The sequence below is a fragment of the Kitasatospora sp. NPDC050463 genome (assembly GCF_040655255.1).
Lineage (GTDB): Bacteria > Actinomycetota > Actinomycetes > Streptomycetales > Streptomycetaceae > Kitasatospora.
The window spans coordinates 1-44,180 of sequence record NZ_JBFAJO010000069.1 but is presented as its reverse complement, the minus strand read 5'-3'; the positions used below and the strand labels follow the sequence as shown (position 1 = coordinate 44,180).

The window sequence follows — 44,180 nt, the reverse complement described above, 5'->3', positions numbered from 1 at the left end:
CCACTCCAGCCGCCGGCGCAGCCAGCCGAACCGGTCGGGGGAGTCCACCGCGGGCGCCGCCTCGGCCCTGCTACGGACGTCCGTAGCAGGGCTCAGTCGTACGGCCCCGACAGCGCGCGGAGCATCTGTGGGGCCCTCAGCGGGCCCCGGTGGTCTCAGAGGCGGCCGGCGGCCTTGAGTGCGAGGTAGGCGTCGGCGAGGGCCGGGGCCACCGCGGTCGGCGGGGCGTCGAGCACGGTCACGCCGTGGCGGGTGAGCCGGTCCGCGGTGAGTCGGCGGTCGGCGCGGGTCTGCTCGGCGGCGGCCGCGCCGTACACGGCTTCGACGGTGCCGCGGGCGGTGGCCAGCTCGTCCAGGTGCGGGTCGGAAACGGAGGCCAGGACGACTTCGTGGCGCTTGGTCAGGAGCGGGAGCAGCGGCAGCAGGCCGTCCTCGACGGGGGCCGCGTCGAGCCCCGTGAGCAGGACGATCAGGGAGCGGTGCGGCGCCATCTTGAGCGCGGTGGCGACCAGCGAGCGCATGTCGGTCTCGTAGAGGGCGGGCTCCAGGCCGGCCATTGCGTTGGTGAAGGCCGGCAGGATCTCGCTGGGTGAGCGGCCGGCCACCGAGACGCGCTTGCGCAGGTCGTGGGCGAGTAGGTCGACCCGGTCGCCCGCCCTGGTGGCGAGCGCGGTGAGCAGCAGCGCGGCGTCGAGCGAGGCGTCCAGACGGGGGGCGTCGCCGACCCGGCCGGCGGAGGTGCGGCCGGTGTCGAGGAGGATCAGGATGTGCCGGTCCCGCTCGGGCCGCCAGGTGCGGACGGCGACGGTGTTGCGGCGGGCGCTGGCGCGCCAGTCGATGGAGCGGATGTCGTCGCCGGGCAGGTACTCGCGCAGGGAGTCGAACTCGGTGCCCTGGCCCCGGGTCAGGACGGAGGTGCGGCCGTCGAGTTCGCGCAGCCGGGCGAGCCGGGACGGCAGGTGCTTGCGGCTGTTGAACGGGGGCAGGGCGCGGACCGTCCAGGGGACGAGGTGCGAGCCCTGGCGTCCGGCCAGGCCCAGCGGGCCCAGGGAACGGATCGTCACCTTGTGGGCGTGGTGGTCGCCGCGCCGGGTCGGGGTGAGCACGGTGGTGGTCCGGCGCCGCTCGCCGCCGGGGATGCGCAGGCTGTGCCGGGACGCGGCGATCTCGGTGCCGGGCCGCCAGGCGGACGGCGCCCAGGCGTCGCGGACGCGGCCTCTGAGCGGGCGGCCGGACGGGTTGGTGAGGGTCAGTTCGACGGACGCGGGCTCGCCGAGCCGGACGGTGGTGTCGCCGCCCCGGGTGATCCGCAGGCTGCGGACGGGGGCGGCGAGCACCAGGTCGACGACGACCGCGAGCAGGACCGTGCCCGTGACGGCGGCGATCCCGCTCCAGGACGGCAGGAGCAGGCCCACGACGAGCGCGCCGAGTGCGGCGAGCAGGGCGGTTCGCCCGGTGAGGGCCATGCGGTGCGCTCCTTCGTGAACAGGGCGGGGCGGGCGGTCAGCGGGGGGCGGGCGTCTGGGCCAGGACGGCCTGGATGACGGAGTCGGCGGTGACGCCCTCCATCTCGGCCTCGGCGCGCAGCGCGACGCGGTGCCGCAGGGTCGGCAGGGCGAGGGCCTTGACGTCGTCGGGGGTGACGTAGTCGCGGCCGGCCAGCCAGGCCCAGGCGCGGGAGGCGCCGAGCAGGGCGGTGGCACCACGTGGGGAGACGCCGATGGAGAGCGACGGGGACTGCCGGGTGGCCCGGCAGAGGTCGACGATGTAGGCGAGCACCTCGGGCGCGACGGTGAGCTCGGCGATCTGCGCGCGGGCGGCGGCGATGTGCTCGGGGCCGGCGACCGGGCGGACACCCGCCGCGGCGAGGTTGCGCGGGTCGAAGCCGGAGGCGTGCCGGGCGAGGACCTGGAACTCCTGGTCGCGGTCGGGCAGCGGCAGGATCAGCTTGAGCAGGAAGCGGTCGAGCTGGGCCTCGGGCAGCGGGTAGGTGCCCTCGTACTCGACCGGGTTCTGGGTGGCGGCGACCAGGAACGGGGCGGGCAGCGCGCGGGGCTCGCCGTCGACGGTGACCTGGTGCTCCTCCATGGCCTCCAGCAGGGCGGCCTGGGTCTTCGGCGGCGTGCGGTTGATCTCGTCGGCGAGCAGCAGGTTGGTGAAGACCGGGCCGGGCTGGAAGGAGAACTCGGCGGTGCGGGCGTCGTAGACGAGGGAGCCGGTGACATCGCCGGGCATCAGGTCGGGAGTGAACTGGATCCGCTTGGTGTCCAGGCTGAGCGCGGTGGAGAGGGTGCGGATCAGCAGGGTCTTGGCGACGCCGGGCACGCCCTCCAGCAGGACGTGGCCGCCGCAGAGCAGGGCGACGACCAGGCCGGTGACGGCGGCGTCCTGGCCGACCACGGCCTTGGCGATCTCGGCGCGCAGGGCGGTGAGCGCCTGGCGCGGGTCGTCGGTGGTCCCGGGGGTGGCGGTCGCCGTGCCGGGGATGGAGACGGGGGTGGCGGTGGCCTGCTCGGTCACGGCTTCCGTACCTGCCTTTCGAGGGTGTCGAGGTCGTCGGCGAGCCGCAGCAGCGCGGCGTCGTCGGCCGGGGGCGGGCCGTACAGGAGGGCCCGTACGTCCCCGGCGGGTCGGTCGGGGAGGCGGTCGGCGACGGCCGCGCAGAGCGCGGTGGGGTCGGGTGCGCCGGCGGCGGTGGGTGGGACGCCCAGGGTGGGCGCGAGGCGGTGGGCGGCGGCGCGGCGCAGGGCGTCGGCGGCGCGGCCGCGGGCCTTGGCGCGGCGGTAGAGGCGGGCGCGGCCCTCGGTGGTCTCGGCGGCGCGGACCACGACGGGCAGGTTCTCGCTGATGACCGGGCCGAGCCGACGGGCGCGCCAGAGCGCGGTGAGCAGCGTGGCGATGCCGAGCTGGTACGCGGCCCAGCGCCAGCCGTCGGGGATGAAGTCGGTGAACTGCTTGTCGCCGCCGCCGTCGCGGACCGGCGCGGTGTAGTCGGGAAGGTGCCAGGTGAGATGCGGCTGCGAGCCGAGCAGGCCGAGCGCCAGGGAGGCGTTGCCGTCCTTCTTCATCAGCTCGTTGCTGAGGAAGTCGCCGCTGCCGAGGACGACGACCTCGCTGCCCTTGCCGGTCGGCACGACGACCAGCGGGTAGCCGTGGCCGCGCGGGTAGCAGCCCTCGCCGCGGCTGCCGGTGGTGTAGAGCAGGCCGCCGAGGTGGGCGGTGCCGGCCCGGACGGCCTCGGTGAGCGCGCACTGGGCGGGGGTGCTGCGGACGGCGACGTAGGGGGCGCCGCCGCCCTCCTCGGAGGGGCGGACACCCGGGGCGAGGGCGCTGAGCGCCGCGGGACCGGGGGAGATCAGGACCAGTCGGCCGTGCCGGGCGGCGGCGAGGGCGCGCAACTGGTCGGCGCCGAGCAGGTCGGGCTCGGGGACGACGAGGGTGTCGTTGCCGCCGGCGCGGGTGGGGAGGTCGGCGGTGACGTCGACCTGGAGGCCCTCGCGCTGGAGCAGCGCGACGACGGCGTGGGAGCCGGAGGCGTCGTAGGAGCGCGGGTCGAGCGGGGGGTAGCGGCGCTCCTGGTTGAGGCCGGCCAGGACGGCGGAGGCGAGCAGCAGCAGTGCGGCGGTCAGCAGGTACCAGCGCGAGCGGTGCCAGAGGCCGCGGCCGGTGGGTGCGAGGCTGCTGGTGCCGACGGTGCGGCCGGCCGCGGGACCGGGAGCGGTCTGCGCCGGTGCGTCGGGTGTGAGCGGTACCGAGGGCGCGGGCCCGCCGGGTGCCGGCGGTGCGGCCGGGCCGGGGGTGGTGCTGGTCATGCCGTTCCTCCCGCGGCCGCGGCGAACGCCGGGCGGGCGCGTTCCAGGGCCTGGTCGAGGTCGCGCAGCAGCTGGTACGCGGCCCGGTCGGCGGCGCGGTCGCCGTAGGCGATGTCGTCGAAGATGCGGGCCGCCGCGGTGAGGGCGGCGGCGTGCGCGGGCAGGGCCCGGCCGGCTTCGGCGGCGGCCTCGTCGGCGGTGCGGCCGGGGCGGGTGTCGAGCAGGGTGCGTTCCTCCAGGGCCCGGACGACGGCGCGCATCTGCTCGCGGACGGCCTCGGACCACTGGCCGGCCGCGGCGTGCCGCTCGGCGTCGGCCCGGTACTGGTCGGCGCTGCGCGGTCCGGCGCCGCCGAAGACGTCGAGCACGGTGCGGGCGGCCCGCTTCGGTGCGCCGAAGCGCCACCAGAGGGCGGCGGCGATCAGGACGGCGACCACCAGGAAGAGGATCAGGCCGGTGGTGCCGCTGGTGCCGTCGCCGGCGATGGTGGCGAGCGCGTCGTCGATCCGGTCCATGACCCAGTCGTAGACCCGCTGCTGGAGGCTCGGGTCGTGCCGGTGGTAGTCCGCGTTGAGCAACTCGTCGCGGGCGGCGTCGCGGGCCGGGTCACGTGGCACGGTGACCGGAGCGCCGCTCGCCGCCAGCGCTTTCTCCCCCCAGTTCGGCATCCGGTTCAGAGCCTCGCCGGGTTCTGGCCGGTCTGGTCGCCCCAGCCGGTGCCGCCGTACTCGGGCAGACCCGCGGCGCGGGCGAGCTCGATGTCCAGGGCCTCGCGCCGGATCCGCTGGTCGACGTAGAGCAGCACGCCGATGGTGGCGGTGAACGGGATGGTGATGGTGGAGGCGATCACGCCGGCGACCGCCGTGCTGATCAGCACGGCGGTCGGCAGGGTGGCCGGGTCACCGGCGTCGACCTGGCCGACGATGTCGTCGAAGCCGAGGACCAGGCCGACGATCGTGAACGGCACGCTGATGATCCCGGCGACGATGCCGGCCAGCACCTGGCTGAGGAGGTTGATGCCGAACAGCCGCCACCAGGAGCCGCGGACCAGCCGGCGCGAGCGGGAGAGCGCCGTGATGACGCCCTGCTTCTCCAGCATCAAGGCGGGGGCGGCCAGGCTGAGCTGGATCCAGATCCAGATCGCGACCGGGATGCTGAGCAGGCCGACGACGAAGAGCAAGGCCGCGATGGCGGGTTCGTCCGCGCCGGCCAGCAGGTAGCCGATCATCGGGGCGAAGCCGAGCAGCACCACGCCGGCGCCGATCAGGCCGGTCAGCAGGGTGAGGCCGGTCAGCTGGAGCATCCGGGGGCGTGCGCCCCGCCAGGCGTCCCGGACGGTGGCGGACTGCCCGAGGATGGCGCGGCTGACCACCATGGTCAGCAGGGCGGCGGCGACGACGCTGAGCAGCATGGTCACCGGCAGGCTCACCAGGGCCGAGAGCACCGGGGTGAGGTCGCCGGTGTCGCCCTTCACGGCCAGCTGGGTGCCGGTGACGGCGGCCTGCTCGATGACGGCGACGCCGAGCGAAAGGCCGAGCGTGGTGCGCCAGTGCTTGCGGATGGTGGAGACGGCTCCGTCGAGGATCTCGCCGAGGCCGAGCGGGCGCAGCGGGATGACGCCGGGCTTGGGGCTGGTCGGCACGCCCCAGCCGTACTGGCCGTGCGGCCCCTGGCCGCCGTACGCGGGGCCGCCCTGTTGGGGGCCGCCGTAGCCGGGGCCCCAGGCGGGGGGCGCGGCGGGTGCTGCATGGGGTGGTACCGACTGCCCGGGCACGGCGGCGGACGTGTCGGCCGGGGGCCGGGTGTCGTCGCGGGGCGGCTCGGACGAGCTGGGCGAGGCCCAGCCCGGAGTGTCGGTCATCACTGCTCCTCGGAGGGGCGTCAGGGTTCGCGGGGCCGGGTGGATCTTCACCCGCGCGCAGCGCCCATCGTGCCATGGTGGCCGGACGGCCCCCAGGGGTATCCGGTTGCTGAACGGCAACAGGAGCCCGCGGGGCGGTCAGCGCGTCGCCCGGAGGTGGCCCGCAGGTGGCCCGAGCGGTGCCCGGGGCGGTTCGGTCCAGATCATTCGTCCGGTATGGCCTGAATTCGCCGGGTTGTCACTTGGCCGTTCTGGCGCATTGGGACTGCTGTGCGGCAGGTCACAATCCGGTAATGAGAAGATGGACGCATGAAGGGACGCGTCCTCGTCGTTGATGACGACTCCGCACTGGCCGAGATGCTCGGCATTGTGCTGCGTGGTGAGGGTTTTGAGCCGTTTTTCGTCGCGGATGGGGACAAGGCACTAGCCGCGTTCCGGGAGACCAAGCCCGATCTGGTCCTGCTGGACCTGATGCTGCCCGGACGGGACGGTATCGACGTCTGCCGGCAGATCCGGGCCGAGTCCGGCATCCCGATCGTCATGCTGACCGCGAAGACCGACACGGTCGACGTCGTGGTGGGCCTGGAGTCGGGGGCCGATGACTATGTCACCAAGCCGTTCAAGCCCAAGGAGCTGGTGGCCCGAGTACGAGCCCGACTGCGCCGCGCCGAGGAGCCGACTCCCGAGCAGCTGACCATCGGCGATCTGGTGATCGACGTGGCCGGCCACTCCGTGAAGCGGGACGGCCGGGGCATCCCGCTGACCCCGCTGGAGTTCGACCTGCTCGTCGCGCTGGCCCGCAAGCCCTGGCAGGTGTTCACCCGGGAGGTGTTGCTGGAGCAGGTCTGGGGCTACCGCCACGCGGCGGACACCCGACTGGTGAACGTCCACGTCCAGCGGCTCCGGTCCAAGATCGAGAAGGACCCGGAGCGCCCCGAGATCGTGGTGACCGTTCGTGGCGTCGGCTACAAGGCCGGGCCCAGCTGACGTGACGTACCAGGCTGACGACACCCCGTCGGAGTCCGCGACGGACGGGGGCTCCGCGGTGCGCGGGGACGTGCTGAGTTCCACCACGCGGAGCCGCCACCGACGCGGGCCCGCCGTGCTGCTCACGCCCGTGATCCGTCAGCTGCGCCGGCCCCTGCGCCGGGTGGCGGCGCTGTACCACCGCTCCATCCAGCTGCGGGTGGTCGCGGCCACCCTGATGCTCTCCGTCGTGGTGGTGCTGGTGCTGGGCGTGGTGGTGGTGGCCCAGGTGCGCAACGGGCTGCTGGAGACCAAGCAGGACTCGGCGCGCAGCCAGGCCCGGGCCGGCTTCCAGACCGAGCTGAAGAAGATCGACGAGGCGAAGGACCTGCGGCTCAAGGTCGGCGCGGCCGCCGACCAGACCGTCGAGGACACCGGCACCTGGCTGCTCGGGCAGGTCGGCGACCTCGCGGCCAGCGGGCAGAACGTCTACTCGGTGATCGCCATGGTGCGCGACGGCAAGGCCGTCCTGCCGGAGACCGCCGGCCTCGGGCCGCGCTACACCGGTGACATCTCGCCGATCAGCATCCCCGACACCCTGCGGGCCAAGGTCTCGGCGGAGCCCGGCCAGATCTTCGACCAGCCGACGCTGATCCACCGGTCCGTCGACAGCGGCGGACACACCGAGCCCGGCCTGGCCATCGGCATGCAGTTCACCGGCCCCAACGGCATCTCCTACGAGCTGTACTACGTCTTCTCGTTCGGCCAGGAGACCGACACCCTCGGCCTGGTCACCGGGACGCTCGCCACCGCCGGCGTCTTCGTGGTGATCCTGATGGGCGGGATCGCCTGGTTGGTCGTGCGCCAGGTGGTCACCCCGGTCCGGATGGCCGCCGGGATCTCGGAGCGGCTGGCCGCAGGGCACCTGGAAGAGCGGATGAAGGTCACCGGGACGGACGACATCGCCCGCCTCGGCGAGTCCTTCAACCGGATGGCCAACGCGCTGCAGGCACAGATCCGCCAGCTGGAGGAGCTGTCCCGGGTGCAGCGGCGGTTCGTCTCGGACGTCTCGCACGAGCTGCGCACTCCGCTGACCACCGTCCGGATGGCCGCGGACCTGATCTACGACAGCCGCGAGGACCTGGACCCGATGGCGGCCCGCTCGGCCGAGCTGCTCCAGGGTCAGCTGGACCGCTTCGAGTCGCTGCTCGCCGACCTCCTGGAGATCAGCCGGTTCGACGCCGGCGCCGCGATCCTGGACGCCGAGCCGGTCGACCTGCGCGAGATCGTGACCCGGGTGGTGGAGGCCGCCGACCCGCTGGCCCAGGCCAAGGGCAGCGCCGTGGTGATCCGCGGCGACGGCGAGCCGGTGCTGGCGGAGGTCGACTCCCGCCGGATCGAGCGCATCCTGCGCAACCTCGTGGTCAACGCGCTGGAGCACGGCGAGGGCCGGGACGTCGTGGTCCGGCTGGGCTCGGCGGACGGCGCCGTCGCGGTCGGCGTGCGCGACTACGGCATCGGACTCAAGCCCGGTGAGGCGTCCCGGGTCTTCCACCGCTTCTGGCGGGCCGACCCGTCCCGCGTGCGGACCACCGGCGGTACCGGCCTGGGCCTGTCCATCGCGGTCGAGGACGCGCACCTGCACGGCGGCTGGCTGCAGGCCTGGGGCGAACCCGGCGGCGGCTCGCACTTCCGGCTCACCCTGCCGCGCACCCGCGGCGGCGAGATCAGCCGGGCACCGTTCCGGCTGGAGCCGGAGGACTCGCGCAACAACCGGGGCCTCGGCTCCAACGGGGTGCCCTACCGGCGGGCGATCCGTCCGGGCGGCGCCACCGCGCTGACCGCCGCCGAGGAGGCGGCCGTCCCGGAGACCCCGGAGGGCTCCGGCGACAGCGGGTTCGGCAGCGGCCTCGGTGGTGTGCTGAGCATCGGCCCGGGGCTGGGCGCCCGCCGGCTGCCCGAGGGGCCGCGGACCGACCCCTCGGACGTACGGGCCGTGGGCGCCGGGTACGGTGCCACCGGAGCCCAGGTCATGGTGGACCCGACGCCCGGCTGGCCCTCGGTGGCCCAGCGGACGGCGGAACCGGGTGCGGCGGGGACGGCGGAGGCCGTGCACGGCACGGCCGGGACGGACACGGAGGGGTCGCAGCGTGCGAAGGACCAGCAGGACTGAGCCGCGGCTGGCCGCGGTGGCCGGCGTGGTGCTGGGCACCCTGCTGGCCGGCGGCTGCGCGGCGATGCCGGACTCCGGCGGCGTCGGCAAGGTCGAGCTGGCACAGGACGCGGTGGACAAGAACCTGCAGGTGAGGGTCTTTCCGATGGCGCCCCCGAAGGGCGCCAAGCCGCGCGATCTGCTGGCCGGCTTCCTGGACGCCGTCACCGCGGACGAGAGCTACGACACCGCCCGGATGTACCTCACGGACGAGGCGGCGGCGAAGTGGAAGCCCGACGCGCGCATCCAGGTGCTCTCCGCCACCCCCTCGCTGGCCACCCAGACCGTGGCCGAGGCCGACACCTCGTTCGCGGCCCCGGTGTCCGGCAAGGTCGTCGCCGAGGTGGACGCCAAGCACTCGTACACCTTCCTGGACGGGCAGAAGGACGTGGACTTCCAGTTCTCGTTCGTCCGGGACAAGAAGAGCGGCGAGTGGCGGATCGACGCGCTGCCCGACGGCGTGCTCATGAACGAGACCAACTTCCGTCTCAGCTACCGCCAGGTCGACCGCTTCTTCTACGCGGCCGACGACCCGTCCGCGCCCGGGGGCTCGGCCGTCGGCAGCCCGGAGGTCCTGATCGCCGACCCGATCTACCTGCGGCGCCGAATAGACCCGGTGACCTCGGCCGCCAAGGCCGTGGTCGCCGGTCCGTCCGACTGGCTGGCGCCGGTGGCCCGGACCGCCTTCCCGCCCGGCACCGCCGTCGAGCGGGTGAGCCTCGACGAGGCCCGCACCGCCCACGTGGTGCTCGCCGGCGTGGACCTCGGCGGCGCGATCCTCTGCAAGCGGATGGCCGCCCAGCTCTTCTACACCCTCGCCGACCAGGGCAAGGGGCAGGTGGAGAAGCTGGACCTGAAGGGCCCCCGCAACACCGGCTGCCAGGCGACCCGCGGCGACCTGTCCAGGACCGGCCCCGGCGCGCTGGCCGGAGCGGCCTCCCAGAAGCAGTTCTTCCAGCGGGCCGACAACGGCGTCCTGGTGGAGGCCCAGGAGACGGGTGACGGCACCGCGGTGCGCGGCCCGCTCGGCAAGCCGCAGCCGACCGGCAAGGAGCCGCTCGGCACGATCGCGGTCGCGCGCGACGGCGAGCGGGCCGCGGCGATCGGCGGAAAGGGCCACCTGCTCTACACGGTGTCGCTGTCGGACGGCGCGCAGACCATGCCCGAGCCGGTACTCACCACCCCGGTCCGGTCGGGCCAGAAGGACGAGGACGGCCTGACCTCGCCCAGCTGGGACGGCCACGGCGACCTCTGGCTGGTGGACCGCGATCCGCAGAACCGCCGGGTGGTGATGGTGCGCGGCAACCTGCCCCCGGTCACGGTGCCGGTCGACGGTCCCGACGGGCAGGCCCTGCAGGACCTCAAGATCTCCTCGGACGGCGTCCGGATCGCCCTGGTGTTCAGGGACCAGCGCGGGGCGCAGTCGCTCTGGCTCGGTCTGGTGGAGCACGGCGGCACCAAGGACGTGCCCACCGCGCGGATCACCGGGCTGCGCCGCGTCGCCCCGGCGGTCACCGAGGTCTCCTCGGTGTCCTGGGCGGAGGCCGACCAGCTGCTGGTGCTGGGCAAGGAGAAGGGCCGCCTGCAGCAGCTGCACTACATCAGCACGGACGGCTCGCAGAGCAGTGAGGCCCCGTCCCAGGGCGGTGAGGGGATGGCCTCGGCGGAGGCGGCGGAGTCGCGTGCCGACACCATGGACCAGGCCCCGCCGGTGCTCGCCCGGCAGGCCGCCGACGGGAAGATCTACCGGCTGGTCAACAGCCAGTGGCGGGAGCTCGTCCTGAACTTCCGGGCGTCCTCCTTCCTCTATCCGGGCTGAGCCGGCCGGTATCCGGGCTGAGCCGGCCGGCCCGCGGGCCGTGGCCCGAGCGGGGCCGACCATCGGGGCGGGCCTACCAGGGGCGCGTCCCTCCGGAGCGGTGGCCGGCCGGACCGGCGGGCCGGTGCGGGACGGCGGCCGCCACCGTCGCGGCCGCCTTCGGCGGGAGCCCGGCGCGGGCCAGCGCCCGGGCGGCCTCCGCGAGACTGGCGCCGGTGGTCACCAGATCGTCCACCAGGACCGGCTGACGGCCGGTCAGCCTGCAGTGCGCGCGCGGCAGGACGGTGAGCGCGCCGTGCAGGTTGCGCCGCCGCTCGACGGCGCTGAGCCCGGCCTGATCCGCGACCGGCCGGGTGTGCCGCAGCAGGGCGGCGGCCCGGGCGTCCACCCCGGCCCGGCGCAGCGACCGGGCGGCCGCGCCGGCCAGCCGGAGCGTCGGATCGTGCCCGCGGGCCCGGACGGCGGAGCGGGCGGAGGGCATCGGCACCAGCAGCAGCGGTGCCAGCCCGGCCCGCGGCCCGAGCGAGGAGCGCACGGCCCGGGCGAGTGCTTCGCCGAGCGGCCCGGCCAGTCGCAGCGCGCCGCGCTCCTTGTGGGCGAGCAGCAGCTGCCGGACCGGGTCGGCGTACGGAGCGGCGGCGTGCACCCAGGGCAGCGCGGTGGGGCCGGCCCGGGCGGTGGCCAGGGCGTGCCGGCAGGCCGGGCAGAGCTGGGTGCGGTCGGCGCCGCAGCCGGCGCAGCGGGCCGGCAGCAGTACCTCCAGCACCTCCAGCAGCCCGGCCAGTGCGTGGCCGAACGGCCCCTGGGCGGTCTGCGGGCGGGCGGGGAACGGTGTGGGCGGCACGGCTACTCCTGGCGGCGACAGGCACGGAGAGTGAGCAAAGGATGCGCCGTACGGGGGGTGTTGTCCAGGTATTTACCCATGCTTCACTCCTAAGAGGGTAGACAGGGTGCAACAGCTTGGCTGCCAGCCCACGGCATCGGGTCACCCCGTATTCCCGTTTGGGGAGGCGAAAACCCCGTGTGAGGTGTTCGATGAGGCTCCAGGGGGTTTCAACCGTCCCTGGTGGGGAGGAAGTGAGGTGAGGGCCAGTCGTTCCCGTCGCTCGCGGCGGAGGCGGAGGGCTAGCAGTGGATTGGCTGGTCCGGCTGGGTCTCAGCCCGATCCGGTAGCACCCGGATCGGCGTCAGCACGAGGGATCGGAGTTCTGCGTGGACATCGTCGTCAAGGGCCGCAAGACCGAGGTGCCCAAGAGGTTCCGCGAGCACGTGGCCGAGAAGCTGGAGAAGGTCCAGAAGTTCGACGGCAAGGTGATCAGCCTCGACGTCGAGGTGTCCAAGGAGCACAACCCGCGTCAGGCCGACCGGTCCGAGCGGGTGGAGATCACTCTCCGTACCCGCGGTCCGGTGATCCGGGCCGAGGCCGCCGCCGGTGACCCGTACGCGGCGCTCGACCTGGCTTCGGCGAAGCTCGACGCGCAACTGCGCAAGTCCGCAGACCGGCGCCGGGTGCACAAGGGCGGCAACGGCCGCACTCCGATCAGCGTCGCCGAGGCGACCGCGGCCCTGGCCGCGCTGCCCGAGACGACGCAGCCGGAGGGCGAGACCAACGGGGCCGTCCGCAAGACCATGATGGGATCCCTGGAAGTGGAGGGCGAAGGCCCGCTGGTGGTCCGGGAGAAGACCCACCCGGCCGCCCCGATGGCGCTGGACCAGGCGCTCTACGAGATGGAACTGGTCGGCCACGACTTCTACCTGTTCGTGGAGAAGGACAGCGGCCTGCCGAGCGTCGTCTACCGCCGGCACGGTTACAACTACGGCGTCATCCACCTGAAGGCCGACGGATCGGCCGGGCCGGGTGGCGGTGCCGGCGGCGCGATCGGTGGAGCCGACGACGAGGACTGATCGCCCGAGCAGTGTGGGAGTGGTGACCCCGGCGGCCGTTGCCGCCGGGGTCACCGGCGTTCCGGGCCGGTCGCGGGGCCTCGGCGGGCCGGTCCGGCCTGGTCCGGGCAGGTCCGGGCCCCGGGGGGGTCACCCGATGCGGGGGAATCGGCGGCGGAGGGTGACCGGAGGACGTCCGGGGCGTGGAATGATTGGCGGACGACGACCGGCGACGGGGGAGGAGCGGATGGGGGATCACTTCGGGCTGGGGCCCGGTGCGGGGCCGGTCGGGGGGGTGGCGAGGGGGTCGGGGGAGGACCTTGACTACGCCCCGCACCGGAGGGAGCCGATCCGCGTCCTGGTGGTGGACGACCACGCGCTGTTCCGCCGCGGCCTGGAGATCGTGCTCGCCGAGGAGGAGGACATCACGGTCGTCGGCGAGGCGGGGGACGGCGCGGAGGCCGTGCTGAAGGCTGCCGACCTGCTGCCCGACATCATCCTGATGGATGTTCGGATGCCTCGCCGCAGCGGGATCGAGGCCTGCACGGCGATCAAGGACGTGGCGCCCAGCACCAAGATCATCATGCTGACGATAAGCGACGAGGAAGCCGACCTCTACGAGGCGATCAAGGCGGGCGCCACCGGCTACCTGCTCAAGGAGATCTCCACCGACGAGGTCGCCACCGCGATCCGGGCGGTCGCCGACGGTCAGTCGCAGATCAGCCCGTCGATGGCGTCCAAGCTGCTCACCGAGTTCAAGTCGATGATCCAGCGTCGCTCCGACGACCGGGACCTGGTGCCCGCGCCCCGGTTGACCGACCGGGAGTTGGAGGTGCTGAAACTGGTGGCCACCGGGATGAACAACCGGGAGATCGCCAAGGAGCTGTTCATCAGCGAGAACACCGTGAAGAACCACGTGCGCAACATCCTGGAGAAGCTCCAACTGCACTCCCGGATGGAGGCCGTGGTCTACGCGATGCGGGAGAAGATCCTCGAAATAGGGTGACGGGCCCGCGGCCCGCCCGGAGGCTCAGTCGGCCAGCAGCTTCTCCAGCGCCGGGCGCAGGGCCTCGTCGCCGAGGGCCTCCACGCGGACGCCGTCGCAGCCCACCCAGGCGGCCGCCTCGCGCAGGGCGGTGGCCAGCGCCTCGACGTGCCGCGCGGAGTCCAGCGAGACCTGACGTGCCACCAGCGTCCTGTCCTCCCGGGCCGGATCGACCCGGCCCACCAGTCGCCCGCCGGCCAGCAGCGGCATCGCGAAGTAGCCGTGCACCCGCTTGTGCTTGGGGGTGTACGCCTCCAGCCGGTGCGTCATGCCGAAGATCCGCTCGGTGCGCGGGCGGTCCCAGATCAGCGAGTCGAACGGGGAGAGCAGCGTGGTGCGGTGCCGGCCGCGCGGCGCGGTGGCGAGTGCGGCCGGATCGGCCCAGGCCGCGGCGGGGGCGCCGGCCGGGCCCCAGCCCGCGACCTCCACCGGGACCAGGCCGGAGTCGGCGAGCACCGAGTCCAACTGCTCGGCCTTCAGCCGGTGGTAGTCCAGTAGGTCGGCCCGGGTGGCCACGCCGAGCGCGGCCCCGGCCTGCGCGACCAGGGTGCGCAGACAGTCCTCGTCGGACGGCTCCGGCTCGAACAGCTCGGCGGGGACGGCCTGTTCGGCCAGCGCGTAGACCCGCTTCCAGCTCCGGCGCTCGGTGCAGACCACGTCGCCGAAGGCCAGCGCGCGCTCCACCGCGATCTTGGTGTCGGACCAGTCCCACCAGTCGGCCGTCTTCTTGGCGCCGCCCAGCCCGGTCGAGGTGAGCGGCCCCTCGTCGCGCAGCTTGGCCAGCACCGACCGGTAGGTGGCGGCGTCCACCTGCATGCCCCAGACGTGGGCGCGCTCGCGGTAGCGGCGGCGGCGGAACGCGAAGAGCGGCCACTCCTCGATCGGCAGGATGCAGGCCGCGTGCGACCAGTACTCGAAGCTCGCCCCGGCGCCCCAGTAGGCCGCTTCGACAGCGGGCCGGCCGACGGCGCCGAGCCGCGCGTAGGGGACCAGCTCGTGCGAGCGGGCCAGCACCGAGATGGTGTCGAGCTGGACGGCGCCGAGGTGGCGCAGCACCCCGCGCACGCCGCCCCGGCGGTCCGGTGCGCCGAGCAGGCCCTGCGCCCGCAGGGCGATGCGGCGGGCCTCGTCTGCGCCGAGGGTCGTGGCGGGAGTCATGACGGTCATGTCGGCGAGCGTAGAGGGCGGCACCGACAACGCCCCCGTCCCCGGCCGCCGCTGCGGGCGGGGACGGTCGCGGGGGCGGGGCGGCGGGGCCCCTCGTTGCCCACGTAGGCCACCCACTCCAGCCGGCGCAGGCCCAGCTCGGTGAGCCCGTGGCGGGCGACCGCGCGGGCGGCCTCGACGGTGAAGCCGCGGCCGCGGTACTCCCTGGTGGCCCACCAGCCGATCTCGGCGCAACCCGGCCGGCCGGGGGTGCGGACGAGCCCCTGGGTGCCGACCAGGGCCCCGCCGGAGCGCTCGACCACGCACCAGACGAGGGCGTCACCGGTGCGCCGGCCGTTGGTGGCCAGGTCGTTGACGAAGTACTCCGCGTCCTTGCGCAGGTACGGGCTGGGGACGACCGTCCAGCGCTGGATCTCCTCGTCCTGGCAGGCTTCGAAGATCGCGTCCAGGTCGGACTCCTGCGGCGGCCGCAGGAGCAGGCGCTCGGTGACGAGGGTGCCGGGGGGCTCGGGTTGCTCTGCCATGAGCGGATTATTCCGTGCAGAAAGGAAACCGGGCATCCTGATAATCCCCTCGGCCTCCCAACTACCCGGACGGCTGACCGTTTTGCCCCGGTGAACGGTGCTATCGGGCATGTGCCCACAGGGGTGACACGGGAATAGCGTGCTGACGCACCTCCCGGGGCGTTGGACTCCTCGCATACGATGGCCCGTGCGGTGGGGTAAACCCGTCGTGCAGTCGTCCAGTGCCAATACAGGCAAGGAGCCCGCCCAAGTGTCCGTCTTCGACAAGATCCTGCGCGCCGGCGAAGGCAAGATCCTTCGCAAGCTGCAGCGGATTGCTGCCCAGGTCAACTCCATCGAAGAGGACTTCGTCAACCTCACCGACGCCGAGCTGCGCGCGCTGACCGACGAGTACAAGCAGCGGATCGCCGACGGTGAGTCCCTGGACGACATCCTCCCGGAGGCGTTCGCGACCGTTCGCGAGGCCGCCCGGCGAGTGCTCGGCCAGCGGCACTACGACGTCCAGATCATGGGTGGCGCCGCGCTGCACCTCGGCTACGTCGCCGAGATGCGCACCGGTGAGGGCAAGACCCTGGTCGGCACCCTGCCCACGTACCTCAACGCGTTGACCGGCAAGGGCGTGCACCTGATCACCGTCAACGACTACCTCGCCGAGCGCGACTCGGAGTGGATGGGCCGGGTGCACCGCTTCCTCGGCCTCGAAGTCGGCGTGATCCTGGGCAACATGACGCCCGCCGAGCGCAAGCGCCAGTACGCGATGGACATCACGTACGGCACCAACAACGAGTTCGGCTTCGACTACCTGCGCGACAACATGGCCTGGTCGAAGGACGAACTCGTCCAGCGCGGACACAACTTCGCGGTGGTCGACGAGGTCGACTCGATCCTCATCGACGAGGCCCGCACCCCCCTGATCATCTCCGGTCCGGCGGACCAGGCGACCAAGTGGTACGCCGACTTCGCCAAGCTGGTGCAGCGCCTGAAGATCGAGCGCGACTACGAGGTCGACGAGAAGAAGCGCACCGTCGGCGTGCTGGAGGAGGGTGTCACCCGGGTCGAGGACTACCTCGGCATCGACAACCTCTACGAGTCGGTGAACACCCCGCTGGTCGGCTTCCTGAACAACGCCATCAAGGCCAAGGAGCTGTACAAGCGGGACAAGGACTACGTCGTGATGAACGGCGAGGTCATGATCGTCGACGAGCACACCGGCCGCATCCTGGCCGGCCGCCGCTACAACGAGGGCATGCACCAGGCGATCGAGGCCAAGGAGGGGGTGGAGGTCCAGAACGAGAACCAGACGCTGGCCACCATCACCCTGCAGAACTTCTTCCGCCTGTACGACAAGCTCTCCGGCATGACCGGTACCGGCACCACCGAGGCGGCCGAGTTCCACCAGATCTACAAGCTCGGCGTGGTGCCCATCCCGACCAACAGGTCGCCGCTGCGCATCGACCAGCCCGACCTGATCTACAAGTCCGAGCCGGCCAAGTTCGCCGCCGTGGTCGAGGACATCGCCGAGAAGCACGAGAAGGGCCAGCCGGTGCTGGTCGGCACCGTGTCGGTGGAGAAGTCCGAGTACCTGTCGCAGGAGCTGCGCAAGCGCGGCATCCCGCACGAGGTGCTGAACGCCAAGCACCACGAGCGCGAGGCGCAGATCGTCGCGCAGGCGGGCCGCAAGGGCGCCGTGACCGTCGCCACCAACATGGCCGGTCGTGGTACCGACATCATGCTCGGCGGCAACTCCGACCACCTCGCGGCGGCCGAGCTGGCCCAGCGCGGCATCACCCCGGTGGACACCCCGGAGGAGTACGAGGAGGCGTTCCCGGCCGCGCTGGAGAAGGCCAAGGCGTCCGTGAAGGCGGAGCAGGACGAGGTCAAGGAGGCCGGTGGCCTCTACGTCCTCGGCACCGAGCGGCACGAGTCCCGCCGGATCGACAACCAGCTGCGCGGCCGCTCCGGCCGTCAGGGCGACCCGGGCGAGTCCCGCTTCTACCTGTCGCTCGGCGACGACCTGATGCGCCTGTTCAAGGCCGGCATGGTCGAGCGCGTGCTCTCGATGGCCAACGTGCCCGAGGACGTGCCGATCGAGTCCAAGATGGTCACCCGCGCCATCGCCTCGGCGCAGACCCAGGTCGAGCAGCAGAACTTCGAGATCCGCAAGAACGTCCTCAAGTACGACGAGGTGCTGAACCGCCAGCGCGAGGTCATCTACGGCGAGCGCCGTCGCGTGCTGGAGGGCGAGGACCTGCAGGAGCAGGTCGGCCACTTCATGGACGACACCGTCGAGGCGTACGTCAAGGCGGCCACCGGCGAGGGCTTCGAGGACGACTGGGACCTCGAGAAGCTCTGGACCGCGCTGAAGCAGCTCTACCCCGTCACCCTGGACCTGGAGGAGCTGGAGGAGGAGGCCGGCGGCAGCGCCGGGCTCACCCCGGAGTTCCTCACCAAGGTCATCCAGGAGGACATCCAGGCGCAGTACGGCGCCCGCGAGGACCAGCTCGGCGCGGAGATCATGCGCGAGCTGGAGCGCCGGGTCGTCCTCTCGGTGCTGGACCGCCGCTGGCGCGAGCACCTCTACGAGATGGACTACCTCCAGGAGGGCATCGGCCTGCGGGCCATGGCGCAGCGCGACCCGCTGGTCGAGTACCAGCGCGAGGGCTTCGACATGTTCACCGCGATGATGGAGGGCATCAAGGAGGAGTCCGTCGGCTACCTGTTCAACCTGGAGGTCCAGGTCGAGCAGCAGGTCGAGGAGGTGCCGGTCGAGGACGCCGAGGTGCTGCTCGACAAGCTGGAGAAGGACGCCGCCCGCCCGGAGATCAAGGCCAAGGGCCTGGAGGCCCCCAAGCCGCAGCGGCTGCACTACACGGCCCCCTCGGACGAGGTCGGTGGCGGAGTCGTCGAGGGCGACTTCGAGGACCTCGCTGCGGAGGACGAGGGCGACGGGCTGACCCGCGCCGAGCGCCGCAAGGCCGCGAAGTCGGCCAAGGGCCGCCGCCGCAAGAGCTGAGGCGGGGCCGGCCGGCCCGGTCCGCCGCCACGCAGGGCGCCACTCCCGTAGGGGGGTGGCGCCCTGCGCCGTCTCAGCGGTGCCGGCGGCCACCGCGACGGTGGCTCGGGTGACCCCCGTGGCCCAGGCGGCTCCCGGAGCCCGTGCGGCCCCGGTGGCGCCGCTGTGGGCGCCGCCGGGGGCAACCGCCGCGGGGCGGTTGCCGGAGTCCGTCACGGCCCCGCTCGGGAGCCCCGTGGTACCCGCTGCGGCGCCCGGCGGGGTGCCGGCCGGGCGCGGCGCGACGATCGTGCCGGGCGGATTCACCGGGCCTCCACGGCGGTGCACTGCCACTGCCCGGCCTGCCCGCGCAGCTCCAGCCGGAACGCCACCATGTGGTGCCGGCTGCCGAGGTCGACCCGGACGCAGGCCTCGATCGCGTCGGGGGAGGGTGACCTGTCGTGCACCGGCCCGAGCCGGGGCCGGTCGGCGGCGCCGCCGCGCCGCAGGATGCCGATCCGGACGAGCGAAGCGAGCTGGCCGTAGCCGTCCAGGCTGGTGTGGCGCATCAGCTGGCCGGACGGCCGGGCGCCGGTCAGCACCTCGACCAGCTGGTGGGCGAAGCGGGTGCTCAGCCCGGCGTGGAGACCCGGGCCGGCGGGGGCGGCGCAGGCCGTCCGGGGGTGGCGCGGGCGCCGGCCGCCGGGCGGGTGGTGGCCGGCCCGGGCGGTGGCGTGCGGGCGGAGCGGGTGGGCCGCCGACAGGCCGGGGCGGCCGGGTCGGCTGCCGGCCGGCCCGGCGGGCTGCTGGGCGGGCTGGTGGGCGGGGAGCGGAGCGGAGGGGAGCGGGCAGGTGGTCACGGGGCCCTCCCGGGGCGGCTGGTGCGGGTGCGGATGGTCCTTGGTAGCCCGGCGCCGAGCGGGGCGGCAAGCAGGTACGGCCCCGTCGGCGGGCCTGCCCGAGGTCTCACCTATCCGGGTGAACCGACCAGTGCGGCAAGGGCCGGCGGGCTCGCCCGGAGGGCGCCCGGTTGACGTGCGGGGGCCGGTGGGAAGGCCCGAAAGGGGACGGTCCGGGTCACCGGGACGGGTGGCGCGGCCGCCCGGCGCGACGTTGCGCCGTCGGGCCCCCGGCGCGCAGGATCGGATCCGGACCGGGAATCGCGGAGGACGGACGACGCCAGCCCGGACGAGGACAGGCGGTCGGCATGACGACATGGGCAGCGCGGACACGGGCGTCGGCGGCGCCGCCCGCCGACGCCCGGCCCCGGCGGGGACTGGTGCTGGGCGGTGGCGGCATGCTGGGCGCGGCCTGGACGGTCGGCGCGCTCTGCGCCGTCGAGGAGGCGGCCGGCTGGCGGCCGGGCGGCGCCGAGGTGCTGCTCGGGACGTCGGCGGGCGCGATCCTCGCCGCGATGCTGGCCGGCGGCGTCCGTACCGACCAGCTCCGCGACCACCAGCGCGGTCTGCCGATCACGGCCGGGCCGCTGGCCGGGGTGGCCTTCGACTACGAGACGGCGGCCGGCGGTGCGCTGCCCCCGCGTCCGCGGGCCGGCATCGGCTCGCCGGGCCTGCTGCGGGACGCCGTCCGCCATCCGCGCGAGTACCCGCTGCTGACCATGGTGTCGGCGATGGCACCGCACGGCCGCGGCTCGCTGGAGCCGGTCGGCGAGCTGGTGCGCGGCCTGCTGGGCCCGGGCGGCTGGCCGGACGGCTCGCCCCTGCGGGTGGCCGCGGTGGACTACCGCGGCGGTCACCGGGTGGTCTTCGGCGATCCGGACGCGCCGGCCGCCGCGGTCGCCGAGGCGGTGATGGCCTCCTGCGCGATCCCCGGCTGGTTCGCCCCGGTCCGGATGAACGGTTCGGCGTACGTGGACGGCGGCTGCTGGTCGGCGACCAACGTCGACCTGATGCTCGGCCGCGGCCTGGACGAGGTCTACGTGCTCGCTCCGATGGCGCTGCGGCTGCACCCGCGCGGGCGGGCCGAGCCCGGGCGCGGCACCGTGGCGGCGCTGCGCGAGTGGCGCGCCCGGGACCGCCCGCGCGGGGTGCTCGCCCAGTTGGTCGGCCGCTACCGACGCGCGGTGACCCGGCAGCTGCTGCGCGAGACCAGGCTGCTGCGGGCGAGCGGCGTCCGGGTGCACCTGCTCGCGCCGACCCTGGCGGACCTGGCGGTGATGGGCCCGAACATGATGGACCCGGCCCGCCGTGGCGCCGTGCTGGAGAGCGCGCTGCGGACCAGCCGGGCGGCCCTGGACGGCGTGCGGTGACCCGACCCCGGCGCGCGGGGGCGCGGGCGGGCGTGAGCGCGTGATCACGGATGCCGCCCCGGCGCTTATTCTTGGGGCGCTGGAAGCTGTGCCGCTGGACGAACCGGAGAGTGTCACCGATGCGCGTGTACGTGCCCACCACCCTGACCGGCCTGGCAGCGGCGCACCCGGGCGGCGCCCTGGAGCAGTCCGCGGCGTACGCCGTGACCCCCGCGCTGCGCGAGTGGTACGTCAGTGACGACCTGGAGGAACTGGAGTACGCGGCGCTGAACCGGGCCGCGCAGTCCTCGCTGCGGCTGCTGGCCGTCGACCCGGACGCGCCGCGCCGCCGGGTGGTGGTGGCGCTGGACGTCGCGGACTCGGCGGTGCGGCCGTTCCCCGGTGACGAGTACCAGGACCAGGCCTCGCTCGGCCGGGTGGTGCTGGCCGGGCCGGTGCGGCTGGCGAAGGCGGCCGCGGTGCACGCGGACGTGGCCGACCAGGACGTGGTCGCGGACGTCGAGGCGGCGGTCGCGGCCGTCGCGGCGGCCGACGAGGGCGACCAGGACGCCCAGTTCACCGTGGACGGCGCCGAGGACCACGACCTGCTCTGGTTCGCCACCCAGGAGATCCCCGCCCTGCTGGCCTGACCGGGGCCGACGCGCGCCGACGCGCGCCGACGCGCGCCGACGCGCGCCGCCGGGCCGGTCGGGAACCCCCGTCCTACCGGGCTGTCGGTGGCCGGGGTTACCGTTCCCTGCGTGCGCACTCATATCGTCTGGGACTGGAACGGCACGCTCTTCCACGACATGGAGGCGGTGCTCGGCGCGAGCAACGCCGCGTTCGCGACCGTCGGCATCGAGCCGATGTCCATGCAGGAGTACCGCGAGCAGTACGAGATCCCGATTCCCCGCTTCTACCAGCGGCTGCTCGGCCGGATGCCCTCCGAGGCCGAGTGGCTGCGGCTCGACGACGCCTTCCACGTCCGCTACCTGGAGCTGAGCACGGCGTGCGGGCTGACCGCCGGGGTGCTGGACCTGCTGAGCCGCTGGCGCGAGGCCGGGCACAGCCAGTCGCTGCTGTCGATGTACGAGCACCACAAGCTGCTGCCGGTGGTCGAGGGGTTCGGCCTGACCGGCCACTTCCTCCGGGTGGACGGCCGTAGCGGCCCGGCCGGCGGCCCGAAGGCGGAGCACCTGACCAGGCACCTGGCCGCGCTCGGCGCGCAGGTGGACCCGGCCCGCACGGTGCTGATCGGCGACGCCGCGGACGACGCGCTGGCGGCGCTGAGCGCGGGCGCGCACGCGGTGCTGTACACCGGGGGCTCGCACACCCGGGAGAAGCTGGAGCCGGTCGGCGTCCCGGTGGTGGACAGCCTGGCCGAGGCCGTCGAGCTGGCCGGGCGAATAGCGGGCTGAGCCGGGCCCGGGCATCGCCCGCCGCCGGGCGGGGCCGCCGCGCCGGGCCGGGCGGGCGTGGCGCGAACCACGTCCACCGGTGGCGTGTCTGAGCGGGCGAACCGGCCCGCCGCTCGTCAGTCTGGATTGACGCCAGGCCACCACGACGAGCGGAGCCGCCATGCCCATCGACGCAGTCACCCAGGTCCCGACCCCGGGCAACGAGCCGGTGCACGGCTACGCGCCCGGCAGCCCGGAGCGGGCCCGGCTGGTGCGCCGGCTGGACGAGCTGGCGGCCGAGCAGATCCCGCTGCCGATGACCATCGCCGGCGAGCAGCGGTTCGGCGGCGGCGAGCGGATCGACGTCGTCCAGCCGCACCACCACGCGGCCAAGCTCGGCGTGCTCGGGAACGCCACCCGGGAGGACGCCCGGGCCGCGGTGGACGCGGCGCTGGCGGCCGGGCGCGAGTGGCGCGGGCTGTCCTTCGACGACCGGGCGGCGGTCTTCCTGCGCGCCGCCGACCTGCTGGCCGGGCCCTGGCGGGAGACGCTCAACGCGGCCACCATGCTGGGCCAGTCCAAGACGGCCCAGCAGGCCGAGATCGACTCGGCCTGCGAGCTGATCGACTTCTGGCGGTTCAACGTGCGGTTCGGCCGCGAGATCCTGGCCGACCAGCCGGTCTCCTCGGCCGGGGTGTGGAACCGCACCGACCACCGCCCGCTGGAGGGGTTCGTCTACGCGATCACCCCGTTCAACTTCACCGCCATCGCGGGCAACCTGCCGACCGCGCCCGCCCTGATGGGCAACACCGTGGTCTGGAAGCCGGCCCCCACCCAGACCCTCGCCGCGCACTACCTGATGCGCCTGCTGGAGGCGGCCGGCCTGCCGCCCGGGGTGATCAACATGGTGACCGGCGACGGGCAGCAGCTCTCCCAGGTGGCGCTCACCGACCCCGCCCTCGCGGGGCTGCACTTCACGGGCTCCACCGCGACCTTCCAGTCGCTCTGGCAGACCGTGGGCGCCAACATCGGCGGGTACCGGACGCACCCGCGGATCGTCGGCGAGACCGGCGGCAAGGACTTCCTGCTCGCCCACCGCTCGGCCGACCCGGCGGTCCTGAGGACCGCACTGGTCCGCGGGGCCTTCGAGTACCAGGGGCAGAAGTGCTCGGCGCTCTCCCGCGCCTACCTGCCGCGCAGCCTCTGGCAGGCGATCAAGGACGACTTCCTGGCCGAGATGGACGCGCTGGCCGTCGGCGACGTCACCGACCTGTCCAACTTCATGGGCGCGCTGATCGACCGGCGGGCCTTCGAGCGGAACCGCGACGCGATCGAGCGGGCCAAGGGCGACCCGACGGTGGAGCTGGCGGCCGGCGGCCAGTACGACGACGCGATCGGCTGGTTCGTCCGTCCGACCGTGCTGGTCTCCTCCGACCACCGGGGCGAGATCTTCCGCACCGAGTACTTCGGCCCGATCCTGGCCGTCCACGTCTACGAGGACTCCCGCTGGGAGGACGTGCTCGGCCGGGTCGACTCGGGCGCGCCGTACGGCCTCACCGGTGCGGTGATCGCACAGGACCGCTACGCCATCGCGCAGGCGGTGGAGGAGCTGCGCTTCACGGCGGGCAACTTCTACATCAACGACAAGCCGACCGGCGCGGTGGTCGGCCAGCAGCCCTTCGGCGGCGGCCGGGCCTCGGGCACCAACGACAAGGCCGGCGCCGCGCAGAACCTGCTGCGCTGGACCTCGGCCCGGTCGATCAAGGAGACCTTCGTCCCGCCGACCACGTATGTTCACCCGCATATGGGCTGATGGCGAACACGGCGGGTCGGATTGGACAAGGTGTCCAGGACGGAGGGATCTTCCTGGAGGATTGCGCCTCCCTGTCCCCTGACACCTTCGAATCCTCCCGTTAGGCTGGCTGGCGTCGTCGGGTGGCTGCAGGCCGAACGTCTCGTCCTACCCGCTGCGGAGGTATTTCATGCGCGCCATGGAGACCTTTCAGCCGGTTGGTGCGGCAGGATTGCGCTTGACCCGGCGGTGAGACCACACACCACCGAGTCACGCAACGGCGCGCGACAGGAGCCAAGAAGTCATGCAGACCAAGCTGGACGCAGCCAAGGCCGAACTGCTCACGAAGGCAGCAGCAGCCGCTGAGAACAGCCAGGTGGGGGGAGCGGCGCCGGGGGAGGGTCTGAGCAACGGCGCTCTGACCGCGTACCTGCACCACTACTACCTCCACACCGCGGCCGAGGACCTGGTCGACCGCGACCCGGTCGACGTGTACGGCGCGGCCGCCTCCCACTACCGCCTCGGCCTCAAGCGCCCGCAGGGCACCGCCGAGGTTCGGGTGCACACCCCGTCGGTGGAGGAGAACGGCTGGTCCTGCGGCCACACCGTGGTCGAGGTCGTGACCGACGACATGCCGTTCCTGGTCGACTCGGTCACCAACGAGCTGTCCCGCCAGGACCGCGCGATCCACATCGTGATCCACCCCCAGCTGGTCGTCCGCCGTGACATCACCGGCAAGCTGCTGGAGATCCTGGACATCGACGCCTGCGCCCGCAGCCAGGCCGCCGGCGCCGAGTGGCCCGCCGACGCCGTCGTCGAGTCGTGGATGCACATCGAGATCGACCGTGAGACCGACCGCGAGGACCTGCGCGCGATCGAGGCCGACCTGCGCCGCGTCCTGGGCGACGTCCGCGAGGTCGTCGAGGACTGGACGAAGATGCGCGAGTCCGCGCTGCGTCTGGCCGACGAGCTCGCCGAGGAGCCGCCGGCCCACCTGCCCGAGCAGGAGGTCGGCGAGGCCTGGGAGCTGATGCGCTGGCTCGCCGACGACAAGTTCACCTTCCTCGGCTACCGCGAGTACGACCTGGTGGAGCACGAGGGCGAGGAGGTCCTCCGGGCCGTCGCCGGCACCGGCCTGGGCATCCTGCGCTCCGACCCGCTCAGCCACGACGAGGACCACCACCCGGTCAGCGAGGCCTTCGGCCGGCTCTCCGCGCCGGTGCGCGCCAAGGCCCACGAGAAGAAGCTGCTCGTCCTCACCAAGGCCAACAGCCGCTCGACCGTGCACCGCCCGGCCTACCTCGACTACGTCGGCGTGAAGAAGTTCGACGCCAACGGCGAGGTCGTCGGCGAGCGCCGCTTCCTCGGCCTGTTCTCGGCCGCCGCCTACACCGAGTCGGTCAGCCGCATCCCGGTGGTCCGCCGCAAGGTCCAGGACGTCATCCTCAGCTCCGGCTTCTCCACCGAGAGCCACGACGGTCGCGACCTGCTGCAGATCCTGGAGACCTTCCCCCGGGACGAGATCTTCCAGACCCCGGCCGAGGAACTGCTCCAGATCGCCACCAGCGTGCTCTACCTCCAGGAGCGCCGCCGGCTGCGGCTGTTCCTGCGCCAGGACGAGTACGGGCGCTACTTCTCCGCCCTGGTCTACCTGCCGCGCGACCGCTACACCACCCGCATCCGGTTGCGCCTGATGGACATCCTGATGCAGGAGCTCAACGGCGCCTCGATCGACTACACGGTCTGGTCGACGGAGTCCGTGCTGACCCGTCTGCACTTCGTCGTCCGGGTCACCCCCGGCAGTGAGCTTCCGCACCTCACCGACGCCGAGATCGAGCGGATCGAGGGCAAGCTCGCCGAGGCCGCCCGGTTCTGGATGGACGGCTTCAACGACCAGCTGCACCTGGAGCTGGGCGAGGAGCGGGCCGCCGAGCTGTCCCGCAAGTACGGCAACGCCTTCCCCGACGGCTACCGCGCCGACTTCACCGCGCGCACCGCCGTCGCCGACCTCAAGCAGATCGAGTCGCTGCACGGCGAGGGCGACTTCCGCCTGAACCTGTACCAGCCGGTCGGCGCGGCCGACGACGAGCGCCGGTTCAAGATCTACCGGGTCGGCGGCCCGATCTCGCTCACCGAGGTCCTGCCGGTCCTGCAGCGCCTGGGCGTCGAGGTGCTCGACGAGCACCCGTACGCGCTGACCCGCTCGGACCACACCACCGCCTGGGTCTACGACTTCGGCCTGCGGCTGCGCGAGGCCGTCGAGCTGACCGACGAGGCGCGCGACCGCTTCCAGGAGACCTTCGCCGCCACCTGGACCGGCAAGGCCGAGAACGACGGCTTCAACGAGCTGGTGCTGACCGCCGGGCTGACCTGGCGCCAGGCGATGATGCTGCGCGCGTACGCCAAGTACCTGCGCCAGGCGGGCTCCACGTTCTCCCAGGACTACATGGAGGACGCGCTCCGCAACAACACCCACACCACCCGGCTGCTGGTCAACCTCTTCGAGGCCCGGCTGAGCCCCAGCCACCAGCTGGGCGCGGCCGAGCTGACCGAGGGCATCCTGGAGGAGCTGTCGGGCGCGCTGGACGAGGTCGTCTCGCTGGACGAGGACCGCATCCTGCGCTCCTTCCTGCACCTGATCAGGGCCACCCTGCGCACCAACTTCTTCCAGCACACCGGTGAAGCGGGCGCGTGGCACTCCTACGTGTCGATGAAGTTCGACCCGCAGGCCATCCCCGACCTGCCGGCCCCGCGCCCCGCGTTCGAGATCTGGGTGTACTCGCCGCAGGTCGAGGGCGTGCACCTGCGCTTCGGCAAGGTCGCCCGCGGCGGTCTGCGCTGGTCGGACCGGCGTGAGGACTTCCGTACCGAGATCCTCGGCCTGGTCAAGGCGCAGATGGTGAAGAACACCGTCATCGTGCCGGTCGGCGCCAAGGGCGGCTTCGTCGCCAAGCAGCTGCCGGACCCGTCGGTGGACCGGGACGCCTGGCTGGCGGAGGGCATCTCGTCCTACAAGACGTTCATCTCGGCGCTGCTGGACATCACCGACAACCTCAAGGGCGGCGAGGTCGTCCACCCCGCCGACGTGGTCCGCCACGACGAGGACGACACCTACCTGGTCGTCGCCGCGGACAAGGGCACCGCGACCTTCTCCGACATCGCCAACGGCGTCGCCGAGTCGTACGGCTTCTGGCTGGGCGACGCCTTCGCCTCCGGCGGCTCGGCCGGCTACGACCACAAGGGCATGGGCATCACGGCCCGCGGCGCCTGGGAGTCGGTCAAGCGCAACTTCCGCGAGCTCGGCCACGACACCCAGTCCGAGGACTTCACCGTCGTCGGCATCGGCGACATGTCCGGCGACGTCTTCGGCAACGGCATGCTGCTCAGCGAGCACATCCGCCTGGTCGCCGCCTTCGACCACCGGCACATCTTCCTCGACCCCAACCCGGACGCGGCCACCTCCTACGCCGAGCGCCGCCGCCTCTTCGAGCTGCCCCGCAGCTCCTGGGACGACTACGACAAGTCGCTGATCTCGGCGGGCGGCGGCGTCTTCCCGCGCAGCGCCAAGTCGATCCAGCTGACCTCGCAGGTGCGGGCCGCGCTCGGCGTCCAGGAGAGCCGGCTCACCCCGGCCGAGCTGATGAAGCGGATCCTCCAGGCGCCGGTCGACCTGTTCTGGAACGGCGGCATCGGCACCTACGTCAAGGCCTCGACCGAGACCAACGCCGAGGTCGGCGACAAGGCCAACGACGCCATCCGGGTCAACGGCGAGCAGCTCCGGGTGCGGGTCGTCGGCGAGGGCGGAAACCTCGGCTGCACCCAGCTCGGCCGCATCGAGTACGCCGCGTCCGGCGGTCCCCAGAGCGCCGGCGGCTGGATCAACACCGACGCCATCGACAACTCGGCCGGTGTGGACACCTCGGACCACGAGGTCAACATCAAGATCCTGCTCAACCAGGTGGTCGCCGACGGCGACATGACGGTCAAGCAGCGCAACCAGCTGCTCGCCGAGATGACCGACGAGGTCGGCCACCTGGTGCTGCGCAACAACTACGCGCAGAACGTGGTGCTGGCCAACGCCGTCGCCCAGGCGACCAGCATGGTCAACGTCCACTCCCGGATGATCAACCGCCTGGAGCGCGACGGCCGGCTCGACCGGGGTCTGGAGTTCCTGCCCACCGAGCGGCAGATCCGCGAGCGCCAGCAGAACGGCCGCGGCCTCTCGCAGCCCGAGCTGTCGGTGCTGCTCGCCTACACCAAGATCACCCTGGCCGACGAACTGCTCGCCACCGAGCTGCCCGACGACCCGTTCTTCCGCACCGCGCTGTACGAGTACTTCCCGAGCGCGCTGCGGGCGCGGTTCGCCGAGGCGATCGACAACCACGCGCTGCGCCGCGAGATCATCACCACGCTGATCGTCAACGACACGATCAACCGCGGTGGCTGCACATTCGCCTTCCGGCTGAAGGAGGAGACCGGCGCCACGTACGAGGAGATCGCCCGGACGCACACCGCCGCGCGGGCCGTCTTCGGCCTGGAGCAGATCTGGTCCGAGATCGAGGCCCTGGACAACCAGGTCCCGTCCGGCGCCCAGACCAGGATGCGGCTGCACTCGCGCCGGCTCGTCGAGCGCGCCACCCGGTGGATGCTCAACAACCGCCGCCAGCCGCTCGACATCGCGGGCACCATCGAGTTCTTCCACGACCGGGTCAACCAGGTCTGGGGTTCGCTGCCCAAGCCGCTGCGCGGCGAGGACCTCGCCTGGTTCGAGTCGGTCTACGGCGAGCTCGCCGCGGCCGGTGTGCCCGAGGAGCTGGCCGGCCGGATCGCGGGTCTGTCCTCGACCTTCCCGACCCTGGACATCACCGAGGTCGCGGACCGGTCCGGCAAGGACGTCGCCGAGGTCGCCGAGCTCTACTACGACCTGGCCGACCGCCTGCAGATCACCCACCTGCTCGACCGCATCATCGAGCTGCCGCGGACCGACCGCTGGTCGTCGATGGCCCGCGCCGCCATCCGCGAGGACCTCTTCGCGGCCCACGCGGCTCTGACCGCCGACATCCTGGCCTGCGGCCCCGAGGGCGCGACCCCCGAGGAGCGGTACACCGCCTGGGCGGAGCTCAATTCCACCCTGCTGAACCGCGCCAAGAGCACGCTCGACGACATAAGGGGTTCGGACAACTACGAGCTGTCCAGCCTCTCGGTCGCGATGCGCGTCATCCGCACCCTGCTCCGCACGGGTTCGATGCGCTGAGCAACCGCAGGGCCGGAGCGCCGGCGGCGGGGTCGTGTCTTCGGACGCGGCCCCGCCGCCGTTTTGCGTGGTCGCGGCGGCCGCGGCGTCGGTGTACGGAGATCCGGGCACCGGAGCGTAGTGAGGTGAGCACTCTGCGCGCCGCCCCGTTTGTGATGCCGATGTGAGGCCTGGGTGAACGCCGGGTCACAAAATCCGGTACTCCCGTGGCGTGGTGTCGGAAGGTGGCGGAGTTTCTCCCCAACTGCCCTGATTGGCAACTGTTCTGACATGCCAAGAGTTGCAGTAAGCTAACTCCGCGATAGGCGTTGCCGCAGGTCTCGTGCCGGAAGAGCTCCACCGACGTGATGGAACGACAGGTGTCTTTCGGTGGGGCGCAGGCCGTCAGTCCCGTTCGCGCAGGGCGGTCCGGACCTGTTCCTGACGCGATGCCACCTGAAGAGAGTTTCATGACGTCATTTGTGCAGGAACCCTTTTTCTGGGTCTCCATCGTGGTGATGCTCGTAGCCGTCGCAGTCGCCCTCCAGGCTCGCAGGACGAACCTCTCGCTGCGCAGGCGAAACGTTTCCCTTGAGGAGGCGACCGCCCTGGCGCAGCGGCAGCGCGACGATCTCGGTGCGCTGAACGCGCGTCTGCAGAGCCAGCACGCGGCCGTACTGGCGGAGGTCCGCAGGGACGCCGAGGAGGACACCAAGGCGGTCCTCAAGGCGGCGATGCGAACCCTGCAGGGTCTGGCCGACGAGCAGCAGGTCGTCATCGACAAGGTGCAGCGCAAGTACGGCGACAGCCCGCAGATCCTCGCCGACCTGATGCTGATCGACCATACGAACAGTCAGTTCGGCCGGCGCGCCCAGGGCATCGCGGTGCTCTGCGGCGGCTGGCTGGGCCGCCGGGAGACCGTCGCCTCGATCTATGACGTGGCCCGCAGCGCCCAGGGCCGGATCCGGCACTTCGACCGGGTGCAGATCCACTCCCGGGTCAGCGTCTCGCTCGCCAGCAAGGTCGTCGAGCCGGTCGCCGTGGTGCTGGCCGAGCTGCTGGCCAACGCCACCAACTACTCCGCCCCGGACACCCCGGTGGAGATCAGCGTCCAGGCCGTCCCGACCGGTGTCTGCCTGATCATCGACGACGCCGGTCTCGGGATGGGGCAGGAGGAGAAGGACCGCGCCGCCGCGCTCCTCAACCCGGGTGCGCCGATCAGCCTCACCGGCCTGGGCAACCCCCCGAAGTTCGGCTTCGCCGTCTCCGGCATGCTCTCCGCCCGCTACGGCTTCCGGGTCTCCGTCGACTCGGTCTCCCCGTACGGCGGTGTACGGGCCGTGGTGCTGCTGCCGGCCGAGCTGCTCAGCAGTGAGGTCGCACCCCCGGCCGTCGTCGAGCACGGCGGGTACGAGGGCGCCCACCAGGGTGAGTACCAGGGTGAGTACCAGGGTGAGTACCGAGGTGCCCACCAGAACGAGTACAACGGCGCCCACCAGGGCGAGTACCAGGCCGCCTACCAGGGCGAGTACCAGGGGGAGCCGGTGGAGCAGCCCGTGCCGGCCCGGGCGCAGGCCCTCGGACAGCGGCCCGCGTCGCTGCCCGAGCCGGCCCCGCTCGCTCCCGCCCCGCTCGCCCCGGCCGCGGCGCAGGCGGAAACGGAGATGACGGCGGACGGACGGCTGCCCCGGCGCCGACGCCAGCGCACTGTCTCGGTGGTCCCGCAACCGCAGGACTCCGGCCGCGTCGACGAGCCGGTGCGGAGCACCGGCCAGCAGACGGCGTCCCGCCTCGGCGCGTTCCAGCGCGGGACGCTGTCCGGGCGCAACACCATGACCACGGAAGGAACCGAGATCCAGTGAGCCCTGATCTGTCCTGGGTGCTCAACGATGTGCTTCAGGTGCGCGGTGCCCGTCATGCCATCCTCGTCTCCGCCGACGGCCTCCTGCTCGAACGGTCCAGCGAGATCGGCCGCGACGAGGCGGAGACCAACGCCGCCGCGATGAGCTCGATGCAGTCGCTGAGCCGGGCGGTCGCCCCGTTCGTCGGGGGCAGCGGCGGCACGTGGCGCCAGACGCTCCTGGAGTACGACCACGGCTGGATCTTCCTGATCGCGGCCGGCAGCGGTGCCTACCTCGCGGCCTCCACCGCCTCCGACGTCGACATGGAGGCCATGTCCTTCCGGATGCAGCAGCAGGTGGGCGCGCTCGGACGGGCGATGACAGCGGCGCCGCGCCAGAGCACACACAGCGGCTCATGACGGTTCCTGGCGAGGAGCAGCGGGTTGCCAGCGGCTTCATCCGCTCCTATGTCATCACCGGCGGCCGTGAGCTGCCGAGTGCGGACGATCTGTCCCTGATCACCCTGGTCACCGTCGCTCCCGAGCAGGGACTCCCGGCCCGTCCGAGCCCGGAGACCCTGGCGATCTGGGAACTGTGTTCCGGCGGCTACCTCTCGGTGGCCGAGGTCGCGGCCCACCTGGCGCTGCCGGTCGGGGTGGTGAGGCTGCTGCTGACGGACCTGATCCGCGAGGGACGGCTGCTGCGCCGGGCGGCCCCGCCACCGGCCCAGGCCCCGGATCCGAGACTCCTAGAGAAGGTACTGCATGGACTTCAACGCCGGTTCGCCTGAGGACATCTACGTCCCGGGCGGGGTGACGACCGCTGTCAAGATCCTGGTCGTGGGGCACTTCGCGGTCGGCAAGACCACGCTCATCGGCGCCCTCTCGGAGATCGCCCCGCTGAGCACCGAGGAGAAGATGACGCAGGCCTCCACCGGCGTCGACGACCTCCGGGGCGTACCGGACAAGAAGACCACGACCGTCGCGCTGGACTTCGGCCGGCTGACGCTCGGCGACGACCTGGTGCTGTACCTGTTCGGCACGCCGGGCCAGCAGCGGTTCATGCAGCTCTGGGAGGACATGGCGCGGGGGGCGCTGGGAGCGCTGCTGCTGACCGACCCGACCCGCCTCACGGACACGTTCCCCGTCATCGACCTGATCGAGCAGTACGGCCTGGAGTACGCCGTGGCGGTCAACAGCTTCGACCGGCAGAGCGACTACACCGAGGACGAACTGCGCGAGGCGCTCGACCTGCTCCCGCACACGCCGGTGGTGTTCTGCGACGCGCGCGACCAGCGGTCGTCCGCCGACGCCCTGCTCACCCTCGTCCGGCACCTGCTCGAACGAGCCTCCTGACCCTCCCCCCGTCACCGCCTCCCGCGGCCGCACCCGCCGGGGCCACTTCCGAGGAACGACCCATGGAATCTCCGCAGCGACCCGCCCCGCAGTCGCCTCCCCCGGGCTGCCCGATGCACGGCGGGCCTACTCCGCTGTACGGGGAGATGTTCTCGTCCGACCCCGAGGCGGTCTACGACGCGCTGCGTGCGCACGGCCCCGTCGCGCCCGTGGAGCTGTCCCCGGGGGTGGACGCCACCCTGGTCACCTCGCACGAGGTCGCCCTGCGGGTGCTGCAGAACCCGGGGCTCTTCGCCCGGGACTCCCGGCGGTGGTCGGCGCTGAAGGAGGGGCGGGTGCCGATGGACAGCCCCGTCCTGCCGATGATGTTCTACCGCCCCAACTGCCTCTTCACGGACGGCACCGAGCACCTGCGGCTGCGCAAGGCCGTCACCGAGAGCCTGGAGCGGCTCAACGACAACCGGCTCAACCGGCACGTCGAGCGGATCGCCGGCTACCTGATCGACCAGTTCAGCCCGCTGGGCCGGGCCGATCTGATCAACGACTACGCCAAGCTGCTGCCGCTGCTGCTGTTCAACCAGCTCTTCGGCTGCCCGGCCGACATCGGCGACCGGCTGACCCGCAGCATGTCCGCGCTCTTCGACGGCCTCGACGTGCTCCAGGCCAACGAGGAGCTGAACGCCTGCCTGATGGACCTGGTGGCGCTGAAGCGGCGTCAGCCGGGCGACGACATCACCTCGTGGCTCGTCCAGCACCCGGCCGGCCTGCGCGACGAGGAGCTCAAGGACCAGCTGGTCATGCTGATGGGCGCCGGCGTCGAGCCCGAGCGCAACCTGATAGGCAACGCGCTGCTCCTGCTGCTGTCCGGTGACGGCGGTTCGGGGATGCGCATCGAGGACGCCCTCGACGACGTGCTGTGGAACAACCCGCCGATCGCCAACTACGCGACGCACTTCCCGATGCAGGACGTCGAGGTGGGCGGGGTCCGGATGCCCGCGGACAGCCCGGTGGTGATCAGCTTCGCCGCCGCCAACACCGACCCGGTGCTGACCGACGCCCGACTGACCCTCAGCAAGGGCGCCCATCTGGCCTGGGGCGCCGGCCCGCACGCGTGCCCGGCCAAGTCCCCGGCCCAGCTGATCGCGCTGACCGCGATCGAGTGCCTGCTCAACGCGCTCCCGGACGTCACGCTCGCGGTGCCCGCGCAGAGCGTGGGCTGGCGGCCGGGCCCGTTCCAGCGCGGGCTGGTCTCGCTGCCGGTGCGGTTCAGCCCGGCGCCCGTCCGCCCCCCGGTGGCGGGCACGGGCGCCGGACCGAGCGGCCCGCCCGCCGCGGCGCCCGCCAACGCGACGCCGCACCCGCCGGCCGCCACCACCGCGGCACCCGCCGCGGGCCGGGCCCCGGTCAAGCAGAAGGGGTGGTGGAGCTCCTTCCTGGACGTCTTCCGGCTCTGACCGGGGTCGGAGCCGGAGCCCGTACGACCGCTCAGCGGTGAACGGCGTCCGGCGACTTCGGGCATGTGACGGGGGCAACTCCGATCCACGCTTGAGCGCGCTCCCGGTGGGTAGGTCGCCGCCGTACTGCCCGCCAGCGCAAGGAGCCACGTGTGACCGCCATGATGGAAGCCCGCCCCGGGACACCGGAGTGCCGTGCTGGAACCGTCGACCGCCGTGCCGCCGTGCCGCTCCTGCGGCGGCTGCGGTCGGCGGAGGGACTGGCCGACCCGTTCCCGATCTACGACGAGCTGCGGGCCATGGGCGATCTCGTGCCGGCTCCGTGGGGCGGGTACCTGGTCACCGGGTACGACGCGTGCGACCAGGTCCTGCGGGACAGGAGCTGGCTGGTCCCCGACTTCGCCTGGCAGGACCGGCAGACCGACACCGAGCGCTGGCAGGCCGTCGCCACCCAGGAGATGAGCCGGACCCTCCACCGGCTCAACGCCCCGGTCCACACCCGGCAGCGGCACAGTCTCGGGAACCTCTTCGGCCGCCAGACGCTCCAGGCCATGGCGCCGGAGATCGAGGCCGACGTCGCCGGTCTGCTCGACCGCCTGGCCGAGCGAATACGCGTGGACGGCGAGGCGGACCTGGCCGCGCTGGTCGGCGACCGGCTGCCGATCAACACCATCGGGCGCTGGCTGGACATCCCGCCGGAGGACTTCGCGCACATCCTGGAGATCACCCACAACCAGGTGCACGCCCAGGAACTCCTGCCCACCAAGAGCCAGCTGGCGATCTCCGAAGCGGCCACCCTGGAACTGCGGCGGTACTTCACCGGCCTCGTCCAGGAGCGTCGAGCCAACCCGGGCGACGACGTGGTGTCCGGCTGGATCCGCACCTGGGATGCGCTGGAGTCCGACCGCGAGGCCACCGACCGGACCGTCTACGAGCTCACCATGTTCGTCACCATCGCCTCCCTGGAGGCCACGGCGGCGTCGCTCTCCCTGATGGTGTGGTCACTGCTGCGCTCCCCCGGCACCTGGGACTGGCTGCGGGCCCGGCCGGAGCACATCGACGACGCGGTCGAGGAGGCGCTGCGCTACGACCCGCCGGTCCGCCTCAACAGCCGCGTCGCGGGGGAGGACACCGTACTGGCCGGGGTGTTCCTCCCCAAGGACACCATGGTCCACGTGATGTACGGCGCGGCCAACCGCGATCCGCGCCGCAATCCGGCTCCGCACACGTTCGACGTCCTGCGCAAGGGCTCGCACATCGCCTTCGGCGGGGGCGCCCACTACTGCCTCGGCGCGGCCCTGGCCAGGCTGGAGGCGCGCGCCCTGCTGGGTCAACTGCTGCGGCGTTTCCCGACCCTGCGGGTGGTGGGCCAGCCCGAGTTCGCACCCCGGATGGTCTTCCACCGGGTGATGTCCTTGAGAGTTGCGGCATGAACGTTTCCTCCGAGGCGGTCCCGTACCCCCCGTACACGCAGCACCCCCCGTACCCTCCGCAGCCTCCGGCGCCGCCCGAGCCCGGCGGGGCGGCCGAGCCCGCCCACGACCGTGCGGCCCGTGCGGCCGCCTACCGGGAGCCCGCCGCCGCCCACACCCCGGTCGCGGCCCGCAGCGTCCGCGTCGAGCGCCGGGGCGCGGTGCTGTACGTCGAGTTGGACAGCCCCGAGACCGGGAACGCCGTCACCGCGGCCATGCTGGCGGAACTCCTCGCCGCCCTCTCCGCGCCGGACCCGGCCGTACGCGTCGTGGTCCTCTCCGGCGCCGGCCCGGACTTCTGCCTCGGCGGCGACCGGGACGAGTTCGCCGACTCGCTCGGCGCGGACCCCACCGGCGGAGGTGTCCGCAGCTCCGGCACCCTGGCCCGCCGGGTCTGCGAGGCCCTCACCGACAGTTCCGTCGTCACCATCGCCAGGGTCCAGGGTCGGGCGACAGGCGCCGGCTTCGCCCTGGCCCTCGCCTGTGACCTGCGGGTCGGTGCCGACACGGCCGCCTTCCGGCTGCCCGAACTCGCCCTCGGTCTGCCCGTCGCCTGGGGCGGCCTGCTGCCCCGCCTCCTCAACGAGGTCGGCGCGGCCCGCGCCCGGGAGATCATCCTCACCGGCCGCCCGGTCGGTGCCGCGGAGGCTTTCGACCTCTCGATCCTGCAGCGGGTCGTCCCCGAGCAGGATCTGGACCGGGCCGTGGAGGAGTGGGTCAAGCCGGTCGCGCGCCGCCCCGAGGCCGGCCTGCGGGTCACCAAGAGCCTGCTCAACTCCCATGCGGCGGCGACGCGGCTGGGCGACACCTCCGTGCTGGACGCCGAGCTGATGGCCTCCGTCCTCGCCGCCGCCCACTACACCCGCGGGCTCGCCACCCCGTCGTCCCCCTGATCGACTGCCCCGCCCCGACGGCCCGTACGAGATGCCGGTTACGGGAGGCCGGGCCGGGCAGGGCTGGACGGACGAGGCCACCCAGGACGGTGCCGAGGTCGGCGCCCGGCCTTGGCGGACCGCGGTATGCCCTGCTCCTGCGGACCCTGCGGACCCTGCGGACCCTGCGGACCCTGCGGCACGCCTCGGCGGCGGCGCGGCGGGAGCCGGGCGGCCGAGGGGCCTTCCGGCCCGGCGGCCGGTCGGAGGACCCGCCGCGTCAGTGCGTGGCCGCCCGCTGGAGCGCGCTCGCCAGCAGGGCGAGGTCGGTCGGGCCGTTGCCGAGCTCGCGTACCGGCCGGCGGGCCGGCGGGGCGCCGAGCTGGAGCGGGTCTATGGCGACCACCGTGGGCCGCAGGGTCGCGGTCCGGGGGATGCGGCCGCTGATCCGGGCGCTCTGGAACGCGGTGACGCCGCCGTCGGGCAGCCGCAGGTAGCCGCGGCCGGGGGTGTCCTCGCCCAGTGCGGCGGCGTCGCCGAGGTGGATCAGCAGATCCGAGTCGGCCGGATCGTCGGTGCGCAGGGCGATCCGCAGCAGCGCGGCCTCGTCGACCTCGGTGCCGGCGCTCTCCTCGGGGTGGCCGGTGGTGACGGCGAGGTGGACGCCGAGCGGCCCGCCGCGGCGGGCGACGGCCGCGAGGGCGCGGGCCAGCGGCCGGCCGGCCGGGGAGGTGGGGGCGAGCAGGGCGTCGTAGTCGTCCACCACGACGACCAGCCGGGCGGGCACCGCGCCGGCGGGGGAGGGCGCGGGCCGGGGGGAGTCGCCGCTGCGCGGGTGGATGATCTTGGCCGTGGCCGGCGGGGCCGTGGTGCCGGCGGCCCCGACCGCGGCGGGCACCGGGACGGCCGGCCGATGGCTGTCGTCCGGAGCGAGCTCGCCGGCCAGGCCCCGCTCGCCGTCCAGGATGCGGGCCGCGTGCCAGGAGGCGAAGTCCAGGCCGTCGAACAGCCGCTCGCGCAGGTCGAGCTCGTCCTCCAGCGTCTGCGCGGCGAGCAGCGCGGCGCGCGGGTCGGTGGCGGCGTTCACCAGGCCGGTGACGTGCGGCAGCTCGGTGCAGCCGTCCAGGCCGTCCTCGGTGGCCCGGCCCTCGACGAGGGTGACGGCCAGCCGCTCGGGCCGCTCGGACACGGCCAGTGAGGCGACCAGGGTGCGCAGCAGCTCGGTCTTGCCGGAGCCGCGCGCCCCGCCGATGAGCAGGTGCGGGCCGCCCGGGTCGGGGGAGGGGAGGGTGAGCTCGGGGTCGGAGAGGTCGAGGGTGCAGAGCTCGTCGCGGGTGGTGCCCAGCAGGGCGGTGGCGGCGCCGATGCCACCGGCGTGCGCCGCCCAGCGGGCGGAGAGCTTGGCGGGGGTGACGGTGTCGAGCTGGAGCAGGTCGAGCAGGCGCAGCGCGTCGGGCAGCGGGCCGCGGGCGGCCGGGACGGCCTCGCGAAGCGGGGCGAGGAGGCGGGCCAGCCGCTCGGCCCAGGCGTCCGAGACGGCGTCCAGACTGACCTCGTGCAGGGTCTCCCGGCCCCGGGCGACCGGCCGGTCGAGCGAGAGCTGGGTGCCGACCTCGCCGGTGATCAGGGCGGTGGCGCCGAGGCCGCGCGGCAGCAGCTCGGGCTGCTCGGCGAGGCAGATCGGGAAGATGCCGACGGCCGGGCCCTGGCGCAGCAGCAGGTCGAGCGCCTGCCGGGCGCCCTCGCCGGCCGGGCGGCCGTCGACCACGACGACGGTGGCGGGGTGGCCGCCGAGGCCGGTCGGACCGCTGAGCCGGGCGGTGAGTTCGGTGAGGCGGGCGGTGGCCTGGTCGTCGTCGAGGCCGATCAGAAGCCGGCAGTCCTGGCCGTCGGCGGGGCGCAGGTGCGGCAGCCACAGGGCCCAGGCCCAGGTGTCGGCGCGGTCCTGCGCGGGCCGCGCCGGGTCGGCGTCCACCACGACCAGGCTGAGGCCGGTGGGCGGGTGCAGGGCGGCGAGCTGGGCGACGACCGCGCGGGTGAGGGCGTCGAGCCGCTCGCGCGGGCCGCTGAGGCCGAGGCTGCCGGCGGTCTGCAGGTCGAGGGTGACGGGGACGGCGGGCAACAGGGTGCCTGGGGAGGTGCCGGGGCCACCGGGCCGGTCGGCGGTGCCGAGGCGCAGGGTGAGCGCGTCGGGGTGGCCGGGCGCGCGCTCCCAGAGCCGGGGGCCCGGGCCGAGGGCGTTGAGAAGCAGGGTGGCGAGGTCGGGCCAGCGCTCGCGCTGGGCGGCGGCCTGCCGGGTGCGGATGGCGGCGTGGTGGCGCTCGGCGCTCTCCTGGCCGGGCGGCTCGGCGGCGGCGCGGCCGAGCCGGAGCGAGAGCAGCCCCCGGGTACGGCCGGCGGCGGGCTCGGGCGCGGCGGGCGGTTCGGTCACCGGCGGCGCGGGCCGGCCGGGGGCGGGGGCGGCGAGCTGGAGGTGGCCGTGGCCGTCGGGCAGCGCCGCGCGGGCGGGCGCCCCGGAGCCGCTCCCGGGATCCGGCGGGGTGACCCGCAGGGTGGACTCGCCGATCCGGAGCAGGCCGCCGCCCTCCAGCGGGACGGCCTCCTCGGGCGGGCCGGGCGGGACGATCCGGCCGTCCAGGGTGGTGCCGTTGGTGGAGCCGAGGTCGCGGACGGTGACCCGGCCGTCCTCCCCGAGGTGTAGCGCGAGGTGGAGGCGCGAGACGTCCGGATCGTCGAGCGGGACGTCTGCCTCGCCGGAGCGGCCGACCCGGATCTCCCGGCCGTGCAGGCGGTGCACGCCGCCGGCGTCGGGCCCGCCGACCACCCGCAGCTCGGCGGCGGCCGGGCCGTCGTCGGGGTCGTCGGCGGTCGGGTCGGGCTCGTTGAGGCTGAGGACGGCGCCGTCGAGCAGTGGGGGGTGGCCGAGCAGGGTGTGTTCGTCCACGCGATGCGCCCCGGCGTACAGGTGTACATGGGTGGCGGCCCGTGGGCCGCGCACGCCCACGGCGCCCGCGAGGGCGCCCGCGAGGGAGCCGAGCGCGGTACCGACGGGTGCGGTGACCAGCACGTCCACGTAGGGGATGGCGGAGCCGGCGGCTGCCGGGCCGCTGCGCGGTCGGAGGACGGTCAGCCGGATCTGCATCTCGCCCGCGGTCCCTTCTGCTGGTGCTGACGCCTGGTGCTGACGCTTGCCGCCCTGCCTGCCGACGGTCGACGCCCCTGCGGGCGGTCGCGACGACATGGGCCACAAGAGTGGCGACTGTCATCCTGCCATCCGTCACCGACAGTCCGCGCACGGTACCGGATTTGACGATCTTGCGATCATCGCCATGGTGGAGGCGACGGAGGGTCAGGTCAACCGTCGCCCGGGACGCCCCGGCACGCCGACCTCGGGGCGCCCCCCGGGGGATGTCCCAGGACCCGTTCGCAACCCCTCGCCGGTCGCCCCGAAAACGCGAACGGACACCGTTAGAGTGGCCGGAACACGGGCCCGGCAGGCTCACCGCACCTGCGGAGGAGCGCCCCGCGCGGGCGGCACGGCGAGGAGTGCGACAGGTGCGGCCAGTCGGCAGCAAGTATCTGCTTGAGGAGACCCTCGGACGAGGGGCCACCGGCACCGTCTGGCGTGGACGGGTCCGCGCGGACGTCGCGGTGCCCGGCAGCGAGCCCGGGCAGCCGGTGGCGATCAAGGTGCTGCGCGAGGAGCTGGCGGCCGACCCCGACGTGGTGATGCGCTTCCTGCGCGAGCGCTCGCTGCTGCTGCGGCTGACCCACCCCAACATCGTCAAGGTCCGCGACCTGGTCGTCGAGGGCGAGCTGCTGGCCCTGGTGATGGACCTGATCGAGGGCCCCGATCTGGCCCGCTACCTGCGCGGCAACGGCCCGTTCAGCCCGATCGCCGGCGCCCTGCTGATGGCCCAGGTCGCCGACGCGCTGGCGGCCAGCCACGCCGACGGCGTCGTCCACCGCGACCTCAAGCCGGCCAACGTGCTGCTCGCCTCCACGGTGGTGGACGGCACCGAGCAGATGCACCCGATGCTGACCGACTTCGGCATCGCCCGGCTCGCCGACTCCCCGGGCATCACCCGCACCCACGAGTTCGTCGGCACCCCGGCGTACGTCGCCCCGGAGTCCGCCGAAGGCCGCCCGCAGACCTCCGCGGTGGATGTCTACGGCGCCGGGATCATGCTGTACGAGCTGGTCACCGGCCGCCAGCCGTTCCAGGGCGACGGCCCGCTGCAGATCCTCCAGGCGCACCTCGCCCAGGAGCCGCAGCGCCCCTCGACCATGCCCGACCCGCTCTGGACGGTGATCGAGCGCTGCCTGCGCAAGGACCCGGCCCAGCGGCCGAGCGCCGTCACGCTGGCCCACGCGCTGCGGGTGGTCGCGGCCGGCGTCGGCGTGCACGCCTCCCCGGCGGCGGTGGACGCGGCGCTCGCGGTGGGCGCACTGCTGCCGCCGGACCCGCAGCCGGCCGCGGTGCCGGGCAACCCCGCCGCGGCGGGGCCGCCCGGCACGGAGGACCGCACCCAGGTGCTGCCGGCCGGCCCGCAGGGCGGCCAGTACGACGCGCAGCAGTACGACCCGGCGGCCGCGACCCGGGTGATGGGCACCCAGCCGCCGCCCGCCGCCCCGTACGGCGCCGCGGACCGCACTCAGGTGATGCCACCCACCCCGCCGGGGCCGCCGCAGCCGGAGGCGCCGCACCCCTGGCAGACCCAGCTGCGCGCCGCCCGCGACCGCAACCAGCAGACCGAGATCGGCTACTTCGAGCCGGAGGACTTCGAGGCCCCGCCGGTCGCCCCGCCGCCCTATCAGGCAGGACAGGGGGGCCAGGGCGGGCCGGCCCGCCCGCAGGGGCCGCAGGGCTACCCCCAGCAGCCGCCGCGCGGCTACCAGCAGGCCCCGCCGCCCGGCTACGCCCAGCGCCCGCCGGTGGCCCCGCCGCCCTACCAGGCGGGGCAGCGCGGTCAGGCGGGGCCGGCGGGCCAGGCCCCGCCCGGTGGCCGCCCGCAGCCGCCGGGCGGCTACAACCAGCCCCCGCAGCACGGCCGCCCGCCGCAGGGGCACCAGCCCCCGCAGGCCTACGGGCAGCAGCAGCGCCCCCAGGCCGGGCCGCCCGGCGGCTACCCGGCCCCGCCGGCGCAGCCCGCCGTGCCGCGCCGGGCGGAGCCGCCCGCCCCGCAGCGCCGGGAGCCCCCGCAGCGCCGCGAGGCGCCGCCGCAGCCCGCCCCGCGCGAGGCCGCGCCCGCCCGCGAGCCGCGCCGGCGCAGCCGCAACCGGATGTACATCCCGGGCCTCGGCTGCCTCAAGGGCTGCCTGATGGTGCTGCTGGTGCTGGCCGTGGCGGCGGTGGCGCTGTGGAACTTCACGCCGCTGCCGCAGTACTGGGCCGATGTGCGGGACTGGTTCACCAGTGCGAGCGACTGGGTGGGCAATTTCGTCGGCAGCTCCAAGGGGTGACCGCGGGGGCCCGGCACCGCGCCAGGGGCCGGGCCCGGCGGCAACATTGACGCTTTGTCGACAATCCGCGATATTTCTCGCCCGCCAGTGCCCGCCGAGCGCCCTCAGGCGGCCCGCGAAGGGGGTCCGGGCGCGTAGGTTGGTCGCTGTTGTCCCGCCCCACCGAGCGCACCGGACCCTCCCCGTGCGCTCCCGCCGCCCACGGAGCAGCATTGGCACGCAAGATCGGCAGCCGCTACACCGTCCACCAGGTGATCGGCCGGGGTTCCGCCGGGACGGTCTGGCTCGGTGAGGGCCCGGACGGCCCGGTCGCGGTCAAGCTGCTGCGCGAGGACCTCGCCGCCGACCAGGTCCTGGTCGGCCGCTTCGTCCAGGAGCGCGCCGCGCTGACCAGCCTCGACCACCCCCGGGTGGTCGGCGTGCGCGACATGGTGGTCGACGGCAGCGACCTCGCCCTGGTGATGGAGCTGGTCCAGGGCACCGACCTGCGCTCCCGACTGGAGCGCGACGGCGCCCTCGCCCCGCAGACCGCCGTCTCGGTCATCGCCGACGTCGCCGACGGCCTGGCCGCCGCGCACGCCGCCGGCATCGTCCACCGCGACGTCAAGCCGGAGAACGTCCTGCTCGACCTCGCCGCCGCCCCCGGGCCGGGCGGTGCCCCGCGCGCCAAGCTGACCGACTTCGGCGTGGCCCGCCTGGTCGACGCCCCGCGCCGGACCCGCGCCACCCGGATCATCGGCACCCCCGACTACCTCGCCCCCGAGATCATCGAGGGCCTGGAGCCGCGCGCCGCCGTCGACATCTACGCCCTCGCCACCGTGCTCTACGAGGTGCTGGCCGGCTCCACCCCGTTCGGCGGCGGCCACACCGGCGCGGTGCTGCGCCGCCACGTCACCGAGCAGGTGCCGCCCGTCCCCGGCCTGCCCGACGGCCTCTGGCGGATCATCGCCGAGTGCCTGGCCAAGGCCCCGGCCTCCCGGTTGCGCGCCGCCGAGCTGGCCGCGCGCCTGCGCGAGCAGCTGCCCGCGCTGGCCGGACTGCCGGTGCTCGCCGTCCCGCAGCAGGGCCGGGCCCCGGCCGAGGAGCAGCTGACCCCCGGTGAGGCGGTGTACGCCGAGGTGGACGCCGGCCCCGGCACGCACAAGCGCCGCCGCGGCCCGGCCGTCCCGCTGGTGCCCGGCGTCGCCCCCGACTCCACCCGGGACACCCACACCAGCCTGCGCCGCCCCTCCGCGCAGGAGCTGGCCTCCTACGCTGCCGAGTCCCGTGCCCAGCGCACCGCGCCGGGCGCCGCGCACCGCCGGGACCGCCAGGCCCTGCTGCGCCGCCGCCGGCTGCTGGCCGTCCTGCTGGCGACCGTCCTGCTGCTGGCCGGTGCGGCCGCCGCCTGGACCGCCTTCGCGGCCACCGCCCCGGAGACCGGCCAGGCCCCCCGTCCGGCCGTCCACTCCGCGCCGCCGCGGGCTCCGTAGGCAGCCGGACGACCCCGGTGTCGTCCAGTGCCTCCCCGGAACCATTACCCTGGGTGCGTGGCAGCCGTCGATCCTTCCGAAGAGCTCAAGAACCTCGACACGACCATGGGGTCGATCGAGGCAGTCCTCGACCTGGACAAGATCCGGGCCGACATCGCGCGTCTGGAGGAGGAGGCAGCCGCCCCCGACCTGTGGGACGACCTCGCGAACGCGCAGAAGGTGACCAGCCGGCTCTCCTTCCTCCAGGGGGAGCTGCGCCGCGTCGCGGGCCTGCGGGGCCGCATCGACGACCTCGGCGTCCTGTTCGAGCTCGCCGAGGCCGAGGACGACGCGGACACCCGCGTCGAGGCCGAGCAGGAGCTCGGGTCCGTCAAGAAGGCGGTCGAGGAGCTGGAGGTCCGCACCCTCCTGTCCGGCGAGTACGACGCCCGCGAGGCGCTGATCAACATCCGCGCCGAGGCCGGTGGTGTCGACGCCGCCGATTTCGCCGAGCAGCTGATGCGCATGTACCTGCGCTGGGCCGAGCGGCACGGGTACCCCACCGAGGTGTACGACACCTCGTACGCGGAGGAGGCCGGAATCAAGTCCGCGACCTTCACCGTGAAGGTGCCCTACGCGTACGGCACCCTCTCGGTCGAGCAGGGCACCCACCGCCTGGTCCGCATCTCGCCCTTCGACAACCAGGGCCGTCGGCAGACCTCGTTCGCCGGTGTCGAGGTGCTCCCGGTCGTCGAGCAGTCCGACCACGTCGACATCGACGAGTCCGAGCTGCGGATCGACGTCTACCGCGCCTCCGGCCCCGGCGGCCAGGGCGTCAACACCACCGACTCGGCGGTGCGCATCACGCACCTCCCGACCGGCGTCGTGGTCTCCTGCCAGAACGAGCGCTCGCAGATCCAGAACAAGGCGTCCGCGATGAACGTCCTCCAGGCCAAGCTGCTGGAGCGGCGCCGCCAGGAGGAGCGGGCGGCCATGGACGCACTCAAGGACAGCGGCAGCTCCTGGGGCAACCAGATGCGCTCCTACGTGCTGCACCCGTACCAGATGGTGAAGGACGTCCGCACCGAGTACGAGGTCGGCAACCCGCAGGGCGTGCTGGACGGCGACATCGACGGCTTCATCGAGGCCGGCATCCGGTGGCGCAAGCAGCGCGAGACCGCCGCGCAGTAACGACCGACAGCAGTGCGAAGGCCCCCGACGGAACTCTCATCGCGTACTCGATGCCGTTGTGGACCATCTTGGCGAAGTGGCCGGCGCCGACCGCGCCCGCGTGCACGGCGCCGAAGTCGCCCTCGGGCT

General features: G+C 73.6%; 31 protein-coding genes and 1 pseudogene. 21 read left to right on the top strand and 11 right to left on the bottom strand.

The features are described 5' to 3' along the window. Positions 1-155 precede the first annotated feature (155 nt). From AB0J08_RS32195 to AB0J08_RS32175, 5 genes are read right to left on the bottom strand one after another with little or no spacing between them, the layout of a single operon-like run. Positions 156-1,466 carry a DUF58 domain-containing protein gene (locus tag AB0J08_RS32195; protein WP_360641387.1) on the bottom strand — a complete coding sequence of 437 codons (1,311 nt, stop codon included), beginning with the start codon at positions 1,464-1,466 and terminating at the stop codon, positions 156-158. A 37-nt stretch (positions 1,467-1,503) separates the two neighbouring features. Continuing rightward, entirely contained in the window at positions 1,504-2,487 is a 984-nt protein-coding gene (locus AB0J08_RS32190) for a MoxR family ATPase (RefSeq protein ID WP_360641391.1), read from the bottom strand. Between the two features lie 29 nt (positions 2,488-2,516). Further along, entirely contained in the window at positions 2,517-3,812 is a 1,296-nt protein-coding gene (locus AB0J08_RS32185; protein WP_360641386.1) for a DUF4350 domain-containing protein, read from the bottom strand. After that, complete coding sequence (locus AB0J08_RS32180; protein WP_360641385.1) at positions 3,809-4,480, bottom strand: DUF4129 domain-containing protein; 672 nt, start codon at positions 4,478-4,480, stop codon at positions 3,809-3,811. Before AB0J08_RS32180 ends, AB0J08_RS32185 begins: the two co-directional genes overlap by 4 nt. Positions 4,481-4,485: 5 nt before the next feature. Continuing rightward, the gene (locus AB0J08_RS32175) at positions 4,486-5,673 is read right to left on the bottom strand and encodes a hypothetical protein (protein WP_360641384.1); all 1,188 of its coding nucleotides are present in this window, start codon (positions 5,671-5,673) and stop codon (positions 4,486-4,488) included. A 309-nt stretch (positions 5,674-5,982) separates the two neighbouring features. On the opposite strand from AB0J08_RS32175, the gene mtrA reads away from it, so the two are divergent. The 3 genes from mtrA to AB0J08_RS32160 all read left to right on the top strand — a co-directional run bounded on the left by mtrA (position 5,983) and on the right by AB0J08_RS32160 (position 10,670). After that, entirely contained in the window at positions 5,983-6,660 is a 678-nt protein-coding gene (gene mtrA / locus AB0J08_RS32170) for an MtrAB system response regulator MtrA (RefSeq protein ID WP_030061806.1), read from the top strand. Between the two features lie 115 nt (positions 6,661-6,775). Further along, positions 6,776-8,812: an MtrAB system histidine kinase MtrB gene (mtrB, locus tag AB0J08_RS32165; RefSeq protein ID WP_360641390.1), complete on the top strand. Its 2,037-nt coding sequence runs from the start codon at positions 6,776-6,778 to the stop codon at positions 8,810-8,812. Beyond that, the gene (locus tag AB0J08_RS32160) at positions 8,790-10,670 is read left to right on the top strand and encodes an LpqB family beta-propeller domain-containing protein (RefSeq protein ID WP_360641383.1); all 1,881 of its coding nucleotides are present in this window, start codon (positions 8,790-8,792) and stop codon (positions 10,668-10,670) included. Before mtrB ends, AB0J08_RS32160 begins: the two co-directional genes overlap by 23 nt. Positions 10,671-10,743: 73 nt before the next feature. On the opposite strand, the gene AB0J08_RS32155 is transcribed toward AB0J08_RS32160, so the two are convergent. Next, positions 10,744-11,514 (bottom strand): ComF family protein, encoded by a 771-nt coding sequence (locus tag AB0J08_RS32155; RefSeq protein ID WP_360641382.1) that lies wholly within the window; start codon positions 11,512-11,514, stop codon positions 10,744-10,746. 368 nt (positions 11,515-11,882) lie between these two features. Between AB0J08_RS32155 and raiA the strand changes: the two genes are divergently transcribed. Beyond that, on the top strand, positions 11,883-12,575 hold the full coding sequence (gene raiA, locus AB0J08_RS32150; protein WP_360641381.1) for a ribosome-associated translation inhibitor RaiA: 693 nt from the start codon (positions 11,883-11,885) through the stop codon (positions 12,573-12,575). Positions 12,576-12,801: 226 nt separating this feature from the next. Next, positions 12,802-13,560 (top strand): response regulator transcription factor, encoded by a 759-nt coding sequence (locus AB0J08_RS32145; RefSeq protein ID WP_360641380.1) that lies wholly within the window; start codon positions 12,802-12,804, stop codon positions 13,558-13,560. Positions 13,561-13,584: 24 nt separating this feature from the next. Here AB0J08_RS32145 and AB0J08_RS32140 read toward each other — a convergent pair whose 3' ends face one another. Both AB0J08_RS32140 and AB0J08_RS32135 read right to left on the bottom strand, forming a co-directional pair. Further along, on the bottom strand, positions 13,585-14,766 hold the full coding sequence (locus AB0J08_RS32140; protein ID WP_360641379.1) for a crosslink repair DNA glycosylase YcaQ family protein: 1,182 nt from the start codon (positions 14,764-14,766) through the stop codon (positions 13,585-13,587). Then, entirely contained in the window at positions 14,763-15,290 is a 528-nt protein-coding gene (locus AB0J08_RS32135) for a GNAT family N-acetyltransferase (protein WP_360641378.1), read from the bottom strand. Before AB0J08_RS32135 ends, AB0J08_RS32140 begins: the two co-directional genes overlap by 4 nt. A gap of 250 nt (positions 15,291-15,540) precedes the next feature. Here AB0J08_RS32135 and secA point away from each other — a divergent pair, with 250 nt between their 5' ends. Then, positions 15,541-18,303 (top strand): preprotein translocase subunit SecA, encoded by a 2,763-nt coding sequence (secA, locus tag AB0J08_RS32130; RefSeq protein WP_360641377.1) that lies wholly within the window; start codon positions 15,541-15,543, stop codon positions 18,301-18,303. A 302-nt stretch (positions 18,304-18,605) separates the two neighbouring features. On the opposite strand, the gene AB0J08_RS32125 is transcribed toward secA, so the two are convergent. Beyond that, positions 18,606-19,142: an Rv3235 family protein gene (locus AB0J08_RS32125; RefSeq protein WP_360641376.1), complete on the bottom strand. Its 537-nt coding sequence runs from the start codon at positions 19,140-19,142 to the stop codon at positions 18,606-18,608. Between the two features lie 347 nt (positions 19,143-19,489). Between AB0J08_RS32125 and AB0J08_RS32120 the strand changes: the two genes are divergently transcribed. From AB0J08_RS32120 to AB0J08_RS32065, 12 genes are all read left to right on the top strand, one after another. Further along, on the top strand, positions 19,490-20,551 hold the full coding sequence (locus AB0J08_RS32120) for a patatin-like phospholipase family protein (RefSeq protein ID WP_360641375.1): 1,062 nt from the start codon (positions 19,490-19,492) through the stop codon (positions 20,549-20,551). Positions 20,552-20,670: 119 nt separating this feature from the next. Beyond that, positions 20,671-21,180: a hypothetical protein gene (locus AB0J08_RS32115; protein ID WP_360641374.1), complete on the top strand. Its 510-nt coding sequence runs from the start codon at positions 20,671-20,673 to the stop codon at positions 21,178-21,180. 111 nt (positions 21,181-21,291) lie between these two features. Next, positions 21,292-21,948: an HAD family hydrolase gene (locus tag AB0J08_RS32110; protein WP_360641373.1), complete on the top strand. Its 657-nt coding sequence runs from the start codon at positions 21,292-21,294 to the stop codon at positions 21,946-21,948. Positions 21,949-22,114: 166 nt separating this feature from the next. Beyond that, positions 22,115-23,740, top strand: a complete 1,626-nt coding sequence (pruA, locus tag AB0J08_RS32105) for an L-glutamate gamma-semialdehyde dehydrogenase (protein ID WP_360641389.1) — start codon at positions 22,115-22,117, stop codon at positions 23,738-23,740. 283 nt (positions 23,741-24,023) lie between these two features. Beyond that, positions 24,024-28,973 carry an NAD-glutamate dehydrogenase gene (locus AB0J08_RS32100; RefSeq protein WP_360641372.1) on the top strand — a complete coding sequence of 1,650 codons (4,950 nt, stop codon included), beginning with the start codon at positions 24,024-24,026 and terminating at the stop codon, positions 28,971-28,973. Between the two features lie 449 nt (positions 28,974-29,422). Further along, a complete protein-coding gene (locus AB0J08_RS32095; RefSeq protein WP_360641371.1) occupies positions 29,423-30,814 on the top strand; it encodes an ATP-binding protein in 1,392 nt (463 codons plus the stop codon). After that, positions 30,811-31,212, top strand: coding sequence for a roadblock/LC7 domain-containing protein (locus tag AB0J08_RS32090; protein ID WP_360641370.1), 402 nt, complete (start codon positions 30,811-30,813; stop codon positions 31,210-31,212). The genes AB0J08_RS32095 and AB0J08_RS32090 overlap by 4 nt, the downstream gene beginning before the upstream one ends. After that, positions 31,209-31,583: a DUF742 domain-containing protein gene (locus tag AB0J08_RS32085; protein ID WP_360641369.1), complete on the top strand. Its 375-nt coding sequence runs from the start codon at positions 31,209-31,211 to the stop codon at positions 31,581-31,583. The genes AB0J08_RS32090 and AB0J08_RS32085 overlap by 4 nt, the downstream gene beginning before the upstream one ends. Continuing rightward, positions 31,558-32,148, top strand: a complete 591-nt coding sequence (locus tag AB0J08_RS32080) for an ATP/GTP-binding protein (protein WP_360641368.1) — start codon at positions 31,558-31,560, stop codon at positions 32,146-32,148. Before AB0J08_RS32085 ends, AB0J08_RS32080 begins: the two co-directional genes overlap by 26 nt. Before the next feature lie 62 nt (positions 32,149-32,210). After that, complete coding sequence (locus tag AB0J08_RS32075) at positions 32,211-33,602, top strand: cytochrome P450 (RefSeq protein ID WP_360641367.1); 1,392 nt, start codon at positions 32,211-32,213, stop codon at positions 33,600-33,602. Between the two features lie 299 nt (positions 33,603-33,901). Beyond that, positions 33,902-35,035 (top strand): cytochrome P450, encoded by a 1,134-nt coding sequence (locus AB0J08_RS32070; RefSeq protein WP_360641388.1) that lies wholly within the window; start codon positions 33,902-33,904, stop codon positions 35,033-35,035. Next, complete coding sequence (locus AB0J08_RS32065) at positions 35,032-35,967, top strand: enoyl-CoA hydratase/isomerase family protein (RefSeq protein ID WP_360641366.1); 936 nt, start codon at positions 35,032-35,034, stop codon at positions 35,965-35,967. Before AB0J08_RS32070 ends, AB0J08_RS32065 begins: the two co-directional genes overlap by 4 nt. 259 nt (positions 35,968-36,226) lie before the next feature. On the opposite strand, the gene AB0J08_RS32060 is transcribed toward AB0J08_RS32065, so the two are convergent. Beyond that, positions 36,227-39,088: an FtsK/SpoIIIE domain-containing protein gene (locus tag AB0J08_RS32060; protein ID WP_360641365.1), complete on the bottom strand. Its 2,862-nt coding sequence runs from the start codon at positions 39,086-39,088 to the stop codon at positions 36,227-36,229. A gap of 413 nt (positions 39,089-39,501) precedes the next feature. On the opposite strand from AB0J08_RS32060, the gene AB0J08_RS32055 reads away from it, so the two are divergent. The 3 genes from AB0J08_RS32055 to prfB all read left to right on the top strand — a co-directional run bounded on the left by AB0J08_RS32055 (position 39,502) and on the right by prfB (position 44,051). Beyond that, complete coding sequence (locus AB0J08_RS32055; RefSeq protein ID WP_360641364.1) at positions 39,502-41,409, top strand: protein kinase; 1,908 nt, start codon at positions 39,502-39,504, stop codon at positions 41,407-41,409. 212 nt (positions 41,410-41,621) lie between these two features. After that, positions 41,622-42,881 carry a serine/threonine-protein kinase gene (locus tag AB0J08_RS32050; RefSeq protein ID WP_360641363.1) on the top strand — a complete coding sequence of 420 codons (1,260 nt, stop codon included), beginning with the start codon at positions 41,622-41,624 and terminating at the stop codon, positions 42,879-42,881. 57 nt (positions 42,882-42,938) lie between these two features. Further along, positions 42,939-44,051, top strand: a complete 1,113-nt coding sequence (gene prfB, locus AB0J08_RS32045; RefSeq protein WP_360641362.1) for a peptide chain release factor 2 — start codon at positions 42,939-42,941, stop codon at positions 44,049-44,051. Positions 44,052-44,088: 37 nt separating this feature from the next. Here prfB and AB0J08_RS32040 read toward each other — a convergent pair. After that, positions 44,089-44,180 (bottom strand): annotated as a pseudogene (locus tag AB0J08_RS32040) (6-phosphogluconate dehydrogenase); the annotation flags it as partial.

Bases quoted from the DNA above. Each gene is read 5' to 3' on its own strand.
- AB0J08_RS32195 (WP_360641387.1), bottom strand. From the start codon at position 1,466: ATGGCCCTCACCGGGCGAACCGCCCTGCTCGCCGCACTCGGCGCGCTC.
- AB0J08_RS32185 (WP_360641386.1), bottom strand. From the start codon at position 3,812: ATGACCAGCACCACCCCCGGCCCGGCCGCACCGCCGGCACCCGGCGGG.
- AB0J08_RS32180 (WP_360641385.1), bottom strand. From the start codon at position 4,480: ATGCCGAACTGGGGGGAGAAAGCGCTGGCGGCGAGCGGCGCTCCGGTC.
- AB0J08_RS32175 (WP_360641384.1), bottom strand. From the start codon at position 5,673: ATGACCGACACTCCGGGCTGGGCCTCGCCCAGCTCGTCCGAGCCGCCC.
- mtrA (WP_030061806.1), top strand. From the start codon at position 5,983: ATGAAGGGACGCGTCCTCGTCGTTGATGACGACTCCGCACTGGCCGAG.
- AB0J08_RS32145 (WP_360641380.1), top strand. From the start codon at position 12,802: ATGGGGGATCACTTCGGGCTGGGGCCCGGTGCGGGGCCGGTCGGGGGG.
- AB0J08_RS32140 (WP_360641379.1), bottom strand. From the start codon at position 14,766: ATGACCGTCATGACTCCCGCCACGACCCTCGGCGCAGACGAGGCCCGC.
- AB0J08_RS32135 (WP_360641378.1), bottom strand. From the start codon at position 15,290: ATGGCAGAGCAACCCGAGCCCCCCGGCACCCTCGTCACCGAGCGCCTG.
- AB0J08_RS32120 (WP_360641375.1), top strand. From the start codon at position 19,490: ATGACGACATGGGCAGCGCGGACACGGGCGTCGGCGGCGCCGCCCGCC.
- AB0J08_RS32115 (WP_360641374.1), top strand. From the start codon at position 20,671: ATGCGCGTGTACGTGCCCACCACCCTGACCGGCCTGGCAGCGGCGCAC.
- AB0J08_RS32100 (WP_360641372.1), top strand. From the start codon at position 24,024: ATGCAGACCAAGCTGGACGCAGCCAAGGCCGAACTGCTCACGAAGGCA.
- AB0J08_RS32095 (WP_360641371.1), top strand. From the start codon at position 29,423: ATGACGTCATTTGTGCAGGAACCCTTTTTCTGGGTCTCCATCGTGGTG.
- AB0J08_RS32085 (WP_360641369.1), top strand. From the start codon at position 31,209: ATGACGGTTCCTGGCGAGGAGCAGCGGGTTGCCAGCGGCTTCATCCGC.
- AB0J08_RS32080 (WP_360641368.1), top strand. From the start codon at position 31,558: ATGGACTTCAACGCCGGTTCGCCTGAGGACATCTACGTCCCGGGCGGG.
- AB0J08_RS32075 (WP_360641367.1), top strand. From the start codon at position 32,211: ATGGAATCTCCGCAGCGACCCGCCCCGCAGTCGCCTCCCCCGGGCTGC.
- AB0J08_RS32070 (WP_360641388.1), top strand. From the start codon at position 33,902: ATGGGCGATCTCGTGCCGGCTCCGTGGGGCGGGTACCTGGTCACCGGG.
- AB0J08_RS32065 (WP_360641366.1), top strand. From the start codon at position 35,032: ATGAACGTTTCCTCCGAGGCGGTCCCGTACCCCCCGTACACGCAGCAC.
- AB0J08_RS32060 (WP_360641365.1), bottom strand. From the start codon at position 39,088: ATGCAGATCCGGCTGACCGTCCTCCGACCGCGCAGCGGCCCGGCAGCC.